Raw genomic sequence first — 57,671 nt, 5'->3', positions numbered from 1 at the left:
CCCCGAGGCCGACGAATACCGCCTGCTGGGCTACACCGACGAGCAGGCGCAATGGTGCCAGACCAACGAGGCCGAAATCTGGCACCAGGTGGTGAGCAAGAAGCACCTGTTCAACACCGAGTCGATGCTCATCCACAAATATGTGGAACCGGCCCCCTTTGTAGCCGTGCTGCATCAGGATTCGCCGGGCCGTCTGGGCCGCTGGATCGGCTACCAGATAGTCAAGCGATATGCCCAGGAGAAGAAGAAAAGTGCGGCCGAACTGCTGGCCTCGCCCGACGATGCCGGCGAGATATTGGCCGAATCGAAATACAACGGATAAACTGAAACGATAGCTATGAACCACGTATACGGACTGGTGGGGTATCCCTTGGGACACTCGTTTTCCCGCTCGTTTTTCCACGCGAAATTCGAACGTGAGGGGATAGCGGCCACCTACGAAAACTTCGAGATGCCCGACCTCTCGACTCTGCGGCAACTCATTGCCGACCGCCGGGAGCTCTGCGGGCTGAATGTAACGATACCCTATAAGACGGAGGTTATCGCGCTGCTCGACGAGCTGGACCCGCAGGCCCGCGCGATTGGGGCCGTCAACGTCATACAGATAACCCGGCAACCCGACGGCCGCGTATGGCTCAAAGGCTACAACAGCGACATCATCGGGTTCACCCAATCGATTGCCCCGCTCATCGACGAGGGCATGCAACGGGCACTCATCCTGGGAACGGGCGGCGCCTCGAAAGCGGTCTATGCCGGACTGAAGTCGCTGCACATCGAGCCTGCCTTCGTCTCGCGGCAACGGCGCGGCGACATCATCGGCTACGACGACCTCACCCCCGAGCGGATGGCTTCCCACCGCATCATCGTCAACACCACGCCGGTGGGCATGTATCCCCACACCGACGAGGCTCCCCGCATCCCCTACGAATGCCTTACCCCCGAGCACCTCTGCTACGACCTCATCTACAACCCCGAGGTGACCCGCTTTCTCGAGTTGGCGGCCCGCCAGGGGTGCAAGACCAAGAACGGCACCGAGATGCTGCACCTGCAGGCCCTGGCCGCCTGGGATATTTGGAATCGATAACGCCATAAGCCCCTCCACCATGATAGACTTCAGACTAAAAGTTTTTTGCAGCGTAGCCCACAACCTCAGTTTTACCAAAGCCTCGAAAGAGCTGTATGTGAGCCAACCGGCCATCAGCAAGCACATCCAGGAGCTCGAGGCCGAGTACAGCACCCGGCTGTTCGAGCGGATGGGCACACACATTACCCTCACCCCCGAGGGCGAGCTGCTGCTCTCGCACGCCGAGAAGATACTCGCCCACTACAAGCAGCTCGACTTCGAGATGAACCTGCTCACCCAGCGCCACATGGGCGAACTGCGGCTGGGTGCCAGCACCACCATCGCCCAGTATGTGCTGCCCTCCTATCTGGCTACGTTCAGCCAGAAGTTCAAGCAGATAAAGCTGTCGCTCGTCAACGGGAACACCCGTGCCATCGAGCGGGCCGTCGAGGAGAACCGCATAGACCTGGGACTCATCGAGGGGGTGAGCCGCCAGCCCCACCTGCACTACACCCCGTTCATGCGCGACGAACTGGTGTGCATAGCCAGCACCCGCAGCAAGCTGGCGCGATACGACGAGATTTCGCTCGACCAGTTGCAGCAACTGCCGCTGGTCATTCGCGAGAGCGGCTCGGGCAGCCTTGAGGTCTTTGAAAAGGCGCTGGCGCAGAAGCAACTGAAGCTGTCGCAATTCAACATTGCCATGCAGTTGGGTACGACCGAGGGCATCAAACGGTTTCTCTACAACACCGACAGCGTGGGCATGATGTCGATACAGGCGGTTTCGACCGAGATTGCCGACGGTCGTCTGAAGGTAATCGAGATTGCCGACTTCGTCTGCGAGCGGGAGTTCTGCTTCGTCCAGAATGCCGGCCAGAATGGCGGCCTCGCTTCGGACTTCATGCGCTACATGACCCGCCGATTCTAAACGTGTGCAGTGCTTTTGCACCGCTCTCCTACCCTCTCTGATACACCGAAAAACATACTGCCATGACCCGGAATCCCCTGTCGGCCGCCCGTACTCCATTCATTCGACTGCTGCTCCCGCTGCTGGCGGGTATCGTGGGGCAGGCGCAGCTGCATCTCCCCCTGTGGGGCTGCCTGTTGCCGGGCCTGGGCGGCCTCATGTTGTGGGGACTGCTGACCAAGCGGGGCACCATCGAGGAGCAATACCGCAAGCGCGAATTTTTCGGGTGGGGACTTTTCCTGATTTTCTTATCGGCAGGAGCCACCCTGCACCACCTGCAACACCGCCCCTACCGGATGCCCGACGGCTTCTACCCCGTAGCCGTTGCCCACATCGACCACGAGGCGACCGAAAAGGAGGGGGCCTACTACTGCCCCGCCTCGATTACCGGGCTGGTCGATACCCTTGGCCACACGGTACCCTATCGCGAAAAGGTGGCCCTCTATTTCGAAAAGAGTCTGTCGGCCGGACGGCTCGACTACGGCGACCGGGTGGTCTTTGAATTTCGGCTGCGCCCCATTGCCGGGGTTGGGAACCCGGGCGATTTCGACCGGGCCGCCTTCATGCGCTACCAGGGCATCGCCCGCAGCCAATACCTCGCCGACGGGCGATGGCGGTGCATCGGCCACGAGCCTCGTTCAGGATTGCGGGCCTGGGCGGCCGGGCAGCAAGCCGCACTCGCCCACCGCATCGACACCTGCCACCTCGCGCCCCACAGTGCCCTGCTGCTGAAAACCCTCCTGCTGGGCGACCGGGCCGATTTCCCGCCCGACCTGCGGCAATCGTTCTCGGCCTCGGGGCTCTCGCACATACTGGCCGTGAGCGGGCTGCACATGGGGGTTATCGCCTCGCTGGTCTACCTGCTGCTCTTCCCCCTGGCCTGGAGCGAGACGGGCCGCAAGCTGCGCCCCCTGCTCACGCTGCTCGTGGTGTGGATTTATGCCTGTGTCACGGGGTTGTCCCCCTCGGCCGTGCGGGCCAGCATCATGGCTTCGTTTCTGCTGACAGCCGAGTTTCTGGAGCGACGCAACAGTTCGCTCAATGCCCTGTTTGCCGCTGCCTTCTTCATGCTGCTCTACGATACCCGCCTCGTGTTCGATGCCGGATTCCAGATGAGTTTCGCCGCAGTCGCCGCCATCCTGCTCTTCTACCGCCGATTGAATATCGGGGGCAGGTCGCCCCACCGACTCGTGCGATGGATGAGCTCGTGCACAGCCGTATCGATAGCCGCACAAGCGGGTGCCCTGCCCATCGCCATCTACTACTTCCACACCCTGCCCCTGCTCTTTCTGGTTGGCAATCTGGTGGTACTGCCGCTCCTGCCAGTCATCTTCGGGCTGGCCCTGCTCATGCTGTTGCTCACCGCCCTGCATCTGCCCTATGTCTGGATAGCGGACGCCACCGACCTGCTGCTGCGATTTATCGAATGGCTGAGCCTCGCCATCGACCGCCTGCCGGGCAGCCACATCGAGGGAATATGGCTGGAGCCCCGCTATCTGTGGGGCTACTTTATCGGGGGTATCCTCATCTACCTGACGGTGAAGCGGCGTTCGAAACGACTGCTCGGGCTTACGCTGGGTGCCGCCATTCTCTTTCTGGCGGCCGACCTGGCCAACCATCGCCCCCTGCGCCCCGAGGTGATTGTCTATGAAGACCGACAATCGACCGTGGTGCAACTGAGCGACCGGGAGCGCTGCTACCTGTTGCGGCCCGACACCCTGCCACCAGCGCAACCACTGCCCGGCGAGCCTTATCGCCAACGAAACGGACACGCAAACCATACCCTGATACAACCGGGAGCCTTGCCGGTCGAGGGGCCCCATTTCCTTATCGACTACCCCTTTGCCCTCTTCCACGGCAAACGGCTGCTCCTGCTCGACAGCACCGGCTGGAAGGACACCGACACCCGGCTGCCGGGCAAACGGCTGTCGATCGACTATGCCATAGTCGACCGGCAATTCGACGGACGGCTGGCCGACGTGACCCGACTCTTCGACGTCGGCCAGGTTATCATCGGGGCCAACGTGCATCCGTCGCGTGCCCGCCTGTGGCTGAACGACTGCTACAAGCAAGGCATCGCCTGCCACGACGTGCGCACGGAGGGAGCCTGGATATACAGCCCCACACGGTAACCGAAAGCCCCATTCCCCGGGTATCCTCCACCCTCAAAGCAAGTAAAGGCCCGGCCCGACAACAAGAAAGGGGCCGCGACTCGAACGAGCCACAGCCCCTTGGTTTATCTGTTCGCAGTGCGATTCAATCGCACCTTATCGATACCGGTTTATTTGCTTTCGGTGTTGTCGGCAGCAGCCTCCTTTTCGGGTTCGGCATCGGCCTTCTTCTCCTCTACGAAATCGGTGTTGCCCGTCTCGACCAGCAGGTTGTACCAGCTGATGAGTTTCTTGATGTCGGTCACATACACTCTCTCGCGGTCGAAGTTGGGGAGCACGTCGGCCAGATAGGCACGCAGCGTCTCGGCATCGGCTTTCTTCATATCGAGCGACACTTTGCCGCCGTTCTCTTTCTTCTTGATCGATTCCAGTACTTCGCCCAGAGGCACATCGTCTTCATCGGTAAAGATGGCGATGTCGCCCAGCGAAATGATTTTTTCATGGGCATAGGCAGGCTGACGTTTCCCGGTTTGCAAGGATTCGACAATCAACATATTCTTGGCTTGAGATACCAACTTATACAAACCCGGTTTCCCAGAGATAGATAAAATCGTTTTCAACATAAAAATTGGTGTTTTATATTTAATGACTTAATCAATTTGTCGTGCAAAAATAATATACTTGTCGGGTTTAATCGATTTATCGGACGAAAAATTTTCTCACCGCGGCTCTTCCAGCAGCGAGAGCACGGCGGCAATGAGCGACTGCCGGCCGTCGTTGCAGAGGATGTGAGTGGCCCGGCGACGACGCTCCTCCTCGTCCATCTGCGAGGCCATGCGTCGGCGCACCTCGTCGGCCGTGAGCCCGCTGCGCTGCTGCACCCGCTCGATGCGCAACGCCTCGGGAGCGGTGACCAGCCACACCTCGTCGACCAGGCGGTCGAGGTGCGACTCGTAGAGGATGGCCGACTCGACGAAACAGAGCTCGTCGGGACGGCTGTGGCTCCAGCGGTCGAAATCGGTCCGCACGGCAGGGTGCACGATGGCATTGAGCCGGGCTACCCGGTCGGGGTGGCCGAAGGCCCGCGAGGCCAGCAACGGGCGGTTCAGGGAGCCGCCGGCATAGATGTCGTCGCCAAAGGCTTCGGCTATCTGCCGTTTCAATTCGGGCGAGGTGTTCATCAGGCGCCGGGCCTCCGAATCGGTATCGTACACGCGATAGCCCATCACCCGCAGCAAGTTCGAGACAACCGACTTGCCGCTGCCTATGCCGCCTGTAATTCCTATTCGTTTCATATCGTATCGGGGATGGAGACGAGCACCGTATCGGACGACACGGTAAAGACGGGTCTCTTCTGTTCGAGAATATAGTCGACACTGTCTTGCGACAGGATGATGTTGCGCACGAAATCGGGGGCCTTCAGCACCTTGATGCCCAGCTTGCCGGGAGCGGGACGTCCCGACAGGTCGGCATAATCGACACCCAGCAGGAAGCTCTCCTCGCTGACCGAGGCAAACCGGCTAAAGGGCATCATGCACGTGAGTTGTACCGACGAGGGGAAGGTGATGAGCGACCAACCGGCAGGTACGCTTTGGGGTACGACCGGTATATCGAGTAGTTTCGAGGTCATCTCCTCGACGGGAATCGTCACTTCTACCTGATCGGGGACGATGCGCAGGTTGGGTATGCGAGCCATGCGCACGGTCGTGCGCAGCGTGTCGCTCAACCGCTTGGCCTCGAACTCGACCGTATAGACCTCCTTGAGGTGCTTCAGCTGGGAGTTCTCGCCATAGACCATGACCGAGTCGATCGAGGCCGTCATGGGACCGCTCAGCACACATTGCGGGGTAGTCGAGGCGTGCCCCTTCACCACCAGCTTCACCCGTTTGCCGGCACTGTGGGTATACTGCACCTTCAGCGTGTCGGGGATAAGCGACAGAATCGTAGTGGTGGGACGCAGTGATTTGCGCATGACGGTCTCGAGTTGCGAGGGCGACAACAGGAACGAGCTGCCCCCCTTGTCGTACTCCTGGAAATTGATGCGTAACGGACTCAATCCCTCGATGGCATAGCCCAGCATCACGGGGCCCTTGTCGCGTATGCGCACCTCGATGTGGGTGGGCAGGTCGTTGATGAGGGTGGTCTTCTCGGGCAGATCCTGCAACTCGACCGGAATCTCGAACGAGTTCTCTACCTCCTCGTTCAACCCCTGCATGAACCAGAATACCAGCGACAGCAGCACGAACCCCAGAAAAGTGAACAATTCGCGCGTGCGCTCCTGTCGAAAAGTGGCGCCTATCTTACGGACAATCGCTCTGAATCGGGTGGCTATGCGGGCCGGGAAATTCTTTTTCATACTATCACGCAATGGCTATATACAACAAAGATAAAGTTTTTTATCGGGACCATGGGTCTCTGCCGATAAAAAACTTTATCTTTTTATTTTCCGTTACGGATGCCTGTTGCTCGAGGCGCTGTTATTTGGCCTGTTGGGCACCGCTATCTTTGGCATCGGCTACCGACGGATATACCGAATCCTTGGCAATGCGGACACGGGTATTCTCGGCAATCTCGATGATGAAGGAGTCGTCTCTTACCTCTTTGATCTTACCGAAGATGCCACCCGAGGTAACGATTTTGTCGCCGGCCGAAAGACCTTCGCGGAATTTGCGGATCTCTTTCTGACGTTTCGTCTGCGGACGAATCATGAAGAAATAGAAGATGGCAATCAAGGCAACCATCATCAGGATGCTCGACATCCCGCTGCCGGCTGCGCTTTGTAAAAGAATGGATAGTGTTGTCATAATTTAGCTTTTAATAGTTTTTACATGTGGTCTCCTCGAAATTGAGAGTCCACAAATATATAACAATTTTTTTACTCTTTGGTCAGAACGCCCTCTTTTTTCAGATTATCGGCGATGGCATTGAGCACCCCGTTGACAAACTGACCGCTCTTGTTGGTGCTGTACGACTTGGCCAGCTCGATATACTCGTTGAGGGTGACACGCGTGGGTATCGAGGGGAACTTGTAAAACTCGCTCATGGCGACCATCATGATGACGATGTCCATGAAGGCGACACGCTCGATCTCCCAGTTGCGGATAAAGTTCTCGATGTAGTTGCGGTATTCGTCGCCATGCAGCAGGGTGTTGCGGAAGAGCTCCTTGGCAAACTCGGCATCGTCGTCGTCCTTGAACATGGGCAGCAGGGCCTGCGACTCGCCGTTTGCCTCGCTGAACTGCTTGATGGTCTTCAGCACGAAGGTGGTGATGATTTCCAGGTCGTCGTTCCAGTAGAGCGATTTCTGCTCGAGCAGTTCGAGCAACTCCTCGTCGGTGCAGAACATGTTCTTGACCACCTTTTTCCAGAACTCGCAATCGTTCTCATACGAGTCTTCGGGAGCCTCCATATACTCTTTGTAGATGTCGCTCTTGACAATCCGCTCCGAGAAGTCTCTCAAAAATTCGGGGTCGTTGGTCCAGGTGACGGGTTTCTTCTCGTGGTAATCCTTGTAATCGTTGCAATTCCGCAACTGCTCGATAAAGCGGTTGTGGACAAAGCGCATGTTGGGATTCTTCTCCTCGGGAGTTGCCAGGAATTTCATGCGGGCGGCTTCGACCCGGGCAGCCTGCGTGTCGGTCAACTCAACCATCAAGGTCAACAACAGATGATACAACTCATAGGATTTTTCGAAACTGAAGAAGAGTTCCTTCTCGGCATCCATCACCGTCTTGTCTTTCGTCAAGAAATAGGAGTAGGCAATCTGTATGACTTTGGAACGGATTAGTATTCTATTGATCATATTTTAATGAACTAATTGTGCGTTTTATTTTTTTCGGTCACTCTCTACCTGTCGCCCACCCCATGCCTGAGAGGAGTGGAGTGTGCGAGAAAAATCTGCAAGCCGCACTATTCCATCTCGATAGTGCGGCTTGCAAGTATGCCTGGCAGGCTATTATTCGATAGCCGATTTTTCCTTTTCGGGGTTTTTGTAATAGATTTTACCTTCTATATATTCTTGCGTGGCAATAAGAACGGGCTTGGGCAGCTTCTCGTAGTAACGCGAGATCTCAATCTGCTCACGGTTCTCGAATACCTCCTCGAGATTATCGTTGCACGAAGCGAACTCCTGGAGTTTCTTTTCCAGGTCGGACTTCATTTCAACGGCAATCTGATTGGCTCTTTTGGCAATAATACATACAGTCTCGTAAATGTTTCCCGTGTCGGAAGACAAAGCCACCATATCGCGTGTTACGGTGTTTGTCGGTGCATTTGTTTTCTTGTAATCCATTATTTTAAAGATTAATCTTTTACGTATTTGTTAGCCACCTTAAAAATATTCTCGGCCTCTTTGGTATATTGTCCCGAGGGGTAGTCGTTGATGAACGAGTAGTACTCGTCGATGACATCGCGGAAACGCTCGGGTTTCTTCTCTTCGATACTCTGCACGGCCTCCTGATATTTCGACTTCAGGATAAGCATCGAGAGGGTCTCCTTATAGCGGGTATAGGGATACTCTTTCAGGGCATTCTGTGCCGTGATGATGGCCGACTGGTAGTTGTTGCCCATGTAGTTGCCCAAGTTGTAATAGAGCTGAGCATTAAGCAACTCTTTGTAAACCAGCTTATCTTGCAGTTCAAAGATAATATCCTGTGCCTGCTTGGCCCGCTCACTGTTGGGGAAATAGTCGAGGAAGCGCTGCATCTCGTCGATAGCCTTGTAGGTACCGGTCTGGTCGAGTTTGGCCTCGGGAGAGTCGAGGTAGTAGCCATAGCCGCAGTAAAAGCGGGCCAACTCGGTATACTCGCCCTTGGGATAATTTTTGTAATAGGCCTGGAAATACTCGCCCGAGGTGACATAGTCCTTATTCAGATAATAACTGCGAGCCAGCAGATAGAGCGACTCTTCTGCCCTGTCGGTACCCTTGAAGATAGCCACCAGCTCCTCGAGCAAGGTAGCGGCCTGCATGTACTTCTTACGCTCGAATGCCTTCTTGGCATAGTCATATTTCAGCTCATAATCAGTACTTTTCAGTATCTTGTTATACTCACCGCACGAGACAAGGAGCAAGGCACAAACGATAGAACAGATCAGTTTTCGCATTATTCGTTTCTTTATCAGGTTGCAAAGTTAGAGATTTCGGCCGAATATGGAAAAGAAATAATAGAAATTTAACGGTGACGGCGACAATTAGGGGCTATTTATCGGCTACCTCCCGGTTTGTATCGACCAGCATACTCCCGACCGCACCCGACGCGGACCCTTCTCCTGCCGAAACAGGCAACACCTCTCGATTCGCCGGCAACAAAAGAGAGCCCCTCTTCTTATAAAACGAAGGGGGTGCAATTTTGTTTTTACCCTTGCTTTGTTCTATCTTTGCAATAAATTGCGGAGGTAGGCGAAGTTTCGGCACAGCCGATGCGGAATCGGGCTTGCATGCCCGGGCGAGTCTGCCCCCGGTATAAATTGCGATGAATATGATCAAACGACTTACCCGGCCTCGCGAGGGGCGCATGATTGGCGGCGTGTGTGCTGGCTTGGGCGAATACCTGGGGCTGGACCCTACGGTGGTTCGCATCATCTATGTGCTGCTGTCGCTGGGAGCCATAGGCACCCCGGTGGTGATATACATCATCCTCTGTTTGATTATACCCGAATCTTAACGAAACGAATGTCATGGATTTCAAACTTATTTCTCCCTATCGTCCCACCGGCGACCAGCCGGAAGCCATCGACGAACTGAGCCGGGGCGTGCTCGACGGCACTCCCTACCAGACGTTGCTGGGCGTGACGGGCTCGGGAAAGACATTCACCATGGCCAACGTAATCGAGCGGGTGCAAAAACCTACCCTTATCCTGAGCCACAACAAAACGCTGGCGGCCCAGCTCTACAACGAGTTCAAGGGGTTCTTCCCCGAGAATGCCGTCGAGTATTTTGTCTCCTACTACGACTACTACCAGCCCGAGGCCTATATCCCCTCGACCGATACCTATATCGAGAAAGACCTTGCCATCAACGAAGAGATAGACCGCCTGCGGCTCTCCACCACCTCGGCCCTGCTGTCGGGGCGCAAGGATGTGATTGTGGTCTCGTCGGTGTCGTGCCTCTACGGCATCGGCAACCCCGAGGACTTCCACAGCAACGTGGTCGAGGTGAAGGTGGGCGACAACATCGGGCGCAACCGGCTGTTGCGGCATCTGGTCGATTCGCTCTACTCGCGCAACGAGGTGGAGCTCAACCGGGGCAACTTCAGGGTGAAGGGCGACACGGTCGACATCTACCTGGCCTACGACGACACCATCGTGCGCATCGAGTTCTGGGGCGAGGAGATTGAGTCGATACGCACCGTCGACCCCGCTACGGGCAGCAGCACAGGCACCTTCGATGCCTACAAGATATTCCCGGCCAACCTGTTCGTGACGACCAAAGAGCGCATCGACAAAGCCATCGGCGAGATAGAGATAGACCTGGGCAAACAGGTGGAGTTTTTCAAATCGATCGGGAAGGAGCTCGAGGCCAAGCGGCTTTACGAGCGGGTGACCTACGACGTGGAGATGATTCGCGAGATAGGCCACTGCTCGGGCATCGAGAACTACTCGCGCTACTTCGACGGCCGCGAAGCGGGTACCCGCCCCTTCTGCCTGCTCGACTATTTCCCCAACGATTTCCTTACCATCATCGACGAGAGCCACGTGACCGTACCGCAGATCAGGGCCATGTACGGGGGCGACCGTTCGCGCAAGATGAACCTGGTGGAGTACGGGTTCCGCCTGCCGGCTGCCGTGGATAACCGGCCGCTGAAGTTCGACGAGTTCGAGAGTCTGGCCCGGCAGATTATCTACGTAAGCGCCACCCCGGCCGACTACGAGCTCGAGAAGAGCGAGGGCGTGGTGGTAGAGCAGGTCATCCGGCCCACCGGTCTGCTCGACCCGGTCATCGAGGTGCGGCCCAGCCTCAACCAGATAGACGACCTGCTCGAGGAGATACAGCAGCGCATCGAGCGCGACGAGCGGGTGCTGGTCACCACCCTGACCAAACGCATGGCCGAGGAGCTGAACAGCTACCTGACCAAACTCGACATCAACTGCAACTACATACACTCCGACGTCGACACCCTCGACCGTATCCGCATTCTCGACGACCTGCGGGCCGGCGTCTACGATGTGCTCATCGGCGTGAACCTGCTGCGCGAGGGGCTCGACCTGCCCGAGGTATCGCTCGTGGCCATACTCGATGCCGATAAGGAGGGATTCCTGCGCTCGCACCGGTCGCTCACCCAGACGGTGGGCCGGGCCGCGCGAAACCTTAACGGACGGGTTATCATGTATGCCGACCGCATTACCGAGAGCATGCAGAAGACCATCGACGAGACCAACCGCCGCCGCGAGAAGCAGTTGGCCTACAACGAGGCTCACCACATCACCCCCAAAGCTATCCAGAAGGCCAAGAACTCTTCGCTGCTGGGGGCCAACACCGAGGCCAAACCGCAACAGCCGCAACCGGCCAAGCCGGCAAAAGCTGCCAAGCCGAGCCAACCGGCCCGGGCTTACAGCGACGAGTATCTGGAGCATGTGGATGTGGCGGCCGACCCGATTGTGAAATACATGAATCGCGACCAACTGCAAAAGGCCATCGAGCGCACTCGCCGACAGATGGTCGAGGCGGCCAAGAAGATGGAGTTCATCGAGGCGGCTCAGTATCGCGACGAACTGATAAAACTGGAAGATTTGTTACAACAGGCAGCGGCCGACAAGCCTACTGCCTGACCAACCTATACCGCTACGAAAGTGATGAAAGAATACCGATTGCAAGACTGGTTGCCCACGACCCGCAAAGAGCTGGAGATGCGAGGCTGGGATTATGTCGACGTGATTCTCTTCTCGGGCGATGCCTATGTCGACCACCCCTCGTTCGGGGCTGCCGTCATCGGGCGCATACTCGAGGCCGAGGGGCTGCGGGTGGCCATCGTGCCCCAGCCCAACTGGCAGGACGACCTGCGCGATTTCAAGAAGCTGGGCACGCCCCGGCTCTTCTTCGGCATCTCGGCCGGAGCCATGGACTCGATGGTGAACCACTACACGGCCAACAAGCGTCTGCGCAGCGACGATGCCTACACCCCCAACGGGCGGCACGGCATGCGCCCCGACTACCCCACCGTGGTCTACAGCCGCATACTCAAGGAGCTATTCCCCGACACGCCGGTCATCATCGGCGGCATCGAGGCTTCGATGCGACGCCTCACCCACTACGACTACTGGCAGGACAAACTGCTGCCGGGCATTCTGGCCGAGTGTCCCGCCGACCTGCTCATCTACGGCATGGGCGAGCGGCCCATCGTCGAGATTGCCCGCCGGCTGCAACAGGGCGAGACCATCGACCGCCTCACCGACATACCGCAGACGGCCACCATACAGCCGGGCGCCAATACCCCCTCGACAGTCGAGGACGAGCACAACATCGTGCTGGCTTCGCACGAGGAGTGTCTGCAACACAAGCGCAAGCAGGCCGAGAACTTCCGCCACATCGAGGAGGAGTCGAACAAGTACCACGCCAAGCGACTGTGGCAGCGCGTGGGCGAGCGGGTAATCGTGGTCAATCCGCCCTACCCGCCCATGACCGAGGCCGAAATCGACGCCTCGTTCGACCTGCCCTACACCCGCATGCCTCACCCCCGCTACAAGGGGAAGACGATACCGGCCTACGAGATGATCAAGTTTTCGGTCAATCTGCACCGGGGCTGTTTCGGCGGGTGCGCCTTCTGCACCATCTCGGCCCATCAGGGCAAATTCATCGCCTCGCGTTCCAAGGAGTCGATTCTCAAGGAGGTGAAGCAGATTATCGCGATGCCCGACTTCAAGGGCTACCTGAGCGACCTGGGCGGCCCCTCGGCCAACATGTACCGCATGCACGGCCAGAACCTGGAGCTGTGCCACAAGTGCAAACGCCCCTCGTGCCTGGCCCCCCAGATATGCCCCAACCTCAACGCCGACCACAGCGACCTGCTCGACATCTACCACGCCGTCGATGCCCTGCCGGGTATCAAGAAGTCGTTCATCGGCAGCGGCGTGCGCTACGACCTGCTGTTGCACCGCCACAAAGACGACGCGCTGAACCGCAGCACCCGCCGCTACACCGAGGAGCTGATTGCCCGCCACGTCTCGGGCCGGCTGAAGGTGGCTCCCGAGCACACCTCGGACCGCGTGCTGGCCATCATGCGCAAGCCCTCGTTCTCGCTCTTCGAGCAGTTCAAGCGCACCTTCGACCGCATAGACCGCGAGCAGGGGCTCAACCAGCAGATTATCCCCTACTTCATCTCGAGCCACCCCGGGTGCACCGAGGAGGAGATGGCCGAACTGGCAGCCCTGACCAAGCACATGAACTTCAAGCTGGAACAGGTACAGGACTTCACCCCTACCCCCATGACCCTCTCGACCGAGATTTACTACACCGGCATACACCCCTACACGGGCGAGAAGGTCTACACCGCCCGCAAGCCCGAGGAGAAACTGAACCAGCGGAAATACTTCTTCTGGTATCTGCCCGAGAAGCGCAACGACATACAGAACTCGCTCAGGCGCATGCACCGCAACGACCTGCTCGAGAAACTCTACGGCAACACGCCGTGGCGCAAACCGGCCCACCTCGTGGGCGAGAACAAGCCGCCCCGGCGACAGAAAGGGAAACCGAACAAAAACAATCTATAAACCTTTATTTATGAACAAACTAAATTGTATGATGATGGCAGGAGCATTATTAGTAACAGCCTGTCAGCCAGCCGGGAAGACCGGTGACATTATCGGCAAGCAGCCCGTGAAAGTCGAAAACGGCATCCTGACTACCGAGGTGCTCATGGCCTTTGGCCGGGTGAGCGACCCTGTGGTTTCGCCCGACAAGAGCAAAATCCTCTTCGGGGTTACCTACGAAGATGTGAAGCAGAACAAGAGCAACCGCGAGCTCTTCGTGATGGACATCGACGGACAGAACAAGAAACAGATTACCTGTACCCCCGAGTCGGAGGGCAACGCCGTGTGGATTAACGGCGGCAAACAGATTGCCTACCTCTCGGGCAAAAGCGGCGACTCGCAACTGTGGATCATGGAGGCCGACGGCAGCAACGCCCGGCAGATAAGCCACCACGAGAAGGGCATCAACGGCTTCCTCTTCTCGCCCGACGAGAAACAGATCCTCTTCATCGGCAACGTGAAGTACAGCCAGAAGGCCTCGGACATCTACCCCGACCTCGACAAGGCTACCGGCCGCGTGATCGACGACCTCATGTACAAACACTGGGACGAGTGGGTCGAGGAGATTCCGCACCCCTACATCGCCTCGTTCGACGGTAAGGAGCTTTCGGGCATCACCGACATCATGGAGGGCGAGCCCTACGAGTCGCCCATGAAACCCTTCGGCGGCATCGAGTCGTTTGCCTGGACTCCCGACAGCAAGGCCGTGGCCTACACCAGCCGCAAGAAGACCGGTCTGGAGTACTCCATCTCGACCAACTCCGACATCTACCTCTACGACCTGGCTACCAAGCAGACCCGCAACCTCACCGAGGGCATGATGGGCTACGACACCACGCCGACCTTCTCGCCCGACGGCAAATACCTGGCTTGGGGCAGCATGGAGCGTGACGGCTACGAGTCGGACAAGAACCGCCTCTTCATCATGAACATGGCTACCGGCGAGAAACAAGACCTCACAGCCGACTTCGACTACAGCACCGACGAACTGGCCTGGGCTCCCGACGGACAGTCGCTCTTTATCCGCTCGGCCTACCAGGGCAAGATTCACATCTTCCGCGTGGGCCTCGACAAGAAAATCGAGCAGATTACGACCGGCTACTACGACTACGCCTCGCTGGCTCCCGTGAGCGAGAGCTGCCTCATCGCCATGCGTCACTCGCTGTCGCAACCCGACGAGATTTACAGCGTCAACCCCCAGAGCAAAGAGGTGAAAGAGCTCTCGTTCGAAAACAAGGAGATACTCGACCAGCTCACCATGGGCAAGGTCGAGGAGCGTTGGATCACGACCACCGACAACAAGAAGATGCTCACCTGGATTGTCTATCCGCCCCACTTCGACCCCTCGAAGAAATACCCCGCCATTCTCTACTGCCAGGGTGGCCCGCAGCAACCCGTCAGCCAGTTCTGGTCGTATCGTTGGAACCTGCAACTGATGGCGGCCAACGGCTACATCGTCATCGCCCCCAACCGCCGCGGTCTCTACGGTTTCGGCCAGGAGTGGCTCGAACAGATCAGCGGCGACTACGGCGGTCAGAACATGAAGGACTACTTCAGCGCTACCGACGAGATGAAGAAAGAGCCCTATGTCGACGGCGACCACATGGGTGCCGTGGGTGCCAGCTACGGCGGCTTCTCGGTATACTGGCTGGCCGGCCATCACCAGAAACGGTTCAAGGCCTTCATCGCCCACGCCGGTATCTACAACCTCGAGCAACAGTATGTCGAGACCGAAGAGATGTGGTTTGCCAACTGGGATATGGGCGGCGCACCCTGGGACAAGAAGAACGCTACGGCTCAACGCACGTTTGCCACTTCGCCCCACAAATTCGTAGACCAATGGGATACGCCTATCCTCATCACTCACGGCGAATATGACTTCCGCATCCTCGCCTCGCAAGGCATGTCGGCCTTCAATGCCGCCAAACTGCGCGGCGTACCGGCCGAGATGCTCATCTTCCCCGACGAGAACCACTGGATTCTGAAACCGCAGAACGGCGTGCTGTGGCAACGGATCTTCTTCCGCTGGCTCGACCGCTGGCTGAAACCTCAAACACAAACCGAGAATCCGGAACCGGCGAAATGATCGAGTTTGACAATCTCACCTTTATTTATGACAACAAGCCCTTGATGCAACACTTCACGTGTTGCATCGCCCGGGGCGAGAAAGCGGTGCTTTACGGCCCTTCGGGGCACGGTAAAAGCACCCTTCTTGCTTCGGTACCCGGCTTTGTCTTGCCCGACGAGGGGAGCATCCGCATCGACGGCCGCACACTCGACGCCACCACCGTGCAACAGGTACGGCGGCGCACCGCCTGGTTGCCCCAGGAGTTTACCCTCCCCTACGACACGATACAAGAACTGATCGAAGCCCCCTTCAGGCTGCGGATAAACCAGGCTCTGAAGCCTTCGCGCGAAACGGTTCTGGAACACTTCGACCGGCTGGGGCTGGAACACGAACTGTACGACAAGCGGTCGATCGAGATTTCGGGCGGCCAGCGGCAACGCATCATGCTCATGATTGCCGCCTTGCTGCAGAAAGATATTGTGCTGCTCGACGAGCCAACCTCGGCCCTCGACCCCGACTCCATCGCCCGGGTCATCGACTACATCCACTCGCTGCACGAGGCCACCGTACTGATGGTTTCGCACGACGCCCGATTCATCGACTCGTTCGACCGTAAAATCTATATCGGAGATTGATTCATGGAAACGATAAACATTGGCTACGGCCACATGGTGCTGGGATTTCTGCTGCTGATTATCCCCACCTACTTTCTCTACCGCTACCGCACCGGCCTGGTGAAAGATACCCTTTGGGCCGCCCTGCGCATGACGGTGCAACTCTTCTTCATCGGGTTTTACCTCGAGTACCTGTTCCTGTGGGACAACCTGTGGATAAACCTGCTGTGGGTGGTATTGATGATTGTCATCGCCTCGTCGACGGTGCTGAAGCGCACCAAGCTGCCGCAAAAGATGCTCTTCATGGCCGTGGCGGTGGCCTTCCTCGTGTCGCTGCTCATCATCGACCTCTACTTTCTGGGGCTGGTGGTTCGGCCCGAAAAGATTTTCACGGCCCGCTACTTCATACCCATCAGCGGCATGATACTGGGCAACATGCTATCGGCCAACGTCATAGCTCTCAACTCGTTCTACGGCTCGCTCAACCGCGAGCGGCAACTCTACCTCTACCTGCTGGGCAACGGTGCCACGCCCGGTGAGGCACTCGCCCCCTTCATGCGCGAGGCCCTCATCAAGTCGTTCAACCCCACCATCGCCTCGATGGCGGTCATGGGACTCATCGCCCTGCCCGGCACCATGACGGGTCAGATACTGGGCGGCAGCAGCCCCAGCGTGGCCATCAAATATCAGATTATGCTGATGATTACCATCTTCGCCTCGTCGCTCATATCGGTACTGCTCACGCTGTGGATTTCGCGGCGCAAGACCTTCGACCGTTACGGCATGAAGCGATTCTAAAGCGCCGTATCCTCGCGGTTCCGTTTCAGCCGGGCCTTGAAGGCGTCGGGCTTGTCGTTGAGGATGAGCTCCTCGGGGAACTCGATGGCGGCCAGAAGCGGATAGAGCCAGTGGTAATCGGCTATCGAGAAGGAGATGTGGGCGTCGCTCCCCAGAATGACCGGCTGCCCGTAGCGCTTGCACAGGCGCAGAATCTCGAGGTTGTTGGCCATCGCCTTCTCTTTGTGGCGGTAGGGATTGAGCGAACTGTTGTTGATCTCGAGCAACACGCCGTTCTCCTTGGCAGCCAGCACCAGCGGCTCGAAATACAACTCGGCCGTGCCGTCGCCCGGATGGCTGATGATGTCGATATGCGGGTTACAGATAGCCCCCAGCACGGCGGCCGTATTCTGGTCGATGTCGCCCGGTCGGTAACATAGCGAGTGCAACCCGGCTATGCGCAGGTCGAGGAATCGGAAATACTTCTCTTCCAAATCGAGCCGCCCTGCATAATCGACAATATTGATTTCGGCACCCAACAGCAACTCCACGCCATACATCCGGCGAGGCACTACCGGCAGGTTGCGGAAATAGATGTCGGAGCAAGTACCGGGGATTCCCCCCGTATGTTCGGTAATACCCAATATCTGCAAACCCTTGTCGGCCGCGGCCTGTACCATCTCCTGCAAGGTGCTGAAGGCATGCCCGCTGGCTATCGTGTGGGTGTGTACATCGAGAAGAATATTCATAGCAAATCCTGTTTAATCGTTCTGCAAAGATACGAGAAAGCCATCAACCCTCGGCCCCACTTGCCCGAAAATTTGTGACGCAGCCTCTCTTGCCGGTCAAAGGCAAGGAGGCCGCCGAAATCCTTTCATCCCGACACAGAATAGAAAAGCCCTGGCCGTTACTGGTAGATGGCAATCATCTCGTTGCAGGTGTTGATGATGTTTTGCTGTGTCTGTATGTTGTGTTTGATATATGCCGAATTGGGGTCTTCGATAAGTTTCACCTGCAGGCGGGCCAGCTCCTCGATAGCCCGGTTGCGGCGAATCTCCCACTCGACCCGGCGGACAGGGTCGCTCTGGCTGCTGCCGGTCGAGGCCGGTGCCGAGACAGAGGGCACCACCACTACACCCGAACCGCCCGCGGCACTGCTGCCGGCCGAGGCGTCGCTTCCGGCCGAAGCCGAAGCCGAAGCCGCATCCGGAGTCTCGAGTCCGTTGCTGTCGAGCCGGTTGCCCTCTTCGTCGAAGATGAAGAGTTCGCCCCCGCTCTCGAAACAGAATACCCCGAAGCCCGAGCGAGAGGCACTCGAGAAGCGGTTCGAGGGGAGCAGGAAGATTTCGCGCCCCGTCTTGTCGATATACCCTACCCGACCGTTGCGGGCTACCCGGGCAAAGCCCTGGTCGAACCAGTTCACCCGGCTGTATATGCAGGGGATTACCTCCTCGCCCTTCTCGTTTACGAAACCATATTTACCCTGCTGGGCCACAGCTACCATCCCCTCCCGACAAATATCTATTTTGTTGTATCGGGCCGGAGTCAGCACGTTCTGCCGGGCATCGACAAAACCATAAAGGCCGTCTTCGCCATAATAGAACAGATTGGAGGTACAAACGCCCATCGACTTGTATCGCGTGGCCGAGACAAACCTGCCCGTCTTGTCGATGAGTCCATAGCTCCCATCGAGACATACGGGAGCCACATCGCCGTAAAAGAAGTCGGCCGATTCGAACTGGCAGGGTATCACCTCGCGCCCCGTCGCATCGACATAGCCATAGAGACCCTCTTCGTTCTGCACACAGCCCAGGCCGTTGTAGAACTCCATCGCATTACAGTAAATCAGAGGGGTCACCTCGTTGCCGTCGACATCGATATAGCCTTTTCTCCAGTTCTGCTCGACCACGGCCAATCCTTCGCTGAAATCATCGGCAGAATTGTAGCGGCAGGGCACCACCAGATTCCCCCCGGTATCGATATAGCCATAGTTGAAATCCTCGTCATGCACTCTCGCCCGGCCATCGTAGAAGCCTCCCTGCGGCTCGAGACCGTCGGGCACCGGGAACTCCTGCAGCGTACCGTCGCGATAGACAAAGAGCTTGTTGTCCCCCTCTTTCGGGGAAACCAACACACCACCGGGCTCCATATATACCGACTCGTAGATACAGGGTATCACCTCGTGCCCCTTCTCGTCGATACAGCCGAAGACTCCCGTCTCGCGCCCCGACTCGGTCTTGATCTTCATCATCACCCGGGCCAGGCCATCCTCGAAATTGTCGATGAACGAATACTTCAAATGCAGGTTGAGAATATAGGGGGTAATCTCTATCTTTTCCTGTTTCTTTTCACCTCCGCCACAGGCCGGCAGAAGCAGCAGGAGGGTCACCGAACCAAGCAGAAGTCGGGTCCAAACAGTCGCATGTTTCATAGTCCTCAATTTTTTATGTTCTACAAAAATAGACAAATTGCCCGAATGAGAGAAGGGTATCGCCCGACAAATTAACGGCCGGCCCGTTTTTCTGTGCGGCTCGATACCATCAGGGGCTGCATCGAACGAATCGACACAGCCCCTGATGTTTATAACGGGACAAGGCAGAGAGCCGTCAGACAGACTGCTCGATGGTCCAGACGAAGGCCCGCAAACCCAACTGGGGGGCCGCCTCGTCCATCTGCCGCAGCCGCTTCAGCAGCGGCTCTACCTTGGCATCGTCGACCATGGTGATGATGGCCGAACACATCGAGGGCCACGCGTGGCTGCCATAGTGAGGCTCGCCGGTCTTGGAGCCGCGGCCCCGCATCTGCTCGAAGTAGGAATATCCCCGGCACGACAGCTTGTCGAGGGTCTCGAGAATCTGGGCATAGTGTGCCTGGTCGAAAGTGATAAATACCGATTTCATATCCGATGGTGTTGGTTTTAGAGTCCGGTCCCTATTTCCCCTTTTTTAATCGTTGAGAGATAGGGAACCGAACGTAATATTTATGAATTGGAGTTACTGGCCGCCAAGCGCTCGTGGTGTTTCCGACGACGGCGTTTCACACCCACCGAAGCGAATACACAGTAGAGCACGGGAATGAGGATAAGGGTGAGGATGGTCGAGACCGTGAGGCCGCCGATTACCGCCGTACCCATGGGTCGCCACATCTCGGAACCCTGACCGGTACCGATGGCCATGGGCACCATACCCAAGATGGTGGTAAGGGTCGTCATGATTACCGGGCGCAGACGGGAGTGACCGCCCTTGACCACGGCCTCGCGGATGCCCATGCCCCGCTCGCGGTTCAGCGAGATGTAGTCGATGAGCACGATACCGTTCTTCACCACGATACCGATAAGCATGATGGCACCGATGAGCGACATCACATTGAGGGTATTGCCCGAGAGCCACAGCGCCAGGAATACACCCGAGAAGGCGAAGGGCAACGAGAACATGATGATGAACGGGTAGGTCAACGACTCGAACTGGGCCGCCATCACGATGAACACGAGTATGACGATGAGGTACATGAGCGTGAACAGGTCGCCGAACGAATCCTGCTGGTCTTCATACGAACCCGAAAGCTGAATCGAGATGCCCGAGGGTATCGACATCTGGTCGATCTTCTTCTGGGCCTCGGCCACCACGTCGCTCATGGCTGCCCCCGAGAGGATAGCCGATACGGTGTTGATACGCTCGCGGTCCTTACGCTCGATGGTAGGCGGCGAGAACCGCTCGACCACGGTGCCCAGCTCCTTGATGCGCACCCCTTTGCCCTGGGCGTTGTAGACCATGATGTTTTCAATATCCTCGATCGAGGTGCGGTATTCGGGAGCATACATCACCTTGATGTCGTACTCCTCGCCCTCCTCGCGGAATTGCGAGGCGGTGGCACCGTTGATGCGGTTGCGCAGGTAGGTAGCCGCCGTGGTGAGGTTGAGGCCGTTGAGGGCCAGCTTCTCGCGGTCGAAGTCGACCTGATATTCGGGCTGGTAGTCGCCACGACTGATACGCACCTCGCTCACGCCCTTGATTTCGCGCAGCAGGGCCGAGAGTTGGGCCGCTACGCTGTCGGTCTCGGCAAAGGAGTAGCCATAGATTTCGTAGTCGATGGTCGTTTCACCACCCATCACCGACATACCGCCACCCAGGTTCACCTGCGACTTCTTGATTTCGGGGTATCCGGCCAGGTCCTTACGCATGAGGTCGCAAATCTCCGACAGGGTGCGTTTGCGCTTGTCGGGGTCGGTGAGACTGATGTTATAGGTAATGATGTGCGAGCCGTTGTCGGACATCGAGGCGTAGACGTTGTCGGTGCTGGCCTGCCCTACCGTAAAGTTGCACATCACGATTTCGGGGTATTGCTCCATCCACTGTTTGTAGAGGCGCATGGCCACATCTTTCGAGATTTCGGTGCGGGTACCGATGGGCATCTCGACGGTGACCCCGATACGGGCATTGTCCTGGGTAGGCATGAACTCGTTACCTACGAAGCGTACCAGCACGAGGCTGAGCACAAAGAACGACATACAGCCCACGATGACAATGGTGCGGTGGCCTACGGCCCAGTGCAACAGACGGGCGTAACCGTTGTCGAAGGCATCGAGCCCCTTCTCGATAGGTCCGTAGAGCAGCTTGAATACGCGCGATTGCTTGGGTTGCAGCTTCAGCAGGCGCGAGCAAAGCATGGGGGTAAGCGAGAGGGCACACACGATAGAGATGACCATGATGATGGTAACCATCCAACCCAACTGCTTGAAGAGTACGCCCGACATGCCCGAAACCAGCGTGAGGGGGAAGAACACGGCGATAAGGGTGAGCGTAGAGGCTACCACCGAAAGGCCCACCTCGTTGGTACCGTGCACGGCCGCCTGCCGGGGGTAGCTGCCCCGCTCGATGTGGTTGGTCACGTTCTCGAGCACCACGATGGCATCGTCGACCACCATACCGATGGCGATGGAGAGCGACGAGAGCGAGATGATGTTGAGCGAGTTGCCCGTGGCCGCCAGGTAGATGAACGAGGCAACCAGCGAGATAGGTATCGTAATCACGATGATGATGGTGGCCCGCCAGCGTCCCAGGAAGAAGAAGACGACTATCGAAACGAAAAGCAGAGCCAGCAACACGGTCTCGAACAGGGTATCGATGGTGTTGCGTATGTTGTCGGAGGTATCGATGATTACCCCCAGTTTCACGTCGCTGGGCAGATTCTTCTGCAAGCGGGGCAAGGCCTTCATCACCTCGTTGGAGATTTCGACCGAGTTGGCACCCGACTGTTTCTGAATCACAATCATGGCCCCTTGCACACCGTTGTTATAGGTCTCCTGGGCACGCTCCTCGACCGAGTCGTGCACCACGGCTACATCGCGCAGGTAGATGGACTTGCCGCCGTAGTTGCCCACGACAATGTCGTTCATCTGCGAGGCGTCGTTGAACTCGCCCTGTACCCGCAGCGAATAGGTGTCGGAACCCACGTCAAACGTACCGCCGGGCACGTTGCGGTTCTCGGCCCCGATGACCGAGGCGATGGTCTCGATGCTGAGGTTGTAGGCCTCGAGCTTCACGGGGTCGACATAAATCTGTATCTCGCGCTCGGGCGCACCGCTGATCGACACCGAACCTACACCGCTGATACGGGCCAGCGGGCTGGCCACGTTGTCGTCGAGTATCTTGTAGAGGGCCGGCATGCTCTCGTTGGCCTGCACCGAGAGGATAACGATAGGAATCATGTCGGAGCTGAACTTGAAGATGATGGGGTTCTCCGAATCATCCGGGAGCTCCGACTTGACCATATCGAGCTTGTCGCGCACATCGTTGGTGAGCACGTCGATGTCTTCGCCATACTCAAACTCGAGGGTGATGAGCGACATGTTCTCTTTCGACTCCGAGGTGATGTGCTTCAGGTCGCTCACGGCGTTGAGGGCATTCTCGAGGGGTCGGGTCACGTTGTTCTCGACATCGGCGGCACTGGCACCGGGATAGGCCGTCATCACCATAATCATATTGGTCTCGATGTCGGGATAGAGGTCGATAGGCAGTTTGGTGTAGGAAAAGATACCCAGGATAACCACCGCTACGAAACAGAGCGAGGTCATGATGGGTTTCTTTACCGAACCTTCGTATAGACTCATAGAAATTTTTCTTTAAGGGTGAATGTTTTGGAATTGGACAAAAGGCTGCACGGTTATTCGACCACTTTCACGGGGACGCCGTCCTTCAGGCGCGACTGGCCGGCAATCACCACCTCGGAACCGTTCTCGACGCCCGAGATGAGCTCGTAGCTCGTATCCATGTGGCGGCCCAGCTGCACCTGGTTGAAGGAAACCTTGCCGTCTTTATAGACATAGACAAAGCGGTCGCCCGAACCCGAACGCTTCACGACTGCCTGGTCGGGCACCACCACGCGGTTTACGTTGCCAAAGTCGATATTGACGCGGGCAAACATGCCCGGACGGATGCGGTTGTCGCCATTGGGGATATTGATTTCGGTCACAAAGGTGCGGGTGGCCGGGTCGATGGTGGGGTGAATGAGCGATACCTTGCCCTTGAACACCTCGTCGCCATAGACCTCGACGTTGACATCGACCGGCATACCCAGCTTCACCTTGGTGAAGTCGCTCTCCGAGATGTTCACCTCGACCTTCACCGGCTGTATCTGCATGACGGTGAGGATGGCACCGGTGGCCAGGTCGCCGTTGTCGTAGTTACGGGCCGTCACTACGCCGTTGGTGGGACTCACCAGCACGGTGTTCTCGTCGAGGTTCTCATACGAGGTCTTGGCCGTTTCGTACTGGGTGCGCATCTGGTCGACCTGTTGTTGCGAGGCACCGCCCACGGCAAAGAGCTCTTTCACCCGGTTGTACTCGAGCTCGAGGTTGTCGAGCTGCAGCTTCTGCTGGGCCAGGTTGGCACGGTCGAGGTCGACCAGCTTCTGCCCGGCCTTGACGTGGTCGCCCACCTCGACATAGATTTTCTTGATGCGGTTGGGCAGAGACGAACTGATGAGGTTGCGCTTATAGGGTTCGATTGTGGCCGTGTAGGAGACGACCTGAGGGACGGCCTGCTCGGTGACCCGGGCCACCTTGACGAGTTGAACCGTTTCCTCTTCGGCTTGTTCGGTATTCTCCTTCTCTCCCGAACAGGCCACAAACAGCAGGGCCGAACAAGCGGCCAACATGCCAATCAAATGCTCTTTTTTCATATCGTGTCGTTTCTTATATTATTCGATGTCGTGTATTTACTTGGTGCTCTTCTGGTCGGGTTGCCGGTATTGCTCCAGGTCGGCATTGCCCAGGAGCAGCTGCAGGTCGGACTTGGCAGCCAGAAAATCGTAGATGGCCTGATTGTACGAGAGGCGTGAATTGGTGAGGGCCAGGTCGGCGTCGTTAAGTTCGATGAAGGTAGCCGACCCGATTTCGAAACTCTTCTGCATGATGGCGTATGCCTTCTCGGCCTGACGGACCCCCTCCTTGTTCGAGGCTATCTGCTTGACCGACTTCTGGATATTATCCATCGACATCTGCACCTGCATCGAGAGGGTGTTCAACAGGTTGTCGCGCTGCAAGCCCAGTTGCAGGACGTTCGACTTGGCCTGCTTGATGCGGAAGTGGCGTGCCCCACCCTGGAAGATGGGCAGCGAAAGCGAAAGCCCTATCGACGAATAGGGGCTCCAGCGGAAGTCGCTGAACATGCCGCCGTCGCTCATCGAAATCCAGTTGTAGTTGGCCGTGGCCGAGAGCGTGGGGAACCACGCCATGCGCTGCACGTCGACCGCTTTCTTGAGGTAGGCGGTCTGGAGGTCCAACTGGCGCAGGTCGGTATTCTGCTCGAGCGAGGTGTCGATGTTCATCGTCGCCTCATACATCGAGGCTTCATAATCTTCGAGCCGGTCGGTGGGGGTAATCTCCAGAGCCATATCGACACCCATCAGCACCTTCAGCTGCAGCTTGCTCAGCTTCACGCTGTTCTCGGTTTGCAGCAGGGTGGGCTCGAGGTTGCGCACCTGCACATCGGCCCGCAACACGTCGTACTCCGAAGCCGTTCCCTGCTCGAACTTGTGCTTGTAGTCCCGGGCATTGAGCACGGCATTGTCGTAGCTCATCTTGATAACCTCGTAGGAGTTCTGGGCCAACAGCAGGTTGTAATAGGCCTTCTCTACCTGATTGACCATGCTGAGCCGCGACGAACGGGCCGACTCGACGGCCTGCTCGATATCGGCACTCGAGAGTTGCACGCTCTTCCACAACTGCGGGGCAATGATAGGCAGCGAAGCGCTGAGGCCCACCGAATAGGTGTTGTCGGTGCCCACCTTCATACCGGTCTCGCCCGACGAAGAGGAGCCGCCGCCCAACTGGGGCACCTGGAACTCGGGGTGCAGTTGCCCGATGGTATTGTAAATAGGTGCAAACATGGCGCTCATGTCGAAGGCCTCGGTATCCATGTACATGGTCTGTTTCTCGATGGTGCGACTATACGAGGCCGACCCGTCTATGCGGGGGAAGAGTCCGGCGATGGTCTCTTTCTTGGAGTAGTCTTTCTTCTCAATCTCCATATCGGCCACTTTAATCGTAGGATTCTCGTTAAGGGCGATGCCGATGGCGGTCTTCAAATCGAGGACCAGCGTTTGGGTCGGCTGGGTTTGAGCCGGCAGGATAGCCGGCCAAAGCGACAGAGCCAACAGGGCTGCGACTCGGGACACGAGCTTGTTTCTGTCCATAGTTTCTTCGGTTATTAAAGGTTTCTATTTGTATGCTACTATCTATATCTATACTGCTCTACTGTATCATTTGTTTTCGCGACCGGCAAAAAATTCGTCGGTATAGCGCACCCCTTCGGGCGTAGCGATACCCCGGATAAAACTTTTGAATATGGTCTCGAAAATTTCGGTAAAGGTGTATTTCGACTTGAATACCTGGTCGGCATTTTTCAGTAACTCGAATTGCAGAGAGAGCAACGTAGCCACAATCTCGAGGTTGCAGTCGCTGCGTATCATCCCCTCGCCTATCCCCTCGCGCAACAGGTCGACGATGGCCCGTTTGTGAATCTCCTTCTCCCGCTCGTAACGGTCGTAGACCTTGGGATAATAGCGCTCCATGTCGATGAAGTAGGCCGGGCTGGCATTGCGCATGAAACAGAGTATATCTTCGTGCACCTTCAGCAACAGTTCGATGACATTCTGCCGTTGGGCATAGTAGGTTTTCAGCCGCACGTTGCGGTCGTCCTCGGCCTTCTCGAGACAGGCCAGCAACAGCTCGTTCTTCTCCTTGAAATTCTCGTACAGCGTGCGCTTCGACATGCCCAGCCTTGCGGCAATCATATCCATCGTGACGGCTTTGATTCCATAGTGCAAAAACATGGGAGTGGCTTGCTCGATTATGCGCAGTTGCAGCTCGTTCATCATAAGTTCTCTACTGAAAATCGGAGCAAATGTATAGAAAACTTTGAAAACTCCGAAAGTTTTCTGCGGCATATTATCCCCGTTCTCTGTTAATAATCATAAACAGCATGCGACATTCCCCCGCCCTCGCTCAAACCCAACCTTGCCCCAGGGCACGCCTCGATTCGGACGACGAAGAACCTGCGGCCGGTCACGAAATCGGGAAGAGCGGCCGGCTTTAAAACAAGCACGGCCCGATTCTTACGAACCGGACCGACACTTGTTCATTACGGCTATTCCCTTACTTGCCCTCGCCGATGGTGGCAATGATGCCCATCTTGGACTCGGCAAAGAATTTGAGGATATAATCGATTTCGGGACTGGGAGCCACAACCTCCTTGATACGCAGAATCGCATTCTCGAGGCTGGTGCCCGACGAGTATACCTGACGGTAGGCCAGCGCGATATTCTCGATGGTCTCTTCGCTGAAGCCTTGACGCCGCAGGATAAAGGCATTGATACCCTTGTACATGATGGGGTTGTGTGCCGCCAGGATATAGGGAGGTATATCCTTGCTCGTGCGGCAACCGCTCTTGACGAGGGTCCAGCTACCCACACGACACTTCTCCTTTACAATCACACGGCCGGCCAGAATGGCTTTGCTGTGGATGTGGCATTCGCCCGAGAGGTCGCAATCGATGCCCAGGATACAGTCGTCGTCGACCCGGCAATCGTGACCGATGCGGGTACCCTTCATCATACAGATGTGGTTGCCGATGACTGTCTCGCCCGCGGGATGAGTAGCGCGGTTGATGATGACATACTCGCGAATGGTATTGTCGTTGCCGACAGTCAGTCGAGTGGGTTCACCCTTGTAGTGGAAGTCTTGCGGCTCGGCACCGAGGATAGCCCCTTGAAAGACCCGGTTGTTTTTTCCCATGACCGTTCCCGCCAATATACTGGCGTATGGATATATCACACAGTTGTCACCGATGACAACATCTTTGTCGATATAGGCAAAGGGATGTATGGTTACGTTGTTTCCAATCACCGCTTTGGGATCGACGTATGCTAACGGACTAATCATAGTATCTAAGTTTTACGTTTTTACTTTGTATTTTCCTCGATCTCACGGCCACCGCCCAGAGCATGATAGAGATTGATGACGGCTACCATGCACTGATACGAATCGGATACTTGCGACAACTGGGCGTTGAGCAACGACTGTTGGGCCGTCAATACCTCGAGGTAGGTCGAGGTGCCCAAGGTCATCAACGACATGGTAGACTCGACTGCCTTCTCGAGCGAGGCTACCTGCAAGTCGCGGTTGACCAGCGTCTCTTTGGTCGTCTGTATCTGATAGAGGGCGTTGCTCACCTCTTCGCCGGCATTGAGGATGGCCTGCTGGAAGTTGATGGCGGCAATCTGCTGTTGAGCCTTGGCGGCTTTGAGGTTGGCTATGTTGCTGCCCCGGTTGAAAATGGGCTGAACCAGCGAAGCGGCAGCCGAGAGCAACAGTTTGCCCGGATTGACAATGGCGCTACCGGCCGAGTTGGTCCAACCGGCCGAACCCGAAATCACGATGTTGGGATAGAAGGCCGAGCGGGCAATGTTGGTCGAATAGTAGGCTGCAGCCAGCGAAAGTTCGGCCGAACGCACGTCGGGACGGTTGGCGAGCAACTGTACGGGTACGCCCACCTGATACATCTCGGGGAGCTTCTGGTCCTGGAATTTGCCGCGCTTAATCGATTGCGGAGCCTGATACAACAGGGTCGAAAGGCTGTTTTCGGTCTCGCGGATTTGCTGGCGCAACGTAGGGATGGAGGCAGCAATCATGTAGTTGTTGGCCTCGCTCTGGGCTACGGCAGCCTCGTTGGTCATACCGCCTACCTTCATGGCCCGGATGGTCTCGACGCTCTTCTGCCAGGTCTTGGCGGTCTCCTCGGTGATGGCAAGCTGCTCGTCGAGCATCAACAACGTATAGTATCCGTTGGCAATGGTGGCGATGAGTTGCGTGCGCACGGCCTGCTTGTAAGCCTCGGTCTGCATCAGCATGGCCTTGGCATTGCGCTTGGAGTTGAGCAGGCGGCCGAAAATGTCAATCTCCCAACTGGCCGAAACGGGGGCATTGTAGGTCCAGGTACCCTTGCTGCTGTCGAAGCTGCTCACGCCGCCTTGCGGAGTGAGGCTAAGCGACGGCAGGAATGCCAGTTGAGCGGCGGTGAAGCTGGCCTGAGCAGCCTCGACCTGAAGCATGGCCGACTGCAAGTCGCTGTTCTTCTCCAACCCCGTGCGAATGAGGTCTTGCAGGATGGGGTCGGTGAAGACCTCTTCCCACGGCAGGTCGCCGAAGCTGGCCGTATCGGCTGCAAGGGTGTCGGTATCGGAGACCGTATCCCGGAACAAACCCTCGACCATTACATCGTCGGGCCGATGGTATTTATTGTATATGTGGCAACTGTTTAAGGTGGTAGCCATAGTCAAACCACATACCGTATATAAAAGGATTCGTTTCATATATTCTCTGTTTTATATCGCGTTCTATTTTATTTGGAATACTGCTCAATCTCCGAGCGTACCTCCGAGTTGTCCAAATCATCCCATTTGAGCGGTTTGATCTTCTCTTGAATAATCTCGAATACCACAAACAAAGCGGGCACGATGAATATCTGGCAAATCATACCGATGAGCATACCGCCCACAGCACCGGCACCCAGGGTACCGTTACCGTTGGCACCTACACCCGTGGCAAACATCATAGGCAACAGACCGATGACCATGGCCAACGACGTCATCAGGATAGGCCGCAAACGGGCGGCGGCTCCGTCGATGGCGGCATTGATGATAGGCATACCGGTACGACGGCGGTCGAGGGCGAACTCGACGATAAGAATCGCATTCTTGGCCAACAGACCGATAAGCATGATCAAGGCAATCTGCAGGTAGATGTTGTTCTCGACTCCCATGATGAGGGCGAAGATGAAGCTACCGGCCAGACCGAACGGTATCGAAAGGATTACCGACAGAGGCAGCACGTAGCTCTCGTACTGGGCACTCAACAACAGGTAAACGAATACCAGACAGAGCACGAAGATGATGGCCGTGGTACCGCTGCTCGAGCTTTGTTCCTCACGGGTCATACCCGAGAACTCGTAGCCGTAACCTACGGGCAGGGTCTCGGCGGCTACCTCCTCGAGGGCCTTGATGGCCTCACCCGAGCTGTAACCGTCGGCGGGGTTACCGTTGATCTTGATCGAGGTAAACATGTTGAAACGGTTGATGTTATCGGGACCATAGACCTTGCGCAGGGTAATGAAGTTGGTAATGGGCGCCATCTCGGAACCGTTGCGAATCTTGATGTTGTTGAGGCTCTCGGGGCTTACACGGGCACTGGGCTCGGCTTGAATCATCACCCGGTAGAGTTTACCGAACCGGTTGAAGTTCGACGAATACATACCTCCGATGTAACCCTGCATGGCCGTGAGCACATCGCTCGGGCTGATGCCGGCCTGTTTACACTTGGCCACGTCGACATCGACCATGTATTGCGGGAACGAGGGGTTGAACGTAGTCGAGGCCATGGCAATCTCGGGTCGTTTCATCAACTCGGCCAGGAAGTCCTGGGTCACCTCGTAGAAGCGGTCGAGCGAACCACCGGTCTTATCCTGCAAGTTCAACTCGAAACCGTTACTGATACTATAACCCGGAATCATAGGCGGTGCGAAGCAGAGCACACGGGCATCTTTTATCTCGGTAGCGAACTTCGAGTAGAGGGCTCCGATGACCGAGTTGGCATCCATACCCTTGCCGGTACGCTCGCTCCAGTCTTTCAGCTTGACAATGAACGAACCGTAGGTATTGCCCTGACCACCGATGAAGCTGAAGCCCACAATCTGCGTACGGCCCTTCACGGCGGGGTGCAACCCGATGATACTGTCGACCTGCATGAGCACTTGCTCGGTACGCTCTTGCGAGGTACCCGGCTGCAAGTCGGCCGTAATCATGATGGTACCCGTATCTTCGTTGGGCACCAGACCCGTAGGTGTCACGTTCATCAGCACTACCAGAATAATGATAGCCACGATAACACCGGCAAAGGAGAATTTCTTATGATGTACAAAATGTTTTACACCGTTTTTATATTTACCCAGCAAGGTATCGTAAGCGGCATTGAAGGCCGTGTGGAAACGGTCGATGAAGGTCGATTTCTTATGACCCGCGCCGCTCTTGTCGTGCGGTTTCAGCAAGATGGCACACAGGGCCGGGCTCAACGTCAAGGCGTTGATAGCCGAGAAACCGATGGCGAAGGCCATGGTAAGACCGAACTGACGGTAGAAGGTACCCGATGTACCGGTCATGAAACTAACGGGGATAAACACCGACATCATCACCAGCGTAATCGAGACGATGGCTCCCGAGAGCTCGCGCATGGCATCGATCGAAGCCTTACGCGGCGACTTGTATCCCTGGTCCAACTTGGCATGGACACCCTCGACGACCACGATCGCATCGTCGACCACAATCGCAATGGCCAATACCAAGGCGCAAAGGGTAAGCAGGTTGAGGCTGAAGCCTATCAGATACAGGGCGAAGAAGGTACCGATAAGCGATACCGGGATGGCGATGGCGGGAATCAACGTCGAACGGAAGTCTTGCAGGAAGATGTATACCACGAAGAACACCAGAATGAAGGCCTCTATAAGGGTCTTGATTACCTCGTGAATCGAAGCGAACAGGAAGTCGTTGGCATTCAGCGTAGTCTCTATTTCCATACCGGCCGGGAGGTCTTTGCGAATATCGTCGAGCAGGTCGGTAATATCGCCGATAATCTCGGTAGCATTCGAACCTGCCGTCTGGTAAATCATGGAGCTCACGGCGTTGTGGCCGTTCTGGAAGTTCTTAAACCCGTAGGTCAAACGGCCCAGCTCGATGTCGGCCACATCTTTCAGATAGAGAATCTGACCGTCGGCATCGGCCCGAATGACCATGTCGCCAAACTCCTCGGGGGTTTGCAGACGGCCCTTGTAGGTGAGCACATACTGGAACGACTGGTTACCCTGGGCACCGAACTGACCGGGGGCGGCCTCGATGTTCTGCTCGGCCAGCACGGCGGCTATATCGGTAGGCATCAATCCGTATTGTGCCATCACGTCGGGTTTGAGCCAGATACGCATCGAGTAGTCGGTAGCCATTACGTTGGCATCGCCCACACCCGGGATACGTTGTACCAGAGGGATTACGTTGATTTTGGCGTAGTTCTCGAGGAACTCGAGGCTATACCGGTCGTCGGGGCTGTAAAGCGAGAATACCATCAGCATACTGGTCTGTCGCTTCTGGGTAATCACACCCACCTGCGTTACCTCGGCCGGCAGCAGGTTCAAGGCTTTCGACACCCGGTTCTGCACATTCACGGCAGCCATATCGGGGTCGGTACCCTGTTTGAAATATACGGTGATGGTGGCCGAACCTGTGTTGGTGGCGGTCGACGTCATGTACATCATGTCTTCCACACCGTTGATCGACTCCTCCAAGGGAGCGATTACACTATTCAAGATAGTCTGGGCATTGGCACCCGTATAGGATGTAGAGACCTGTATCGTAGGCGGTGCAATATCGGGGTATTGCGTGATGGGCAAAAATACAAGTCCGATAAGGCCCAGTATAACCATGAAGATGGATATCACGGTCGACAATACCGGGCGATTGATAAATCTGTCTAACTTCATAATTTCTTCCTATTTTGAAGTTGAGGGTTATTATTTGTTTTGTGCTTGAGCCTGAGCCTGACCTTGAGCCTGAGCTCCGGCTACCTGAATGGTCATACCGTCCTTGAGGGTATTGACACCTTCTACCACGATGCGGTCGCCAGCCTTGAGGCCCGAGAGCACCATGTAGTCTTTACCGTTGTCGATCGACGAGATGGTGATTTCGGTCGATTTTACCGTAGAGTCGTCGTTGACTACGTAAACAAACTTCTTGTCCTGAATCTCATAGGTAGCTTTCTGGGGCACCAGCAGGGCGCTGTCGCTCTTCATCGGAATCATAATCACACCCGCGCCGCCGCTACGCAGCAACTTGTGCGGGTTGGCAAAGGTGGCACGCATGTTCGACGAACCGGTCTGCGTGTCGATGATACCGCTGATGGTCTCGATTTCGCCCTTCAGGGGATAGATGCTGCCGTCGGAGAGCTTGAGCGATACGGCGGGGAGTTTCGACAGGAAGTTGTCGGCACCGTATTGGGCGGCCAGCTCGAGAATCTGACGCTCGGTCATCGAGAAGTAGACATACATCTCGGCATTGTCCGACACGGTAGTAAGCGGCGTAGCCGACGAAGGCGATACCAGGCTACCTACCCGGAAGGGAATCTCGCCTACCACACCGTCGAGCGGGCTGGTCACGCGGGTATACGAGTCGTTGTTGCGGGCATTCACCAACTGAGCCTCGGCCTGAGCCAGTTGAGCCTTGGCCGACGCGTAGGAGTTCTCGGCCATCTGCAAATCGTACTCGCTGATGATGTCGCGGCGTTGCAACTCGCGCTTGTTTTCGGCCGTCAGTCGGGCAGTCTCGGCGTTGGCGCGAGCCACCTCGACATTGGTCTCGGCTACCTTCAGAGCAGCCTTGTAAGGCACCGTATCGATTACGAAGAGCACCTGGCCTTTACGCACGACCGAACCCTCGTCTACCCGCAGTTCGGTAATAAAGCCGCTTACATTCGGCCGTATCTCAATATCCCGTTTACCTTTGATTGCGGCAGGATAGTTACTATACCACTCCATTGAGTCGGGCTCCAATGTCATCACGGCATACTCACGAGCCATTCCACCTGTCTGAGCATTTTTCCCTCCACAGGAAAACAAAAAAATACAAAGCATCGCACCTGCGATGGGTTGAATAAAATTTTTGGTCAGTTTCATATTCATAAGTAACAAAATATTATTGTCGACGTTGGTACTCTGTTTAAACCTTATATTAACAAATGTTAATCAATATCCTATTCATAGACTCTCTCTGCTCCTATAAAATGACTTACTACCCCAATAAACAGGGACTTTTGCCAGCTTTTTCAAATGCCACAAATTTAGGAATAAAGTCTGTATAATAGCTGGAAATAATGAAAAAATAAAATAAAATAAAATTTATATATTTCGCCATACAATCTTTCTTATACCTATTCGACTGCAAAGATAAATTCTTCCTACTGTACGAACTGGTTCTTTATCACCGATATTTAGTTCTATTTTTCCGATTCGAATACTTTCCGGCCAAAAATCTGTCCATATCTACACGCTTTGTCAACCGGTCGAGGAATTTTCGACGAATATATCGGATTTTTGTACCATACTTTACTGGATACCAACCGATATGCAACGGCACAAAGGGAAATGAATCGGACGACAACGGCTCATGCACCAATACAAAATCGGAAGAGAGCCTATTGCCTGCCAGCCTCCAAAAACAGAGGCGACCGCTCTCCTCACCCCGGTCCTGTCCTCCTGACCGGTCGTGCACACTTTCGCACACAACCCGTTCGCAAGAAGAGAGAACTTGGAAGAAGAGAACGGCCGCCCGCCAAAAGAGCGAGGTATCGCCTTAAATCTCCTTTATCGAAATGGCATATCCTCCACCGGGAGCGACATACTGTTTCAATTTCGATTTCGAAGTAACCTTGATTTTTCTGATTTCATACTTCTGAGGATTCGTCAGGTAGTGAGTCTCTTTCGTATCGCTGTAAACCGTTGCCTCGTATTTCTTTCCCTTATCCAGGAAATCGAAACTGATTTCGGAGACACGGGCGTTGTAACCGCCTACACTACCGACAAACCACTCACCCGTCTTTTTAGCCTTGCGGGCTATGGTTATATATTCGGCCGGCTCGGCTTCGAGATAGACGCTCTTCTCCCACTCCATGGCTACATCCTTGATGAACTGAAAGGCATCGGCAAACCGCTCGTAGGTCTCGGGCAGATCGGCCGCCATCTGCAAGGGGCTGTACATGGTCACATACAGAGCCAGCTGATTGGCGATAGTCGTGTTGGCATGCGAGTGGTTGTTGGGGTTGTACTTGCTGATGTCCATTTCGAAGATACCGGGCGTGTAGTCCATGGGGCCACCGATGAGCCGGGTAAAGGGCAAAATGGCCACGTGGTAGGGCTTGCTGCCGCCGAAGGCCTGATACTCGGTACCCCGGGCCGACTCGTTGCCGATAAGGTTGGGATAGGTACGGCATATACCCGTAGGACGCACGGCCTCGTGAGCATTGACCATGATTTTGTACTGGGCCGCTTTTTCGACGGCATACTGGTAGTGGTTGACCATCCACTGGCTGTAGTGATTTTCACCGCGCGGAATGATATTGCCCACATAGCCGCTCTTCACGGCCGGATAACCGTTGTCGACCATAAACTGGTAAGCCTGGTCGAGATGGCGCTCGTAGTTGCGAATCGAGGCCGAGGTCTCGTGGTGCATGATCATCTTCACCCCTTTGCTCTTGGCATAGTCGCGTATCTCCTCGAGGTTAAAGTCAGGATAGGGTGTTACGAAATCGAACACATAATCTTTGGAGTTTCCGAACCAGTCTTCCCAGCCGATGTTCCACCCCTCGACCAGCACGGCGTCGAAGCCGTTTTCAGCCGCAAAGTCGATGTATCGCTTCACATTTTGGGTGTTGGCCGAGTGACGACCGTGGGGCTTGGCCTTGGCATAGTCGGTCACACCCAGTTGCACCGAGGGGAAATCCCACGTATAGGACCAGTCGCCCATGCCGGTAATCATCTCCCACCACACGCCTACATACTTGCAGGGTTTAATCCACGAGGTATCCTCGATTTTGCAGGGGTCGTTCAGGTTGAGCGTGATGCGCGAGGCGAGGATGTCGCGGGCATCGTCGCTGACGATAACCGTGCGCCAGGGCGAGTGACAGGGTGTCTGCATGTAGCCCTTGTCGCCTTGCGAATCGGGGGTAAGCCACGAGGTGAAAATCATGTGCTCGTCGTCGAGATTGAGGTGCATGCAGGCATAATTGATAAGCGCAGCCTCGTGCAGGTTGATGTAGAGGCCATCGTCGGTCTTGAGCATGAGGGCCGTCTGCACGCCTGTGGGCGAGAAGCTGGTTTGCGAGAGGTTCTCGGTGATGGCACCGGCCTGCAGGCCGCGGATCTCGGAGAGGCGCGATACGGTGTAGTCATACTCCTGCGTATCGTAGTCGCCCGGAATCCAGTAGGCCGTGTGGTCGCCGGTCATGGCAAACTGGGTGCACTCTTCCTTGATGACAAAATAGTTCAGGTTCTTCTGTTGCGGAAATTCATAACGGAAGCCCAACCCATCGTCGAACAGACGGAAACGCAGCACCATTTCGCGGTCGGTATTTTTCTGACGCAGAGTCACCGCCAACTCGTTGTAGTGGTTGCGTATCGAAGCCTCTTCACCCCATACGGGAGTCCAAGTTTCGTCGAATGTGGAACAGGCCGTATCGGCTATGCAAAACCCGGTCATCAGCGAATAGGGTGTACCCTCGTTCTTCTCGTCCAGGTCGTTGAAGTCGCGCCGCTGCGACTCGCCCTTGAGTTCGATACCCAGATGGCTGGGTGCAATTACCGTTTTTCCCTTATATTGCAATGTATACGTAGGACGACCTTTCTCTATCGAGAAATCCATCTGCAACTGTTTGTTGGGCGACAGCAAGGTCTGTGCCGAAACGGCCATGCTGCAAAGTACAGCCGCCACCCCTATTTTCAAAGCTTTTCGATTCATGATTTATATTTATCTGTATATTTTATTCATTAGTCTTTCAACAGTTTGCACACTGTCATTTGCCCTTCTTCCGAGATTCTCACCAGATAAGTACCCTTGTTCAGTTGGGCAATATCCAGAGTCGATACACTACCGTTCAATCTTTGTTGCATCACGCACTGGCCGTTTATCGAAAAAATCTCTATTTCACCTTCGTTTGAGGCCAGATGCACATTGATCAAATCTTTGGTCGGATTGGGATAGACATAACTCTGATCTGCAACCGGAGCCTGCACACCCGTGCTCTCCTTGCTTATGCTGTAAACCAGAGTCTGGTCGTTGAACCGTATCGTATAATCGCCGGTAGTCTCAATGGTAAATTTGAGGTTGGGCTTGCCGCCTGTGGTCTCGACGGCCGTTCCGGCCAAGCCTTCTACACCACCCCAGTCCTTGTCGCTCCAGTTGTTAGTGTTGGCAAATTTCAACTCCCACTCTCCGGCCGGGATATTCACGTCGGTTACCTCCCATTGGTTGTCGGCCACCAGTTCCATGTAACCGGCACCCAGAGTCCAGTTGTTGTAGGTACCGCCTACATAAATCTCCTTTTGTACCGAGTCGTATGTGCGAACGACAGCATACTGCAGGGTGTGAGGATTAAAGGTAATGTAATAGTTTCCGCTCGTCTCGATGGTAAACTTGATGTTCTCGCAACTCTCGTCGGGGCCCTTCACGGCAGTACCCGTCAGGCCGTTGTTCCCGTCGGGAGCACCCCAATCGGTATCGCTCCAGTTGTCGGTATTGGCAAACTTCATTTCATAGGTGCCGGCTTCGAAATAGAGGCGGTCGCTCGTGAGTGTTCCGTCTTCCGAGGGGTCTTTGAGCATGAGGCGTTTGTCTTCGTCGCCATTGAACCAGTTGGTAAAGGAACCGGCAATAAAGTAGGTGCCGATCTTGCTCAAATCGAGCGACTCGGAAACATCGGCTACTTTCGGTACCCGAATCGTATTGCTGCTCGTCCAGTCGGAGTATTGAGTTTGCTCGCCACCGACAACAGCTACCCTGAAATAGCGGGCCGGACGTTCAAAACTGCCTTCGGTTTGGGTGATGCTTACCAACAGCGAATCGGCATTATACTCCGTACAGGAGAATTGCAACAGGGCATAGTCGCCGTTCCGGTATTCAAAGCCTTCGCCCTCGTCGTCGTACAAGGCACCTTCGGCCTGACCGTTGTCAAGCGGATTTACATACAGCGTAATGGAGTCGCACGTGTACTCGGCCGTGCTCTGAATGTCGTGACCCAGATAAGGCAGAATGGCACCCGAGCGAAGTGCTACGATGGCTTGATAACCGTCGTCCTCGGCTTCCAGTGTCAGCTCGTCCCAGTCGCCACCGGGCAAGGTGGGGTTGACAGCCCAGCGCGGAATCACGAGCAGGTCACCGCCCAACAGGAAGGCTTGTTGCTCTTCGCGCAAACTTTCGTCGGTCAAATCGGCAAAGAATACCGGGCGCATGACGGGCATGCCCGTTTGAGACGATTCGCGGAACAGCGTATAGAAATAGGGCAACAGATGGTAACGGCGGTTCACGGCGTTGCGGGCCACCTTCTCTATCTTGCTGCCAAAAGCCCAGGGCTCTTGAGCGTGTTCCGACGTGTGATTACGCGAGAAGGGGTAATAGGGAGCCAACGCAAACCAGTGGCCCATCAGGTCGGCATTGCCGATGCGGCCGTATCCGCCAACGTCGGGGCCGCCGAAAGGTTGTCCCGAGAGGCCGAGGTTGAGCAGTACGGGAATCGTCAGCTTCAAGTGTTTCCACGTGTCGAGATTGTCGCCGGTCCACGTAGCGCAATAGCGTTGTGCACCCAGGTGATTGGCACGGGAGAGGAGGAAGGGACGCTTGTCGGGGCGGCTCTGCATGAGGCCTTCGAAAGAGGCTTTCGTCATCAACGACCCGTACAGATTGTGATAGCGCATGTGAGGCCCGGCAGCCAAATCGCCGCCACCGCGATGCCAGTTGGTCGTGAGCATGGTCCACTCGGGGGTATTGAACACGCCCGGTTCGTTCATGTCGTTCCAGGCACCGTCCATATTGTTTTCCTTGTAGAACTCGCCATAGAGGCCGGCCCACCATTCGCGAGTCTCGGGCCGCGTGAAGTCGGGGAACTTGCACATGCCCGGCCACACTTCGCCCTCGTAGTCGGTCACCTTGTCTTCGGTTTTCACCCAGTGATCGCCCTCTTGTCCTTGCTGATAGACAATGTAGCTATCATCGATTTTCACACCCGGGTCGGTAATGTAACCGGCCTTGAAGTTACGGCTGTGAAGCGAGTCGTTCATGGCCAGCGGATTGGGAACTCCGGCTGCCGAGAAGTAATCGGAATCGTCGTAGGTGAAAAGACGTTTCCCATCCATATAGTCGATGTCGAACCAGATGACGTCGCACGGGTGATGGCGACGACGCATCTCGCTGGTAATCCACAGGACATCGGCCGGTTTGTACGAAGGGTTATAGCGCGACTGGTGGTACCCGATAGCCCACAGCGGCGGCAGGTTGATGGTACCCGTCAGTTCGCCCAAGGCCTGCATCATCTCGGCCGGAGAGTTACGCTCGATAACGACCACCCGGAAAGAGGGACCTTCGCTGGTGATTTTCATTGGGTTCGTCAGGTTAATCTCCGAGCGCCAACTGTTATCGGCAATGATACCGAAGGTTTTGCCATCGGGACGTACCCCCATAATCCAGGGGTGCGACTGATAGAGCCCCTCTTTGTAATAGCCATAGTTGTCGTTGTTCCACAGAGGAATATCATAACCGTTACGGCGCAAATTGCCGTTTACAAGCCCCGTTCCGTACAGGTCGACATTGTCGCTGTAAGCAATCTCTACCAGGGTTTTCCCGTTATCGTCTGTTTTGAAAACCGGACGTATCTCCCAGTCGGACGGCACATCGCCCTGCCGGGTCAACTTTTTCTGTATGGCAAACGAGGCCAAAGTTTGTGTCGAATCGAAATCGGCCGGATAGAATACCGCCATTCGATCGCCACACAAAAATTCTTCTTGAGCATGCACGCCGATAGAGGCACACAGCATCAAAACAGACAGCAATTTGTACTTCATAAAAAACTATATTTCAAAATAAGCAATCTTGTAACTTCTTTTCTATTCGTCGCGGCAGAGCCGGCCGGGCCGAGGCAATCCCCTGCAGGACTCCTCCCCCAGCCCGCTTCCGAGATCTCAATATTCCACGACAATCATGTCCCAGTATTTCAAGGCCGGGAGGGTTGTGGTTATCTTGCCGCCGGCATATTCATACTCGAGCGGTATGGCCACACCGTCTTTCACATCGGGCGAAGCCACCCATACGGCTTTGGGATTCTGTTTGACGGCAAAGCTCACATTCACGGCTTCCAGCAAATCGGGCTCACCCTGGTTGGCATTGGTGTCGCACCAATCGAGGTGCGTGGCATTGCGATAGCTCAACAGGTGTATCACATCGCGGTCGTCGAAGCGTTTGCCCACGGTGGCAATCTGGCCTCTCACGGGGCCCCACTGGTTGAATGCAATATCGCCGGACGTCGAGGTGACATCGATACCGTACCATTCGCCACCGTCGCGCAACAGGTTCTGGTAGGCGGTGAGGAAATCGTAGTAGTGAATGAGCGCAATCTTCAACTCACCCCGCATCGAGAGGTTGTTGTTGGGGAAATACTCGTTGCAAAGCAGATGCTCGCCCAGTTGCAGAATAGAACCGCCCCAGGCAAAAGCGGCCGCACTACCCATGAGGATACCGGGCGTATTGAAATAGCTGCGCCCCTTGCGTCCGTGCTCGTAATTCATATAAGCGGCCAGAACCGTCTTCTTGCCATTAGACCACTTGTCGTTGTTGGTAATGATGTCGGAGAAGATGGTATATCCGCGGTCATCGCTGTGGTCCCACACCTCGGTGTAGAGGAAGTCGACAGGAGCTTTCGAAATCTGGTTCTCCTGGCCATACTGGCCCACGGCATTCATCACGAGCGACTTGTCGGGATTGGCCTCTTTCATGCTCTCGATAAAGTGCTTGAAAGTCTGGTCGAGATAGACCCGGTTGCCATAATAGTCATAGGTTTCGCCCCGGTCGCCCAACTGGTCTATCTGGTAGCCGTCGAAATCGAACACGGCATATACGTCGCTGTTCTGCTTGGTGATGTAGTCGATCCAGGCTTCATTGCCCGAATTGACAATATAGATGCTGCTCTTGAAAGGCGATCCCAGCTCGTGGCAATCCTTACGCACATGGCTGGCATCCTTGAAGAGATACCACTCCTCCTGCACGCCATCTTCGGCGGCATCGGCAAGGGCACCGTAAGCCAGGTTGTAGAACAACGACTTCATGCCATACTGATGCGATTTTTCGATATATCCCTCTACCGTCTTCTTGTAGCAGTCGCGGTTGATGATGTCGGTCCACACCTCCATCGGTGCCGACGGCGTACCGGCCAGGGGTTTGTGGTGCTTGTAGTGCCAGTCCTGGAATTGCACGTAGTTGATGTGATGGCGATTGAGGTCGGACATGACGTCGGATATATCCTGGTCGGTCATGTTGCCATAGGCCGAGAGGAAACCGTTGCGCGGGAATCGGTCGGGGGTCGACGATACATCGACGGCAATGCTGCCATAGACGGTCTCTACCCCGTCGGCATCCTTGCTGTACAGGTCGACCATATAGCCCTGATAGTCGGTGGCAGGCGGCTGCCAGCTCCAGCTGCAGCTACTCAGCGGAGCCTCCTCGAGGGTGGTACCCAAATGACGGTAACGGACCATCACGTTGGAAGCCCCTTGAATGAGCTTGTTGAGCGTGAAATTCACAGCCTCGCCCGGAGCATAGCAGGCTTTATCGGTATTGAGTTGTACCTCCATGTAACCATCGCCATAGGTGATGGGATCGTTCTCTATGTCAAAGCGGTTGCAGGCCGAAATCGACATGAGAACCGAAACGGAAAGGCAGGCTAAAAACAGCTTCTTAATCATATCTTTTGAACTTTATAATTTTACGAATGAGATGGTTTCATTTTCCACGTCGATAGTGATGCGGTAATTCCCGGCTTCGCTTATAATCCATTTGTTGTCGGGCTGGTTGCCGATGACGTAGGATCCGTTTTCCGAGATGGGACAGTTGGCCTGCGGAGCCAGTATGAAATCGCCGCCAAAGCTGTGGTCGATTTCGAGCGGGAACTTCAGTTCGCCCTCCGACAGATAGCCTTCATAGGTGAACACGTTGGGATTGGACGAGCTGCGCTGCATCTCGGTGATGTTGTCCCACGACCAACCGCCGGGGGCAGCCGAGCCCATGATCCATACATGCTCGTATCCTACGTAGTTGCCAATCTCCAGAGTATTGCCCCGCAAGTCGAGTGTCACGCTGTACTTGTTGGCAGCCGGTATGTTCCACTGCTTGCTGGCCGTGCCTATATCGTCGACGAGTTGGATGGTCGTGGTACCCAGCCCGTTGTTGTCGAGAGGCTGATAACCGGCGCAACCCGAGGTCGCGGTCGTGCTCGAGATGAGCATATTGCCGGCCGACAAGGCTCCGTTGTAGGTAAAGATAAAGGAGTCGTCGCTCGACTGCTCGAGTTTGATGGCCGAGGGTGCAGCCTCGCCTACCAGATAAAGGGTCGAGAAGGGTACCTCGCCGTCGAGGTTGGTGAAGCTGACGGTAAGCAGGTCGAGGTTCACATCGATCAGGTAGTTGCCGGCCTCTTCGATTACCCACTTGTTGTCGGGATAGTCTTCCTCTTTCTCCCGGTAGTGCATCCTGGTGGGGTCGTCGTTGTCGCGCACGTAGCACGGATACCAGTCGCCCAGCTGGGCATTGAACTTGATTTCGCCCTTCTTGAGCATACCCTGCCAGGTGAAGTGCGCAATGTTGTCGTAGTCGCTCGACATGATGGTGGCCAACTGATTGTCCCAACCATTGGGGGTAGCATCGCCGATGATATAGAGGTTGAGCACCCGCCATTTATAGGGAGCGATTCTTACCTCCTTCACAGGCGATACCTGCATGGGGACGGTGGGGTCTGCGACGGTAGCCGTTACCCGCATTTCAAAATCGGTGTATTGCTCGAGGGGAATGGTGGGGAAATAGTGGAGCAAGGTATCGGTAAGCTCCTTGTTGGTAAAGGAGATTACCCGCGAATCGGTCTTGCCGATGTTGTATTTGATACCATTTTCGAAATTATCGCCCTTCACATCCATCTCGAAAAAATACGAGATAGCTGCACCCGTACCTTGGTTGGTCCCGCTGGTCCAGGTAATTTGCAGAGCCTCCTGGGCATCGCTGCGCTGGTCGCAACGTACCGAATCGGCCGAGAGATTTATCATCAGGGGCGACTCGCCCTTGTCGAGCACAATCTCCTCCTCACACCCGACCAGACCGACCGAGGCGAGTAATGTCATACCTATTATAGTCTTTGCTTTCATTGTTTTTCAGTCTCTTTGATTAGTAACCCGGATTTTGCGTTAACATCGGATTGGCCTCGATCTCCTGCTGGGGAATCGGGAGCAACAGATGCTTGGAGCTGGCCGATGTCTTCCCTATCGAGTGGAGGAAGTTGAGGGCATAGTTGTCCTTGTAGCGAATCATGTCGAACCAACGGTGACCTTCGAAGGCGAGTTCGATGCGACGCTCGTGGATAATCTTCTCACGCATCTGGGCTTGAGTAAGCCCCTCAATGGTGCTTCGGTCGGTGAGGCCGGCACGTTTGCGTACCTCGTAGAGCGGATCTTCGGCCTGTACGGTGCGACCCAGTTCGTTCAGCGCCTCGGCCTTGAGCAGCAAGATGTCGGCATAACGGGTAACGACCCAGTCGGCATTGCTCGTGTTGTAGTCGGGCGATTGAGCTTTGGTAAGCAGGAATTTGCGCACGTTGTACCCCGTAGTCGAGTAGGACGAGCTGTATTGTTTGCCGTCGAATGTGGGGCACCCCATGTAGAAGATGGTCTTGTCCTTACGCAAGTCGCCCTCTTCGTATTGGCTTACAAACTCGGCCGTAGGCTGGTTCCAGCCGTAGCAGCCGGCAGCCATGTCGGAGTTGCGGGGCCCCATGAAGGTGCTGGTCCACGAACATTGGTTCTCGTTGCTCCAGAAATCGTAGTTGGTCTTGCCATAATACTGCACCTCGAAGATAGACTCCACGCCGTTCTTTTTAGCGGGGTCAAAAATGTCGGAGTAGTCGCTGGCCAGCTCGTAACCCATCGAGCCTATCTCGTCGCACATGCGCACTACCTCTTCGTACTTGTCGTTACTGGGCTCGTAGGTCATGTATACCCGGATGAGTTCGGCCATGGCGGCTTCGCGGGTAGCACGGCCCAGATCGGTAGTGGAGTACTCCGATTTCTTGGGAAGCAGTGAGATGGCATTCTTGAGGTCCGATGTGATGAGTTCGTAAATCTTGCTTACCGGGGCACGCTCTACCAACAGATTGGTCTCGGAGGTTTGAGGCGTGATTATGTAAGGTACACCGCCGAAAAGCCGTACCAGAATAAAGTAGTAGTGAGCTCTCAGGAAATAGGCTTCGCCCAGGCAACGGTTCTTGAGCGTCTGGTCCATATCCATACCGGGTACATTCTGCAACACGAAGTTGCACCGCAAGATACCGGGCGAAGGACCGCGCCACAAGTCGAGGGCGGCAAAGTTGTCGGCCGTAGCGATAAAATTGGCCAGGTCGACCGTCTCGATACCGTCGGTACCGCCACCGGCACCCACGACACTGTTGCCGGCCATGATGTCGAGCGTCCAGATGCGCATGTTGTAGAGTTTGGCCCATTGCAGAGGCTGGTAGGCCGCATTGACAGCCGCCACGGCATCCTCGGCGGTTTGGAAACCCTCCGACGTATCGACCGAGTCCCAGGGCTCACGATCCAAGAAATCACTGCAAGCGCTCAACAGCATGGCAAGAGCGCCGAAAATCGATATGATATAAGTTGTTCGTTTCATCGGTGGTTATGGATTAAAAGGTTATGTTCAATCCGAACGTAAAATTACGGGTCACGGGATACACATTATTGTCGTTGCCCGAACCGCTCACCTCGGGATCGAGACCCGTATAGCGGGTAAGGGTAAAGAGGTTCTGTGCCGATACCGAGAGGCGCACCTGCTGCATGGCGGCCTTCTTGGTCAGGCGACTGGGCAGGGTGTACCCCAGCGAAATGTTCTTCAAGCGCAGGTAGCTGCCATCCTCGAGGAATCGGTCGGATACCCGGTTGTTCTTATTGGGGTCGCCAAAGACGGCACGCGGCATCGTATTGCTCGTGCCGGGTCCACGCCAGCGGTCGAGCACGGTCGTCATCTGGTTCTGAGCTACGCTCATGGCCTCGAGCGACGCGCGGTTGCCATTGTAAATCTTGTTGCCGGCTACGCCCTGGAAGAAGATTTCCAGGTCGAATCCCTTGTAGGACAACTGGTTGTTCATGGCAAAAGTCCACGAAGGCGTAGGGCTGCCCAATACGGTACGGTCGTCGTCGTTGATGACACCGTCGTTGTTCAAGTCCTTGAAACGAATATCGCCCGGCTGTGTGCTCGACGTAGGATCGCTGCCCACCGTCTGTATGGCGTGGTTGTCGACCTCCTCCTGCGTCTGGAAGATACCGTCGGTCACATAACCATAGAAGGCGCTGATGGGATAGCCCACCATGTGCACGTTGTTGTCGAAATACATGGGCACGTCGCTGTTCAGGCTAATCAGTTCGTTGTGGTTGTACGACACGTTGGCCGTAGTCGACCAGGTGAAGTCGCCTCCACGGAAGTTGAACGAGGTCAGGGCCAACTCGACCCCGACGTTGCGCATCAGGCCGGCATTGATTTGCGACACGTTCTCGTCGGAGTAACCCGAAGAGATGGGTACCGACATGGGCACCAGCATATCGTTGGTATTCTTGATATATCCGTCGAGGGTTACCAGCAACCGGCTGTCGAGCATCGAAGCATCGATACCTACGTTGTATTGCTCGACCTCTTCCCAGCGCACATTGGGATTGGGCATCACCCACGGGGCCAGACCCGACACCTGGTTGCCGTTGAAATTGTATTGCACGGTTTGCAGTACCGAGGCATAGGCGTAGTTGCCCACGCTGGCCTGGTTACCGGTAACACCGTATCCGGCACGTATCTTCAGGTCGCTCAACGCAAAACTCTTCTGGAACCACTCCTCTTCGCTCATTCGCCAGGCAAGCGACACCGAGGGGAATACACCCCAGCGGTTGGCCCGGCTGAAACGCGAGCTACCGTCGGCACGCATGGTGGCGGTAAACAGATAGCGATTGTCATAGGTGTAGTTGATACGGCCCATGAACGACAGGAGCGCCCAGTCGCTGCCGTTACCGGTGAGGGTGGGCTCCAGAATACCGTTGGCCAACTCTTGGGCCGAATCGCTGATGAAGCCTTGTATGCTACCGCTCATAAACTCGTAGGTGTTGGTCTGGGCCGACGAACCTATCATGGCGGTTACGGCATGCTTGTCGTTGAAGGTCTTGTTGAAGGTGAGCAGGTTGTCCCACAACCAGGTAAAACTCTTGTTGTACTGGCGCGAAGCCTGCGACTCGGGTTGCTCGATAGGCTCCCAGTCGTACTTGGGAGTCCAGCTCTTGCTGTCCCAGAAGAGGGCCTGGATACCAAAGGTGCTCTTAAACGTGAGCCACTCCCACGGTTTTATCTCGGCATAGATATTACCCAGCAGGTTGTAGCCCTTGGTGGTCGAGGTATTCTCCATCATTTTACCGATGGGGTTGGCAATATCGCCCACATACATGGCCAATCCCACAGGGCCGGCCCAAGAGCCGTCTTCGTTTTTGATGGCCTGGGTAGGCAGCGCCTTCATGGTGTTCTGGATGTTGTACTCGCCCTGCGACTTAATGTCGTGGTTGAGCGAAAGGTTGTGCCCCAACTTCAACCATTTGTAGAGTTCGACATCGGAGTTGAACTGAAGTGTAAACCGCTTGTAGTCGGTTGTCTTGATGATACCCTGCTGATCGTAGTAGGTACCCGACACGTAGTAACGGCTCTTTTGCGTACCCCCCGAATAGTTGGCCGAATAGGTCTGCGTAGGAGCATACTGGAAAAGCTCGCCCATCCAGTCGGTACCCTTGCCCAGTTTGGTGGGGTCGTTGAAGAGAGCATACTGGGGTTGTCCGCCGGCACTCATCATCTCGTTGTGTAACGAGGCAAACTGCGTGGCGTTGAGCAACGGCAGGGTGCGTTGCAACTGATCGAACCCGTAGGTCACTTTCAAATTCAGGTTGTTGCGCTCCTGCGAGCCTCGCTTGGTGGTGATGATAATCACGCCATAGGCACCGCGCGAACCGTAGATGGCCGTAGCCGAGGCATCCTTAAGGATGTCGACGCTCTCCACGTCGTCCATGTTGATCATATTCAAAGGTACATCGGTAGGTACACCGTCGATAACCAAGAGGGGGTCGCTGTTGTTAATGGAACCGATGCCTCTGATTTTCATACTCACGTTGCTGCCCGGGGCCCCGCTCGAAACTACCTGCAAACCGGGGGCCCTACCCTGCAAGGCGGCTCCGAGGCTCGGCGACGGCTGACGGGCCAAATCTTTGGAGGAGACCTGCGAGATAGCTCCCGTCAAGTCGCTTTTCTTCTGGATACCATATCCAATGACTACAATCTCGTCGAGCATCTCGTTGTTCTCGTGCATGACAATCTGCATCGTGCTCTGTCCGTTCACATCGGCGTCTTGAGCCACATAGCCTACATAACTGAGATGCAATACGGGATTGGCCGAACTGAGATTGAGACTGAAATGTCCATCTATATCGGTCACGGTTCGGTTCGAAGTCCCTTTCTCCGATACATTGACACCGATAAGCGGCTCCTGGTTGACGTCGAGAACAGTGCCCTCGACCTTGCTCTGAGCCCATACGGCGAATGGTAACAGGCATAAGAGGATTACACAGCATGTGATCCTGCCCAAATGGTTGTTTTTCATCTATAATTTTTCTTTAGGGGGAAAGTAAAAAAGAGAGGCTGCCACACTTGCAGAGCAGCCTCTCCATGAAATAATTTATCGAACTGCTATCTTATGAGTCATACGGCCTTTGGAGGTCTCGATAACCAGCACGTAAATACCTGAATTGAGGCCATCGAAGGACAACAGCGTGGCGTCGACCGAAACGACTTTCCGGCCGCTGATGTCATACAGTGCCATGGATTGAGCCCGGTCGCAAACGATTCCATAAGACTCTTGTACCCAATCGATCGATTCAATCTCTTCGATTGCCGTCGAGGGACCTTCGTTTTTCTCGACATTGAGTTTCATCGATTTCAGATCGACAGTCAACGTATAGTTGCCGGCTTGAGCAGCCTCGACGTAGAACTTGAAGTCGTTGCCATCGCTCAACTTGGTGATTGTCGACTCACCCTCTTGGAACGGAGTGTTGGCAGCCTCGGCGCCATAGGCCGTATAGTCAAAGCTGTTGCCGTCGTAGAATTTCAATTCGCCCTCGGTCAAATCGCCCGTCCAGGAGTATACCCCTTCCTGGTCCTTGACTTCCAGAATATGGTTGTCTTCGAATGTCCAGCCGCCAACGGCATCACCGATGACCCACAACTTTTCGGGATAGGTTTCGGCGATGGTCAGTTTCATGGTGTTTACATCGACCGTCACCTCGTACAAACCCTCGACCAGAACACCGAACTTCCAGTCCTCACTGCTGGTTGTGGTATATTTCAAATCATACTCACCGGGAGCGGCAATCGTCTGCTCAGGCTGAGCCGACACGTACATGCGGTCGTTCCACTTCCGGGTCATCATAAACTTCAAGCCTTCGAAAGCCTCGCACTTGCTCAGTTGCAACGTGCCTTTGTAGATGCCCGAATCGAAAGAGGTCTCGGGCAGCTCGATGGCACTCTCGATAGCCCAGTGCACATCCGTAGCATCGCCTATCGCATACACGGCCTCAAAGTGTGCGGCAGCCTGGTCGGGCAACTCGGTACCGTCGATTACCTCGACCAGCGGTTTTTCGCCGGTAAGGTCGACTCTGAATTTATAGCGCCCGGCAGCTGATACCTTGAACGACTTGTCGGGAGCCGTGTAGTCGCTACGATATTCCAACTCGTGAGAACCGGTTGTCAAATCCAGATAGGTTTCATTGGGATTATCGCCCACAACCGTAGAGGCCATGGCCGGGCCATAGCCGGGAGCAAAATCATACGTCGTTACAAAACGCATGCGGCCTTCGGTCAAATCGCCGGTGTATTCATACACACCATCTTCGACCGTTACCATACGAATCACATTATTACTATCCCATTGTGCCGGGGTGGCATCACCTATTACATATAACGAGGCGGGATAATTGCCGGCTGCTACCGTAGCCGAACATAAGGCTAAAGCCGAGAAAAGTAAGAATCTGCTTTTCATGCTATTTAATATTGGGTTAATAAATTTGTTTACACAGAGTACACGCCCTGTTTTCAATTTTCCACACAAAAATAGAAGGGTTATTTGGCCTTGTCAATTCGGTGTAGTAAAAAAGTAGATATTTAATGAAAACAAATATTTTATTATCAATATTTTATACAAAAATACAGCATTCATAAAAGTAGCCATTATGATAGCATTTTTCACCCCTAAACAGCTCTGTTTACAATATTCTTTTTATCTTTGTTTCGTCGATTCCCATATCTGCCCATATCGAAGACAAGACAAGAAAAAAAACGATAAACTTTATTTTCTCATCCATGAACATATCACATCGACCTGCCCTCCTGTCGATAGGCATCCTGCTCACCCTGCTCCCTGCCTGTTTTCATACGCAAGCTGCAACCCCAAGCTGCGAACCGCCCCAACTCACCGTCGAAGCAACACTCGATTCGCTCGACCGACTCATCGGCTACCGCTACCGCTTCAGTCAAAAAAAAGAGCGAGAGATACAGACTCTCAAACAAAACCTGAGGAAACAACTCTCACCGGCCGAACGATTCCGGGCTCTCGGCTACCTAGTCGACGCCTATCGGGCATTCAGCATCGACTCTCAAACGGTATATGTAAAACGTCAGATTCATCTGGCCGACCAGGTGAAAAATCGAGACATGCAGGTACAAGCCCGACTCAATATGGTCGAGTGCCTCTACAACGCAGGCATGTACAAAGAAGCCGACGAACTGCTGAACCAGATAAAACGCAGCTCCCTGCCCCATTACATCATTCCCTATTACTACCATTTGAAACGGACTCTCTACGGACTACTGGCCGACTATGCACTGGAGCCGGAGATTCGCAACGACTACAACAAGCACCTGAACCTCTATCGCGACTCTATCTTGCAGTCCAACCCCTCCAACTCGTTTACCTACTATGTGGTCAAGGCAGACGAACTCACCGCACAACACAACTACGCCAGTGCATTGCAAATATTGCGCGAAGCTCTCTATCGAGGCCAACTCAACTCGCACGACCGGGGCATCATCTATTACGGCATGGCCGAAGTCTTTGCCCAGACCCAACAGAACGACAGCACAAAAATCTACTACGCCCTCTCGGCTCAATGCGACCTGAAAGCAGCCGTGCGGGAATATGTTTCGCTGCACCGGCTGGCCGAACTCCTGTTCAACGAGGGCGACATCGAGCGCGCCTACAACTACATCAAATGCTCGGTCGAGGATGCCCGGGCCTGCAACGCTCGGGTGCGCAGCCTCGAATTCATGCCCGTATTCACCATTATCGAAGAGGTATATCAGGCTCAGATACAGAAACAACGCGAACTCTCGATTACGTTTACCTACATCACCTGCGCCTTCTGCGTGATTCTGCTAATCACCTTCGTGATTCTGTTTTTCCAAAACCACAAGCTCAACAGTGTCAAGGAGAAACTCAACCAGACCAACAAACACTTGCAGACCGTGAACAACTCGCTCACCGAGAGCAATCACGTCAAGGAGGAGTACCTGAGCCGATACATGGACCAGTGTGCCGTATATATCGACAAGATGGACGAGTATCGACGTTCGCTCAACAAACTGGCCTCGATGGGCAAGATGGAAGAACTCTCTAAAAATTTGAAATCACAGAACAGTATCAACAACGAACGCAAAATGTTCTATGCCGAGTTTGACCAGTCGTTTCTGAAACTATACCCCGACTTTGTCGAGAAATTCAACGAGTTGCTGGTGCCCGAGGCTCGCATCACCCCCAAGCCCAATTCGCTCACCCCCGAGCTACGCATTTATGCGCTGGTTCGCCTGGGCACGACCGACAGCAACCAAATAGCCCGCTTCCTGTGCTACTCGGTTTCGACCATATACAACTATCGGGTAAAGATTCGCAACTCGGCCATCGGTTCTCGCGACGACTTCGAAGAGCGAGTCATGCACCTGTAACATCCACACCGAAGCGATAGCCGACCCGGGGGAGGGGTATCTGCCACCGCCTCAGGGGCGGCACTTCATACCCTCGACAACTGCCCCCCAATCGGCTCTGTTGCCGAATCGAGAGGAAAAGAAAGCGACTATTTATGTAATCTTTATTGTTAAAGAAACATTTTTCTTAACACATGAGATGAGATATATTTGCTACATTTGCATACGGCTTGCTTACAGTCTAAAAGCTATTTAACTTTTAAGCATACAAATTAAACGAAGAAACTACTTAATACTATATTTATGTCAAACGAATTAAAAGAAGATGCCTTAAAATATCACAGCGAAGGCAAAGCCGGGAAAATCGAAGTCATTCCCACCAAGCCATACAGTACACAGCGCGACCTCTCCCTGGCCTATACGCCGGGCGTAGCCGAACCCTGTCTCGAGATAGAGAAGAACCCCGATACGGCGTATGAATATACGGCCAAGGGAAATCTGGTAGCCGTCATCTCCAACGGTACGGCCGTGCTGGGTCTGGGCGACATCGGTGCCCTGGCCGGCAAGCCGGTGATGGAGGGCAAGGGACTGCTGTTCAAGATATTTGCCGGCATCGACGTGTTCGATATTGAAGTCAACGAAAAAGACCCCGACAAGTTTATCGAGGCCGTCAAGGCCATATCGCCTACCTTCGGCGGTATCAACCTCGAGGATATAAAGGCGCCCGAGTGTTTCGAAATCGAAACCCGCCTGAAAGAGGAGTTGAATATCCCCGTCATGCACGACGACCAGCACGGCACGGCCATCATCTCGGGTGCCGGTCTGCTGAACGCCCTCGAGATACAGGGCAAGAAAATCGAAGAGGCCAAGCTCGTGGTGAACGGTGCCGGTGCCGCCGCCATCTCGTGTACCAAGCTCTACATGGGTCTGGGCATCAGACGCGAAAACATTGTCATGGTCGACAGCAAAGGTGTTATCCGCTCCGACCGTCCCAACCTGCCCCCCTCGAAACAACAGTTCGCTACCGACCGCACCGACATCCACACGCTGGAAGAGGCCATGCGGGGTGCCGATATTTTCCTGGGCCTCTCGGTGGCCGACGTACTTACCCCCGAGATGGTACAGTCGATGAACGAGCGTCCTATCGTCTTTGCCCTGGCCAATCCCAATCCCGAGATTGCCTACGACAAGGCCATGGCTTCGCGCGACGACCTGATTTTCGCCACCGGCCGGTCGGACTATCCCAACCAAATCAACAACGTGCTGGGATTCCCCTATATCTTCCGCGGGGCGCTCGACGTACGCGCCACGACCATCAACGAAGAGATGAAACGGGCCGCCACCTACGCCATTGCCCAGCTCACCAAAGAGCCGGTGCCCGACGTGGTCAACTCGGCCTACGGCATCAAGCGCCTCACCTTCGGTCCGCAATACATCATTCCCAAAGCTCTCGACCCGCGGTTGCTCACCGCCGTAGCTCCGGCCGTGGCCCGGGCTGCCATGGAGTCGGGCGTGGCCCAGCACCCCATTACCGACTGGGATGCCTACAACGACCGGCTGAAGAAGCTCATGGGCTATGACAACAAGATGCTGCGCGAGTTTACCGAGATGGCCCGCAAGGAGCCCAAACGGGTGGTATTCGCCGAGGCCAACCACGCCAACATGCTGAAAGCTGCCGAGACGGCCATGCGCGACGGCATCTGCCACCCCATCCTGCTGGGCAACGACGAGCTCATCGGCAAACTGGCCGCCTCGATAGGCGTTGACCTCACGGGCATGCAGATTATCAACCTGCGCCACCCCGACGAGGAGGATCGCCGCTGCCGCTATGCCCACATGCTCACCGAGAAGCGTCAACGCGAGGGCATGACCTACCCCGAGGCTCACGAAAAGATGTTCGACCGCAACTACTTCGGTATGATGATGGTCGAAGCCGGCGAGGCCGATGCCTTCATCACCGGTACCTACTCGAAGTATGCCGAGACCATACAGATAGCCAAGGATGTGATCGGCATCCGTCCGGGTTACAAACACTTCGGCGCCATGCACATCCTGAACACCAAGCGGGGCACCTACTTCATTGCCGATACCCTCATCAACCGCAAGCCCACCACCGATACGCTGGTCGACATTGCCCGACTCGCCTACGACTCGGTGCGCTTCTTTGCGCAAGACCCCGTCATTGCCATGGTCTCCTACTCCAACTTCGGGTCGGACAACCTGGGCAGCCCGCAACGGATACACGAGGCTATCGAGATTCTGCACGAGCAGTACCCCGAGATGCTTATCGACGGCGAAATGCAGATGAACTTCGCCCTCAACAACAAGCTGCGCGACAAGACCTACCCCTTCAACAAACTCAAGGGGCGCGAGGTAAACACCATCGTATTCCCCAACCTGAGCTCGGCCAACTCGGCCTACAAACTGATGCTCGAGATGGGGGTAGCCGAGTCGATTGGCCCGATTCAGATGGGATTGAACAAGCCTATCCACTTTACCGACATCGCCAGCTCTACGCGCGACATCGTCAACCTCACCACGGTAGCGGTACTCGATGCCATTGTACAGGAGCGTCAGAACAAAAACAAACAGTAAGCGAGAAGACAGATTATGTATATCGCACTATTCAGCCCTACGGGCGGTACCCGCAAGGCTGCCGAAATCATAGGGAGGGCCATAGACCCGCAGGCCGTCGAGATAGACCTCTCGAAAACCCAAGCCGAAGGGCTGCCCCTCGAGTTAGGGCATGACGAGGTGCTGCTGGCTGCAGTGCCCGTATTCGGCGGACGGGTTCCCGCCATTGCCATCGAACGACTGAAAGGAATCACGGGGCACGACACCCCGGCGATTCCCGTGGTCGTGTATGGCAACCGCGACTACGACGATGCCCTGCTCGAACTGAAGTCGGCGCTGGAGTCGAACGGCTTCCGCCCGGTTGCCGGTATCGCCTGCATTGCCGAGCACTCCATCATGCACGTCTACGCCACCGGCCGTCCCGATGCCGCCGACGAGCAGGTGCTGAAACGGTTTGCTTCGCAGATAGCCGCCAAACTCAAACAGATAAAGGGTGGAATCCCCGCCCCCATCGAGGTAAAGGGCAACCCCGACTACAAGCCCTACAACGGCGTGCCCCTCAAGCCGCACGCCACCCGCGACTGCAATCGGTGCGGCACCTGTGCCGCCTTGTGCCCGGTGGGTGCCATTCCTCTCGACAATCCGCAGAAGACCGACACCAAGAAGTGCATCTCGTGCATGAGGTGCATCGCGGTGTGTCCGCACCAGGCCCGCAAAGTGAGCAAACTGAAAGTGGCCCTCTCGACCCGAATGCTGAAAAAGGCATGCGAGGTGCGCAAAGAGCCCGAGCTGTTTATCTAAAAAGAATATAGCCTCGCCTCCGGGAAGCGACGCGCAAGGGCCCCCTCACACGATAAATAGGGGATTGTCGGGCGTCGAATGACGGGGCGAAAAATGAAAACCTTCGGCCGAAAAGGCCTCCAACTCCTGGGGAGTCGTGAGTCTGTTTTTCAAGATAAAACGGGTCATGGCTCCCCTCATCATTTTGGCATAGACCACAATGGTCTTGAGGATGTCGCCTTTGCTCACCTTGAACTCGGGAGTAACCACCCGCACCTCGCGGTTGAGGCGCGCCCAGTCGAGCGACTGTTGTATTTCGCGGCTGGCCAGATTGACCAGAATGCCGCCGGCAGCCTGCACGTCGGCAATGAGCCGGTCGGTTATGCGGGTGCGCCAGTAGGCATCCAGCGGGCAACCCGTCGAGGGGAGCTCCACGGTATACTCCATGCGGTAGGGCTTGATGCCGTCGAGAGCACGGGTGAGCCCGTAGCAGGCCGAGGCGATGCGCAAGTGGTCCTGGGCATAGGTGAAGTCGGCCGCCGTGAAATCGGCCGGCGAGAGGTAACGGAAGACAATGCCCGTATAGGCCAGCAGCGAAGGCACCGCAGGCGTCTCAGGCGAGAGGAAGGCGTTGTACCGTTCCCAGGTCTGCAGGGCCAGCGAGCGGCTCACACCCAGCATCGCAGCCAGTTCGTCGACCGAGTAACCCACCATCTCGCGGGCTATCCGGGTAGCTTCGTCCACAAAGAGGGGCTCCGTCACGGCGGGCACCTCGATCTTACACTTTCCGGTCATGGTCTTGGCCGGTGACAACAATACCAGCATAGGTTCGGCTATTTAGTCAGTTGAATCGTTTTTGCAACTCGTCATGCGAAATGACGACAAAGACCGTCTTCCCCGCAGGGGTATAGGCCGGCGTCTTGAGCGAAAGCAGGTCGTCGACCATCGTCGACATCTCCTCTTTCGAGAGCGTCTGCCCCACCGGCACGGCGGCAGCCTCGGCCAGCGTCCAGGCGATGCGCTGCTGCAGGGAGGTTTTGGCGTCGTGCTCCTTCTCCGAGGCGGTCGCAATCATCTGCCCTATCAGGTCGCAGGCATCGACCCCCTCTATCCCGGCGGGTACGGCATTGACCGAATAGCTGTTCTGCCCCATATCGGCCAGGTCGAATCCCAAGGCCGTCAAGTCGTCCCAAATCTCCCGCAGGACGGCGGCCTGCGAAACGGTGAGCTGCATCATCTCGGGGAAGAGGATACGTTGCGAGGCCATCTCGCGCGACGAGAAGCCCGCCATGAAACGCTCGAAGAGAATCACGCCGTGAGCCCGATGCTGGTCCACAATCATCAGACCGTCGGCCGTAGGCACGGCAATGTAGCGACCCTTCAACTGCAACACGGGCCGCCCGCTTTGGTTCAGTTTCGACTCAAATTCGGGGAAGATACCGCTCTCCTGAGGGGCTTTAGGCTCTTCGTCGGAGAGACGCGACACGTAACCGCCCGAGAAGTCGACCTTCGAAGGCACCACCTCATCGGTATCGGGAGTCAGACTCTCCCCTCCGCCGGCGCTGTTGAAACTGCTGTACAGCTGCTGCCAGTCGTATTGGGGCCGCTTGGCCGACGTGCCTCCCCCACCCGACCGGAAGGGGTTGTACGACTTGTCGACCTGCACCGTGGGAGGTACCACATGGGCTCCCGGTTTCGAGGTGGGAATCTCGGGGGCATCCTCCATGTCGAAGTCGATGGTGGGTGTCGCACTGTATTTGCCCAACGCCTCCTTGACCGAAGCCGAAAGAATCTGCCAGATAGGCTGCTCGTTCTCGAACTTGATTTCCGACTTCGTGGGATGAATGTTCACGTCGATGGTTTCGGGCTCGACCGTGAGGTTGATGAAGTAGTTGGGCATCTCGCCTACCGGTACCAGATTTTCGTAGCAGATGGTCACCGCCTTATGGAAATAGGGGTGACGCATGTAACGCCCGTTGACGAAAAAGTATTGCAGGGCTCCCCGCTTGCGGGCCGACTCGGGCCGGCCTACATAGCCCGAAATCTTGACCAGCGAAGTCGAGGTATCGAGCGAGAGCAACTGTTGGTTGAGGCTCTTCCCGAAGAGGGCCACGATGCGCTGGCGCAGGTTGGAGGCCGGCAGGTCGAAGAGTTCGGTATCGTTGTGCGTGAGGGTAAAGGCCACCTGGGTATTGATGAGGGCCATACGCTCAAACTCGCCCAGGATGTTGCTCAGCTCCACCTGATTCGACTTGAGGAACTTGCGACGGGCCGGCACGTTGAAAAAGATATTCTTCACGGCAAAGTTGCTGCCTACGGGCGTGGAGACGGACTCCTGCCCCTCGCATTGCGAGGCAGCCATGCGGACGCAGGTGCCCACCTCGTCCTCGCTGCGGCGAGTACGCAACTCAACCTGGGCAATGGCGGCAATCGAGGCCAACGCCTCGCCGCGGAAACCCATGGTGTGCAAGGTGAAAAGGTCTTCGGCCTTGCGTATCTTGGAGGTCGAGTGGCGCTCGAAAGCGAGCCGGGCGTCGGTGGGCGACATGCCCTTGCCGTTGTCGATTACCTGAATAAGGGTGCGGCCGGCATCCTTCAGTACAATCTGAATCGCAGTGGCACCGGCATCGACCGCATTCTCGACCAGCTCCTTGATGACCGAGGCCGGCCGTTGTATCACCTCGCCCGCGGCTATCTGATTGGCCACGGAATCGGGCAACAAATGTATAATATCACTCATAAAACCTCCTCTCGCTAATGACTGAACCGATGCTTCTTCTCCTCCTCGACCACCTCGGGCTTCACCTCGGGCTTGCGGAAGATGTCGTCGGGGCTCGTCGGCCTCAGCTCGTCGTACCACTTGTAGGCGGGCAGATAGAGCTGGTCGGGCTTCACCTGTTCCATGGGCGTCATGCTGCCCTGCGGCTGTGGCCAGATGATAATCTTCTCCATCTGCTGATTCTTCAGATACATGGTGAGGAATCCGCTCTCGGCCTTGTTGAGCCCCGTGAGGGTAGAGTCGCGCTCCTGCGGGTAGAAAATGGTCTGGGCATTGCCGCTCACATCGACCTGGCGCAACTGCCCCTGGTCGAACCACGCCTTCAGAGTCTTGCCCGACACCTGGTCGAAGAAGACCGAATCCTTGTGCTGGGTAGCGAAGGCGGCAGCCGGGATATAGGCCCAGTCGACCGCACTGTCGTTCATGTGTATGCGTATGGTGTCGCCCGTTATCTGATAGTTCTCGTTCCAGATGATGGGCAGTTTGTACATGTGCAGCAACGAGTCGGCCGAGGTGAACTCCATCGAGTCGCACACCCCCTGGGCATCGACCCGGAAGAACCGCACGCCGTGATAGGCCTGCAGCAGACGGGTGGAGTCGGGCAAAATGAGGTGCGACTTGAGGGTATCGGCGTGCAGGTAGAGGGTGTCGCCTCGCGAAAACTCGAGCACCCGGGCCGAGTCGGTGGCAAACGAATATTCGGTGCGCTCGTTGTAGAAGCCATACTGCCCCTCCATGATGATGGAGCGTACCGAGTCG

41 protein-coding genes (2 of these 41 running past the window's edge) are annotated in these 57,671 nt (G+C 55.7%); 13 read left to right on the top strand and 28 right to left on the bottom strand.

Features of this window, described 5'->3' with window-relative positions:
• From ABGT88_RS06435 to ABGT88_RS06420, 4 genes are all read left to right on the top strand, one after another.
• A protein-coding gene (locus ABGT88_RS06435; protein WP_346701081.1) for a DUF2268 domain-containing putative Zn-dependent protease crosses the window boundary here: on the top strand, window positions 1-322 show its 3' portion. It extends 692 nt beyond the left edge of the window; only the last 322 of its 1,014 coding nucleotides appear in the window; its start codon lies beyond the left edge, outside the window; it ends in the stop codon at window positions 320-322.
• A 15-nt stretch (window positions 323-337) separates the two neighbouring features.
• Window positions 338-1,084 carry a shikimate dehydrogenase gene (locus ABGT88_RS06430; protein ID WP_258326949.1) on the top strand — a complete coding sequence of 249 codons (747 nt, stop codon included), beginning with the start codon at window positions 338-340 and terminating at the stop codon, window positions 1,082-1,084.
• Between the two features lie 19 nt (window positions 1,085-1,103).
• Window positions 1,104-1,991 carry a LysR family transcriptional regulator gene (locus tag ABGT88_RS06425; RefSeq protein ID WP_346701079.1) on the top strand — a complete coding sequence of 296 codons (888 nt, stop codon included), beginning with the start codon at window positions 1,104-1,106 and terminating at the stop codon, window positions 1,989-1,991.
• A gap of 62 nt (window positions 1,992-2,053) precedes the next feature.
• Window positions 2,054-4,162: a ComEC/Rec2 family competence protein gene (locus ABGT88_RS06420; protein ID WP_346701077.1), complete on the top strand. Its 2,109-nt coding sequence runs from the start codon at window positions 2,054-2,056 to the stop codon at window positions 4,160-4,162.
• A 149-nt stretch (window positions 4,163-4,311) separates the two neighbouring features.
• Here ABGT88_RS06420 and ABGT88_RS06415 read toward each other — a convergent pair whose 3' ends face one another.
• From ABGT88_RS06415 to bamD, 7 genes are all read right to left on the bottom strand, one after another.
• Entirely contained in the window at window positions 4,312-4,764 is a 453-nt protein-coding gene (locus ABGT88_RS06415) for a DUF5606 domain-containing protein (protein WP_289541378.1), read from the bottom strand.
• A gap of 96 nt (window positions 4,765-4,860) precedes the next feature.
• The gene (gene coaE, locus ABGT88_RS06410; protein ID WP_346701075.1) at window positions 4,861-5,436 is read right to left on the bottom strand and encodes a dephospho-CoA kinase; all 576 of its coding nucleotides are present in this window, start codon (window positions 5,434-5,436) and stop codon (window positions 4,861-4,863) included.
• Complete coding sequence (locus ABGT88_RS06405; protein ID WP_346701073.1) at window positions 5,433-6,497, bottom strand: hypothetical protein; 1,065 nt, start codon at window positions 6,495-6,497, stop codon at window positions 5,433-5,435. Before ABGT88_RS06405 ends, coaE begins: the two co-directional genes overlap by 4 nt.
• Before the next feature lie 121 nt (window positions 6,498-6,618).
• A complete protein-coding gene (gene yajC, locus ABGT88_RS06400; RefSeq protein WP_289541375.1) occupies window positions 6,619-6,945 on the bottom strand; it encodes a preprotein translocase subunit YajC in 327 nt (108 codons plus the stop codon).
• 71 nt (window positions 6,946-7,016) lie between these two features.
• On the bottom strand, window positions 7,017-7,943 hold the full coding sequence (gene nusB / locus ABGT88_RS06395; protein ID WP_346701070.1) for a transcription antitermination factor NusB: 927 nt from the start codon (window positions 7,941-7,943) through the stop codon (window positions 7,017-7,019).
• A 153-nt stretch (window positions 7,944-8,096) separates the two neighbouring features.
• Window positions 8,097-8,432, bottom strand: a complete 336-nt coding sequence (locus tag ABGT88_RS06390) for a DNA-directed RNA polymerase subunit omega (protein WP_289541373.1) — start codon at window positions 8,430-8,432, stop codon at window positions 8,097-8,099.
• A gap of 11 nt (window positions 8,433-8,443) precedes the next feature.
• Window positions 8,444-9,247 carry an outer membrane protein assembly factor BamD gene (bamD, locus tag ABGT88_RS06385; RefSeq protein ID WP_289541423.1) on the bottom strand — a complete coding sequence of 268 codons (804 nt, stop codon included), beginning with the start codon at window positions 9,245-9,247 and terminating at the stop codon, window positions 8,444-8,446.
• Between the two features lie 365 nt (window positions 9,248-9,612).
• Here bamD and ABGT88_RS06380 point away from each other — a divergent pair, with 365 nt between their 5' ends.
• The 6 genes from ABGT88_RS06380 to ABGT88_RS06355 are packed head-to-tail and all read left to right on the top strand — an operon-like array spanning window position 9,613 to window position 17,365.
• Window positions 9,613-9,804 (top strand): PspC domain-containing protein, encoded by a 192-nt coding sequence (locus ABGT88_RS06380; RefSeq protein ID WP_346701068.1) that lies wholly within the window; start codon window positions 9,613-9,615, stop codon window positions 9,802-9,804.
• Window positions 9,805-9,817: 13 nt separating this feature from the next.
• On the top strand, window positions 9,818-11,908 hold the full coding sequence (gene uvrB, locus ABGT88_RS06375; protein ID WP_258326953.1) for an excinuclease ABC subunit UvrB: 2,091 nt from the start codon (window positions 9,818-9,820) through the stop codon (window positions 11,906-11,908).
• 24 nt (window positions 11,909-11,932) lie between these two features.
• Entirely contained in the window at window positions 11,933-13,846 is a 1,914-nt protein-coding gene (locus tag ABGT88_RS06370; protein WP_346701066.1) for a YgiQ family radical SAM protein, read from the top strand.
• Window positions 13,847-13,856: 10 nt separating this feature from the next.
• Window positions 13,857-15,971 (top strand): S9 family peptidase, encoded by a 2,115-nt coding sequence (locus ABGT88_RS06365; protein WP_346701064.1) that lies wholly within the window; start codon window positions 13,857-13,859, stop codon window positions 15,969-15,971.
• The gene (locus tag ABGT88_RS06360) at window positions 15,968-16,588 is read left to right on the top strand and encodes an ATP-binding cassette domain-containing protein (RefSeq protein ID WP_258326956.1); all 621 of its coding nucleotides are present in this window, start codon (window positions 15,968-15,970) and stop codon (window positions 16,586-16,588) included. Before ABGT88_RS06365 ends, ABGT88_RS06360 begins: the two co-directional genes overlap by 4 nt.
• Before the next feature lie 3 nt (window positions 16,589-16,591).
• Entirely contained in the window at window positions 16,592-17,365 is a 774-nt protein-coding gene (locus ABGT88_RS06355) for an ABC transporter permease (protein ID WP_087407624.1), read from the top strand.
• On the opposite strand, the gene ABGT88_RS06350 is transcribed toward ABGT88_RS06355, so the two are convergent.
• The 18 genes from ABGT88_RS06350 to ABGT88_RS06265 all read right to left on the bottom strand — a co-directional run bounded on the left by ABGT88_RS06350 (window position 17,362) and on the right by ABGT88_RS06265 (window position 48,842).
• Entirely contained in the window at window positions 17,362-18,093 is a 732-nt protein-coding gene (locus ABGT88_RS06350; protein WP_346701061.1) for a phosphatase, read from the bottom strand. The two genes, ABGT88_RS06355 and ABGT88_RS06350, sit on opposite strands and share 4 nt — an antisense overlap.
• Window positions 18,094-18,251: 158 nt before the next feature.
• Window positions 18,252-19,775, bottom strand: coding sequence for a WG repeat-containing protein (locus ABGT88_RS06345; protein WP_346701059.1), 1,524 nt, complete (start codon window positions 19,773-19,775; stop codon window positions 18,252-18,254).
• Window positions 19,776-19,950: 175 nt separating this feature from the next.
• On the bottom strand, window positions 19,951-20,244 hold the full coding sequence (locus tag ABGT88_RS06340) for a PG0541 family transporter-associated protein (RefSeq protein ID WP_087407627.1): 294 nt from the start codon (window positions 20,242-20,244) through the stop codon (window positions 19,951-19,953).
• A gap of 80 nt (window positions 20,245-20,324) precedes the next feature.
• Complete coding sequence (locus ABGT88_RS06335; protein WP_346701057.1) at window positions 20,325-23,453, bottom strand: efflux RND transporter permease subunit; 3,129 nt, start codon at window positions 23,451-23,453, stop codon at window positions 20,325-20,327.
• Between the two features lie 53 nt (window positions 23,454-23,506).
• Window positions 23,507-24,523 (bottom strand): efflux RND transporter periplasmic adaptor subunit, encoded by a 1,017-nt coding sequence (locus tag ABGT88_RS06330; RefSeq protein WP_087407629.1) that lies wholly within the window; start codon window positions 24,521-24,523, stop codon window positions 23,507-23,509.
• Window positions 24,524-24,559: 36 nt separating this feature from the next.
• Window positions 24,560-26,038, bottom strand: coding sequence for a TolC family protein (locus ABGT88_RS06325; RefSeq protein WP_346701055.1), 1,479 nt, complete (start codon window positions 26,036-26,038; stop codon window positions 24,560-24,562).
• A gap of 66 nt (window positions 26,039-26,104) precedes the next feature.
• Window positions 26,105-26,722, bottom strand: a complete 618-nt coding sequence (locus tag ABGT88_RS06320) for a TetR/AcrR family transcriptional regulator (RefSeq protein ID WP_300132914.1) — start codon at window positions 26,720-26,722, stop codon at window positions 26,105-26,107.
• Window positions 26,723-26,999: 277 nt separating this feature from the next.
• A complete protein-coding gene (gene lpxA, locus ABGT88_RS06315) occupies window positions 27,000-27,785 on the bottom strand; it encodes an acyl-ACP--UDP-N-acetylglucosamine O-acyltransferase (protein ID WP_087407632.1) in 786 nt (261 codons plus the stop codon).
• 20 nt (window positions 27,786-27,805) lie between these two features.
• Window positions 27,806-29,215 carry an efflux transporter outer membrane subunit gene (locus tag ABGT88_RS06310; protein WP_087407633.1) on the bottom strand — a complete coding sequence of 470 codons (1,410 nt, stop codon included), beginning with the start codon at window positions 29,213-29,215 and terminating at the stop codon, window positions 27,806-27,808.
• 29 nt (window positions 29,216-29,244) lie between these two features.
• A complete protein-coding gene (locus tag ABGT88_RS06305) occupies window positions 29,245-32,424 on the bottom strand; it encodes an efflux RND transporter permease subunit (protein ID WP_346701053.1) in 3,180 nt (1,059 codons plus the stop codon).
• 30 nt (window positions 32,425-32,454) lie between these two features.
• Complete coding sequence (locus ABGT88_RS06300) at window positions 32,455-33,516, bottom strand: efflux RND transporter periplasmic adaptor subunit (protein WP_241147784.1); 1,062 nt, start codon at window positions 33,514-33,516, stop codon at window positions 32,455-32,457.
• A gap of 772 nt (window positions 33,517-34,288) precedes the next feature.
• On the bottom strand, window positions 34,289-36,448 hold the full coding sequence (locus ABGT88_RS06295) for a glycoside hydrolase family 97 protein (protein WP_346701051.1): 2,160 nt from the start codon (window positions 36,446-36,448) through the stop codon (window positions 34,289-34,291).
• 29 nt (window positions 36,449-36,477) lie between these two features.
• On the bottom strand, window positions 36,478-39,543 hold the full coding sequence (locus ABGT88_RS06290) for a TIM-barrel domain-containing protein (protein WP_346701049.1): 3,066 nt from the start codon (window positions 39,541-39,543) through the stop codon (window positions 36,478-36,480).
• A 117-nt stretch (window positions 39,544-39,660) separates the two neighbouring features.
• On the bottom strand, window positions 39,661-41,436 hold the full coding sequence (locus tag ABGT88_RS06285) for a glycoside hydrolase family 66 protein (protein WP_346701047.1): 1,776 nt from the start codon (window positions 41,434-41,436) through the stop codon (window positions 39,661-39,663).
• Between the two features lie 12 nt (window positions 41,437-41,448).
• On the bottom strand, window positions 41,449-42,885 hold the full coding sequence (locus ABGT88_RS06280; protein ID WP_346701045.1) for a SusF/SusE family outer membrane protein: 1,437 nt from the start codon (window positions 42,883-42,885) through the stop codon (window positions 41,449-41,451).
• Between the two features lie 19 nt (window positions 42,886-42,904).
• Window positions 42,905-44,401 carry a RagB/SusD family nutrient uptake outer membrane protein gene (locus tag ABGT88_RS06275; protein WP_087407639.1) on the bottom strand — a complete coding sequence of 499 codons (1,497 nt, stop codon included), beginning with the start codon at window positions 44,399-44,401 and terminating at the stop codon, window positions 42,905-42,907.
• Between the two features lie 13 nt (window positions 44,402-44,414).
• Complete coding sequence (locus ABGT88_RS06270) at window positions 44,415-47,408, bottom strand: TonB-dependent receptor (protein WP_258326970.1); 2,994 nt, start codon at window positions 47,406-47,408, stop codon at window positions 44,415-44,417.
• A gap of 75 nt (window positions 47,409-47,483) precedes the next feature.
• A complete protein-coding gene (locus tag ABGT88_RS06265; RefSeq protein WP_346701043.1) occupies window positions 47,484-48,842 on the bottom strand; it encodes a SusF/SusE family outer membrane protein in 1,359 nt (452 codons plus the stop codon).
• A gap of 320 nt (window positions 48,843-49,162) precedes the next feature.
• On the opposite strand from ABGT88_RS06265, the gene ABGT88_RS06260 reads away from it, so the two are divergent.
• The 3 genes from ABGT88_RS06260 to ABGT88_RS06250 all read left to right on the top strand — a co-directional run bounded on the left by ABGT88_RS06260 (window position 49,163) and on the right by ABGT88_RS06250 (window position 54,154).
• Window positions 49,163-50,800 (top strand): DUF6377 domain-containing protein, encoded by a 1,638-nt coding sequence (locus tag ABGT88_RS06260; protein ID WP_087407642.1) that lies wholly within the window; start codon window positions 49,163-49,165, stop codon window positions 50,798-50,800.
• A 282-nt stretch (window positions 50,801-51,082) separates the two neighbouring features.
• Window positions 51,083-53,374 carry an NADP-dependent malic enzyme gene (locus ABGT88_RS06255; RefSeq protein WP_346701041.1) on the top strand — a complete coding sequence of 764 codons (2,292 nt, stop codon included), beginning with the start codon at window positions 51,083-51,085 and terminating at the stop codon, window positions 53,372-53,374.
• A 15-nt stretch (window positions 53,375-53,389) separates the two neighbouring features.
• Window positions 53,390-54,154, top strand: a complete 765-nt coding sequence (locus ABGT88_RS06250) for an EFR1 family ferrodoxin (RefSeq protein ID WP_346701039.1) — start codon at window positions 53,390-53,392, stop codon at window positions 54,152-54,154.
• A gap of 45 nt (window positions 54,155-54,199) precedes the next feature.
• Here the strand turns inward: ABGT88_RS06250 and ABGT88_RS06245 are convergent, their stop codons facing one another.
• The 3 genes in view from ABGT88_RS06245 to ABGT88_RS06235 are tightly spaced (at most 16 nt apart) and all read right to left on the bottom strand, a layout consistent with a single transcriptional unit that may run on beyond the window.
• A complete protein-coding gene (locus ABGT88_RS06245; RefSeq protein WP_346701037.1) occupies window positions 54,200-54,958 on the bottom strand; it encodes a YaaA family protein in 759 nt (252 codons plus the stop codon).
• 16 nt (window positions 54,959-54,974) lie between these two features.
• Window positions 54,975-56,873, bottom strand: a complete 1,899-nt coding sequence (gene mutL / locus ABGT88_RS06240) for a DNA mismatch repair endonuclease MutL (RefSeq protein ID WP_346701035.1) — start codon at window positions 56,871-56,873, stop codon at window positions 54,975-54,977.
• Window positions 56,874-56,887: 14 nt separating this feature from the next.
• A protein-coding gene (locus ABGT88_RS06235) for an OstA-like protein (protein WP_346701033.1) crosses the window boundary here: on the bottom strand, window positions 56,888-57,671 show its 3' end. It continues 821 nt past the right edge of the window; the window shows 784 of its 1,605 coding nt (coding positions 822-1,605); its start codon lies beyond the right edge, outside the window; its stop codon occupies window positions 56,888-56,890.

This window comes from Barnesiella sp. An22 (assembly GCF_963931395.1).
In the GTDB taxonomy this organism is placed as follows: Bacteria; Bacteroidota; Bacteroidia; order Bacteroidales; family Barnesiellaceae; genus Barnesiella; species Barnesiella merdigallinarum.
This window is presented reverse-complemented; position numbering and strand designations above follow the sequence as displayed.

Bases quoted from the DNA above. Each gene is read 5' to 3' on its own strand.
- ABGT88_RS06430 (WP_258326949.1), top strand. From the start codon at position 338: ATGAACCACGTATACGGACTGGTGGGGTATCCCTTGGGACACTCGTTT.
- ABGT88_RS06425 (WP_346701079.1), top strand. From the start codon at position 1,104: ATGATAGACTTCAGACTAAAAGTTTTTTGCAGCGTAGCCCACAACCTC.
- ABGT88_RS06420 (WP_346701077.1), top strand. From the start codon at position 2,054: ATGACCCGGAATCCCCTGTCGGCCGCCCGTACTCCATTCATTCGACTG.
- ABGT88_RS06415 (WP_289541378.1), bottom strand. From the start codon at position 4,764: ATGTTGAAAACGATTTTATCTATCTCTGGGAAACCGGGTTTGTATAAG.
- coaE (WP_346701075.1), bottom strand. From the start codon at position 5,436: ATGAAACGAATAGGAATTACAGGCGGCATAGGCAGCGGCAAGTCGGTT.
- ABGT88_RS06405 (WP_346701073.1), bottom strand. From the start codon at position 6,497: ATGAAAAAGAATTTCCCGGCCCGCATAGCCACCCGATTCAGAGCGATT.
- yajC (WP_289541375.1), bottom strand. From the start codon at position 6,945: ATGACAACACTATCCATTCTTTTACAAAGCGCAGCCGGCAGCGGGATG.
- nusB (WP_346701070.1), bottom strand. From the start codon at position 7,943: ATGATCAATAGAATACTAATCCGTTCCAAAGTCATACAGATTGCCTAC.
- ABGT88_RS06390 (WP_289541373.1), bottom strand. From the start codon at position 8,432: ATGGATTACAAGAAAACAAATGCACCGACAAACACCGTAACACGCGAT.
- ABGT88_RS06380 (WP_346701068.1), top strand. From the start codon at position 9,613: ATGAATATGATCAAACGACTTACCCGGCCTCGCGAGGGGCGCATGATT.
- uvrB (WP_258326953.1), top strand. From the start codon at position 9,818: ATGGATTTCAAACTTATTTCTCCCTATCGTCCCACCGGCGACCAGCCG.
- ABGT88_RS06370 (WP_346701066.1), top strand. From the start codon at position 11,933: ATGAAAGAATACCGATTGCAAGACTGGTTGCCCACGACCCGCAAAGAG.
- ABGT88_RS06365 (WP_346701064.1), top strand. From the start codon at position 13,857: ATGAACAAACTAAATTGTATGATGATGGCAGGAGCATTATTAGTAACA.
- ABGT88_RS06360 (WP_258326956.1), top strand. From the start codon at position 15,968: ATGATCGAGTTTGACAATCTCACCTTTATTTATGACAACAAGCCCTTG.
- ABGT88_RS06355 (WP_087407624.1), top strand. From the start codon at position 16,592: ATGGAAACGATAAACATTGGCTACGGCCACATGGTGCTGGGATTTCTG.
- ABGT88_RS06350 (WP_346701061.1), bottom strand. From the start codon at position 18,093: ATGAATATTCTTCTCGATGTACACACCCACACGATAGCCAGCGGGCAT.
- ABGT88_RS06345 (WP_346701059.1), bottom strand. From the start codon at position 19,775: ATGAAACATGCGACTGTTTGGACCCGACTTCTGCTTGGTTCGGTGACC.
- ABGT88_RS06340 (WP_087407627.1), bottom strand. From the start codon at position 20,244: ATGAAATCGGTATTTATCACTTTCGACCAGGCACACTATGCCCAGATT.
- ABGT88_RS06335 (WP_346701057.1), bottom strand. From the start codon at position 23,453: ATGAGTCTATACGAAGGTTCGGTAAAGAAACCCATCATGACCTCGCTC.
- ABGT88_RS06330 (WP_087407629.1), bottom strand. From the start codon at position 24,523: ATGAAAAAAGAGCATTTGATTGGCATGTTGGCCGCTTGTTCGGCCCTG.
- ABGT88_RS06325 (WP_346701055.1), bottom strand. From the start codon at position 26,038: ATGGACAGAAACAAGCTCGTGTCCCGAGTCGCAGCCCTGTTGGCTCTG.
- ABGT88_RS06320 (WP_300132914.1), bottom strand. From the start codon at position 26,722: ATGATGAACGAGCTGCAACTGCGCATAATCGAGCAAGCCACTCCCATG.
- lpxA (WP_087407632.1), bottom strand. From the start codon at position 27,785: ATGATTAGTCCGTTAGCATACGTCGATCCCAAAGCGGTGATTGGAAAC.
- ABGT88_RS06310 (WP_087407633.1), bottom strand. From the start codon at position 29,215: ATGAAACGAATCCTTTTATATACGGTATGTGGTTTGACTATGGCTACC.
- ABGT88_RS06305 (WP_346701053.1), bottom strand. From the start codon at position 32,424: ATGAAGTTAGACAGATTTATCAATCGCCCGGTATTGTCGACCGTGATA.
- ABGT88_RS06300 (WP_241147784.1), bottom strand. From the start codon at position 33,516: ATGGCTCGTGAGTATGCCGTGATGACATTGGAGCCCGACTCAATGGAG.
- ABGT88_RS06295 (WP_346701051.1), bottom strand. From the start codon at position 36,448: ATGAATCGAAAAGCTTTGAAAATAGGGGTGGCGGCTGTACTTTGCAGC.
- ABGT88_RS06290 (WP_346701049.1), bottom strand. From the start codon at position 39,543: ATGAAGTACAAATTGCTGTCTGTTTTGATGCTGTGTGCCTCTATCGGC.
- ABGT88_RS06285 (WP_346701047.1), bottom strand. From the start codon at position 41,436: ATGATTAAGAAGCTGTTTTTAGCCTGCCTTTCCGTTTCGGTTCTCATG.
- ABGT88_RS06280 (WP_346701045.1), bottom strand. From the start codon at position 42,885: ATGAAAGCAAAGACTATAATAGGTATGACATTACTCGCCTCGGTCGGT.
- ABGT88_RS06275 (WP_087407639.1), bottom strand. From the start codon at position 44,401: ATGAAACGAACAACTTATATCATATCGATTTTCGGCGCTCTTGCCATG.
- ABGT88_RS06270 (WP_258326970.1), bottom strand. From the start codon at position 47,408: ATGAAAAACAACCATTTGGGCAGGATCACATGCTGTGTAATCCTCTTA.
- ABGT88_RS06265 (WP_346701043.1), bottom strand. From the start codon at position 48,842: ATGAAAAGCAGATTCTTACTTTTCTCGGCTTTAGCCTTATGTTCGGCT.
- ABGT88_RS06260 (WP_087407642.1), top strand. From the start codon at position 49,163: ATGAACATATCACATCGACCTGCCCTCCTGTCGATAGGCATCCTGCTC.
- ABGT88_RS06255 (WP_346701041.1), top strand. From the start codon at position 51,083: ATGTCAAACGAATTAAAAGAAGATGCCTTAAAATATCACAGCGAAGGC.
- ABGT88_RS06250 (WP_346701039.1), top strand. From the start codon at position 53,390: ATGTATATCGCACTATTCAGCCCTACGGGCGGTACCCGCAAGGCTGCC.
- ABGT88_RS06245 (WP_346701037.1), bottom strand. From the start codon at position 54,958: ATGCTGGTATTGTTGTCACCGGCCAAGACCATGACCGGAAAGTGTAAG.
- mutL (WP_346701035.1), bottom strand. From the start codon at position 56,873: ATGAGTGATATTATACATTTGTTGCCCGATTCCGTGGCCAATCAGATA.